Genomic DNA, 57,671 nt, shown 5'->3' on the forward strand with positions numbered 1-57,671 from the left:
GCAGCTATACCGCCCTGCGGTTCATGAAAATGGAATTTATTATGTTATTAGGCAAGGTCATCAGTTGTCATTGTTTAATTTTAACAGCCAATTGCAAAAAAATGAGTTTATCGCTGATATAGGCTTACACCTGTATGATGTAAATGCTGACTTAGGCCTTAGTACGACGGCAAGTGGTACGCAGATCATTCTAAACCGTGTCGAAAACCTTGAAATGGATATTGTCCTGCACGAGTTTATCTTAGAGTAAAGTTTGCTTTAATGTTTTATTTGTTGCAATTAGGTAGATAAAAGTGCAGTGTGTAGTTGTGGTTTCAACTAAAGGCGGTATTTTTATGAAGGGATTGAAGCGCATTTGCAGTATATTGACGACCATTTTTATTAGTGGTTGTGCCTCTCAAAATATTGATGATGTTTATGTAGAAAATGTAAAACCGAGCAAAGGCGTTGTTTGGGGTACTATGTCCTACAGTGGCGCATATGCGGATTATCAACTTCATTTTCAAAATATGGATACTGAAGAGTCGACCTTTATTTCCTTGAACTCTAATGTCAATGAACATGGTGTGTTTGCAATAAGCCTCCCTGAAGGCGCATACAGAATCGTCGGGTGGCAGGTGAGTGCACCATATAGTTCAACTTATAAAAAAGGTAAAACGCAACAAAGGTTTGTGAGCTCTAAGCAAAAACTAACCTATATTGGAAGAGTTCACTTTGAACAAAAAGCGCAAAAAACTGGTGAAAACCCAGTGATCTTTGCAACACTGGCTGAGCATTTTAAACTTGATGCTGCATTATTTTCGAACTCTTATACCCTCTTTGATCAACAAGATCGCGTATTTAAGGCGCGTATGCAATACGGAGAGATTTGTGCTGGTTGCACAGAAAGAACAATCGTAACAGCCGCTCAGTCTCGTTAATAAATGACTAAATATAAATGGCTTTACATATTTAAATGTTATGACGTGAAAGTTGAGTAGTTGGTCATAGTTGGGCGAAGTCACGGGGGCTTTCCGTAGTAGCCATGAACTGGGTTTTAGAGAAGTGATATTCTACTTTTCAATTTAACGTAGTGTTTCGAGAAACTCTTCAATTAATGCGGTGTTCCATTGACGCTTCAGGGCTTGTTTTTGCGCATTTTTTGCTAATTTTAAAGCTTCATTTTTGTCATTAGAGCTAGTTAGTTTGGCTTTTAATAAAAGTAACTCTGGGTCATTTTTATCTAGCTCGAGGCCTTTATTCAGCCAAAAAGTAACGTCGTCACTACCCATGGTGTGATTATATAAATGCAAGCTAAGTGCTTTAGCAGCGCGCTTGTCTCCCTCAATAGATTTAGTGAACCACTTAGTGGCCTCACTCGGCGCGTAAATTTGGCTGTTTTTGTCACTATACAGCGTTGCGAGTTTGTATTGAGCTGGCGGGAATTTGTTCGCACTTCTTTTCAGCCAATTTAAAGCCACACTAAATTGATTTTTATTAGTGCTGGTCAACAGCTCCATTGCAAGTTTGTATTGGGCTATCGGTAGGTCGTTTTTGGCCGCAGCAAGTAACATAGTCAGATAGGCGCTGTCATCTCGCCAATGATACTTAAGTAGCTGGCTAGCGTTATATTTGTCAGAGCTCAACCAGTTTGCAATGTAGTATTGAACTTGTGCATTACCTTGTTCAGCAGCGTCAATATGACGCTTTATTTCAACCTGATAATCTTGCTGCTGAAATGCGAGTGTCCGCTTATACTCTTTTCCTTTAAAGGTGGTGAAATGATAGATCAACGAATGATTTTTTTTTGCCTGACCGGGTTTGTAACGCCAAACGCTTACCGCATTGATTAAGGCCGAAGCAAAGATATTCTTAGGGTAGTCATCAATTACGACGAGGTTTTTGACCACACCAGATGTGTCTATATCAAACTCCAACCAAACCCAGCCTTCAAGGCCTTGCCTTGCTGCTTGCTCTGGATACTCTGGTAGCTTTTCATAAACTCGCGACAATGTACCGCTGGGCGCTATTGTATGGTCTAAGTTTGGGTAATAACTTTGGCTCACATACTGATAGCCAAAGCGTTCTTTTTTATCGTTTAGTACTTGTGCTAAAACTTGTTGGTTAGCATATTGAGAAGAAATTAGCTGGGCTGTTTTAAGAGATTCTGAAATACCGTACTCAGCAGCGAGTGAAAACCACGCGTGGGCTGATGAAAGGTTTTTTTCAGTTCCTTGGCCATGTAATGACATTACGGCCAAATTATAAATGGCATCGCCGTTACCTAGTTGGGCCAGTTGATAAAACTCGTTATAGGCTTTGACGTATTTTTGCTGCTGGTAATACTGCGTGGCAGTATATAAATCAGCCTGGCTTGTTGGTGACAACAAGACCAAAATCAATACCAAGAGTTTAATAGGCCTAAAATGGTTCATGCTGACTAAAATGGCACCCTTTGCTAACTACCTAACTTGCGTTAAGTGTAATTTTACTTATTCACTATGCTAATTTATGTACCTAAATGACCGATTCTACAGCTTTTAAAAACAATTACCATATTCTCAAAGTATAAGGTGTTTAAAAAGAAAAGCTGAAGGTCTACAAGCGTAGACTTCAGCTCAAAGTCTCCTGGGCAGGGAGGGGCCTTCCATCGCCTAATGCCGCTGTGTTAGCAGCGAACTTATAAATAACCTCCCGGTGTTTAAAGCTTTTTCACAGGGAGGTTTTTCTAGTGTTAGAAGTTAAAGCGAACACCGGCAACAAAGCGTCGGCCATCGGCATAGACACCGGTAAGGGCTTGCTCAACACCTTCTTCTTGATAGCTAAATGTATGCTCGTCTGTGAGGTTTATTGCCTCGAGTACAACTGCTAAGTTTTCATTAATGTTGTAAGTAATATTGGCGTCTACTTGTCCATAGGCATCAATATAGCCAGGCCAGTCATTACCTGAGTCATAACCAGAGCGGTGATTGTAAGAAATGCGACCGCTTAGGCTTTCGTTTTCGTAGTATGCGCTTAAGTTGATGGTGTGCTCAGAGTTACCTGGGATAGTAACGTCGTTACCATCTTTGTCTTTCGCTTCGCCATCTACGTAGGTGTAATTGGCTGAAACACCAAAACCTTCTAGTAATTCTTGTTGGTAGCCAAACTCAAGACCTTGGATCCGACCCGCGCGACCATTTGACGGACGACTAATTCGGATCAAAGTGTTTTCATGAGTCTCAAAAGCGGGTGTACTATCAAGGAATGATTGGATATCTTTGTAAAAGAAGACGGCTGAGAATATACCCGCTTCATTGAAATACCACTCAATACCTGTATCAAACTGGGTTGCACGGAATGGGTCGATATCTGGATTACCACCAGTACCCGTTTGGGTCTCCACGTTGTATGAAGTTGAAGCAGTCATACTTGCGTAGTCAGGTCTAGACATTACTCTTGCTGCACTGAATCGCATTAGTAGATCGTCATTTAAATCGATTGCTAAGTTGATACTAGGCAAAACGTCAAAGTAATCTTTATCTTGGGTTGTCCACAGCTCAGCACCAGATGCACCAGCAAATGCTGACGACTCTTGTTTAGTATGTACAAGCCTTACACCTAAGTTACCACGCATGCCATCAGCATCTATCGTTGTTTTAACATAACCTGCCAAAATCTTTTCTTTGATGTCGAACGTACTGGCCTTTAAAACTTCATAAGGCCAGTTCAGTGCGTCACCATCTTGGCGTACCTTATCTGAATCTGTAATAGCATATGCTCGTAAAGTGCCTGATGAGCCTAATCCAGAAAGATAATCACTTGGCATACTCAGCGAATAGTCTGCTAGACTCCAATTCAAATCAGTACGGTTTTGAGTTGTGTGTTTGGTATTAAAGCGACTGTGGTCACGATATTTTACGCCCATTTTGATTTCGCTAAAAACAGCAACGTCGATAGGGCGTTTAAAATCTGCTTGGAAGTAGGTTTCATCGTCTTTTGCGTCGTTACTGTCGTATCGCAAAAAGCCAAGGTTCCATTTCGAGCCATCTTTTGGGTCTGCGCCGTAAGATGTTTTAACGTCTTCAACTTGTGAAGTGTCATAAGAATGTACATAGTTTCCAACCCAACCGACCGAACGGTCCGCCTGCGAACCACCAGTGCCTTCAGTGTAACCAAGCTGGTATGTAGAGTGCCAAAGCTCGCCTTCATGTTCGACTTTTAAGTCATAGGCTTTTGTTTTAAGTTGCGAGTTTCTGACTTTGGTTTCATTTAGAATGTTGGTGCCATCAGGAGAGAGCCCCATAGTGCCACCAACAACCATTCTACCTACTTTATCATGATCGATTATGGTGATATCAGTATATTGAGAGCCGCCACGTTCTGGTAACCACAGGAAGTTTTGGTTTTCATTATCAGCATCAAGCGTAGAATCTAGTAAATTAAATGAGATATCGGTCGCATCGCTAGGGCGATATTGAAGTGCTAATGTGACGCCTGTTCTGACTCGCTCTTGTGAGAACATTGCTGAACCACCACCGCCAGGACTGTACACATCTTCGTGAACTGTTCCGTCAGCCATCGTAATGGTTCTATCAGCCCAACTCCACGCCTCAATACCATCTCGACGAAGGTTTCTTTCTTGTCGAATTACAGAAACAAGTGCGCCAAAAGTTTCATCATCATTTTTAAAGTTGTACATGATTGACGCTTGAGGATCAGTTTCACCGGACACTTCACTATATTGTGCGAGTAATGATCCTGCGATTTTGTTTGCATCTAAATCCAGCGGTTTTCTTGTTTTAACAACGATAGTTCCACCGATTGAACCTTCGTCTATATCAGCTTCCGGTGATTTATAGACTTCAAGGCCTGCGACGATTTCAGAGGGAAGCATGGTGTAGTTGAAACCGCGGCTGGCTGCTGAGTTTGTCCACCAGTCAGCTGAACCGACTGCTTGGCCGTTGAGTAATGTACGGTTTTGGCTTTCGCTGGTACCTCGAATGCTAACGCGTTCACCCTCACCGAAGTTACGAGTTAAAGACACACCTGTGATACGTTGCAATGACTCGGCAACATTTTGGTCTGGAAATTTACCTATGTCTTCAGCTGTGACAGCGTCAACGATTGCATCTGCATAACGCTTTGTATTAAGCGACTTTACAACGCTACCACGTATGCCACGAACTTGAATCACTTCCACTTCTTTCTGATTTGAAACAGCGCTGTCATTTTCAGCAAATGCAAACGGCGAAATATATAAAGTTGACCCCATCAATGCTGAGCTTATTGCCAGCGACAACTTATTCTTATTGTTAAACATGATACCAATCCCCTTGGATGAAATTTGAACGTAATCACTCGAATGTAATCTTGTGCAATTAAGATTTAACAACAAGAGCAGTTGTTAAATCTTGAATGAATATTAATAGTTGTGAAATGTGATTTTTTATAAATTTTGGTGATTTAACTTCATGATTTTTATCAAGATAAAAAATTATTTGTTTTATTTTGAGCTTTATAAATAAATTTACTTGTCTATGTGGTAATGAAATTATATTTACATTCACAACTAATGATATTTAAGATTTGATAAATGTAGTGGTTAAAGAACAAAAACCCAACGGCGCATACCCAGATACTGCGTCTTGGTTATGGTAACTTTGAAATAGATAATTTAAATAGGGCAATGTTCGCCATAATGTGAAGTTGGTGTAGAACGAGGAGTCAATGTAAAGTCGTTTTAGAGAAAGCCTGAAGTCAGCGCCACAGAGGCCGGGTAGATTACCTAAGCTGGTGATGGATTGCCTTCAAGGGGAGTCATACAAGCGTATGGCTCACTCAATTACGTTGTTATTTACAAGCCTTATTAGGTGGAAGGGTTTACGTTGGCCAATATCAGGTTGTAACAAGAGACATAAATATTAAGGTTACCTAGGCTGGTGGCGGTTTGCCATTCAGGGGAGCCATACAACCGTATGGCTCAATTAATTACGTTATTATTTACAAGCTCTTTTTAGGTGGAAGCGTTACGTTAGCGAATATCAGACCTGCAACAAGGGACATAAATATTAAGAAGGTTTGTTGTCCGATATGATCAGCCATTACAAAACTCTGTCCTTCGATCAGTGAATTAAGCCCGATATATGTTTTTGAACCCGGAACGAGCACAATTAGCCCTTTCATAGTCACAATTGATGCAGGTGCGTTTTCTACTCTGTTGAAGATGTTACTGAATATACCTACGGCAAAAGCCCCCGCAAATGTCCCAAGCGCATAATCAAAATAAATGGCTGCGCTAACTGAGACTGCATAGGCTATAAAGCCAGATGTAATGCACCAAGGAATATGCTTTAACTTAGTTTTGAAAATGACAACTAAGCTCATACACAGTAAAAATACTGCTAGCCATGCGGTCCATTTAGGCAATGCTTCAGGTTGCACAAAGTCGACTTGACCAAAGACATAGAATCCGATGCTGATACCTAAAAATGCACCAAAATATAACTTGAAGAGCAGCATAAAGGCATCCATAACGCGCGCAGTGCCAGAAACTAAATGTCTTGCAGAGAGTTCAGCAAACCCCAGAGCGAGAGCCAGACCTGGAATAAACACTATGATGGCCGACAGCACGACTAAGCGGATGTTCAACTGAGGATCAAAGTAAGCAGAAACTGCACAAGCCACAAATGCTGCCGCGATAGCAACCATGGGTTCTAACATGTGGGTAACGCGCTTTGAGTGTTCAGACCAAAGAATGAAGAGATAAACCAAGATTGAAATAATGCCTGACCAAATCACATCACTCCAACTTGTTCCCATTAGCATGGCAAATGCGCCACCAGAAATCGCAAAGGCCACAGCCATTTGCCAGCGCGAATAGGGTGAGTCGGCATTTTGGATTTGATCTAAGCTTTCATCAGCTTGGGTTACACTTAGCTCACCAGCAAGCATTTTGTTCACGACGTCATCAGTGTTGGCCAAAGAACCCAAATCGTGATCGCCAGGCTCAACACGCGCTACATGGGTGTATTCTTCTTCATGTCCATCGGTCCATATAACAAAAGTGACTGATGTAGGCGACATAACAAAAGATGATTTTAATCCAAGGTGTGTGGCCACTTCCATTAAATGTGCTTCTAATCGAAAGGCAGGGGTTCCATATTGATGAAGCATTTTGCCAAGTTTAACGATAAACTTGCGCTTTTGGGTAAACGTAGCTGAATTCAACTGTGCAATACCTAATAGTTGCGTGATTAAGGGCGAGCCCAGATATTTAAGTACGGCGTACTTAAATCCCAAATAACAAAAACATAGTACCTTATGGTATCGCAAAATTATGTTGCAAATTTGAAGCGCTTTTGGCGGACTTTTTCGTTCGAAAAAAGGCATAAAAGCATGTTGCAACATGGTTCGCGGCGCAATTAGTTCAAGATAAAAACAGAAGTTTTGACTCGTTGTTTATTTCTGCAAAACTAATAATAAGTTACGCCGCGCATTCTAACCAGTTTTGTCTGATTTTCAACGCATTTTATTTGCATTTTTTTCTTCAATCCATTGGGACATATATTGGGTACTACGGAGTGTATGGTGTTTGAGCATCTGTCCATAAAAGTTTTGCGTACGATGCTGAGTCAAATTACTCTGAATAGTAGATATTTTGCATTCGAGTCGTCTATACAAAGCGCTTTTATCATACCTATCAGACAAAATATTCAAGCCGTTTGATTGTGCCTGTTTAAAGTAAGACTCATTGCTATAGAGCTCGACCGCTTCGTCGATAAACTCTTTTTCATTTGCCGCAATAGCACCATGCCACGGCAAAGCGCCGTGCATACCTTCAGCGCCGACAGGGGTTGTTACACATGGCGTCTGAGTTAACATCGCTTCCAAAAACTTACCCTTTATACCTGCTCCAAACCTAAGAGGTGATAAACAAACACGGCTATGTTTCATCACGTCAATTGCGTCGTCTGCCCAGCCTTTAATAAGAAAGCCAGTTTTCGGGTTGTGAAGGGCAGTTGCTTTTTTGGGCGGGTATGAACCATAAATGTGCAGTTCAGCATCCGGAAGCCGCTTTTTGATTGTTGGCCACAACTTCTGTAAATAAAGGACAGAATCCCAGTTTGGCGCGTGACGAAAGTTACCTATGGTCATAAAGTGCTTTCGCTCATCAAAGCTTGGAAGCTGTGACGGAATTTGTGTTAAGTCGACTAAAAAAGGTAAGTGCAACAACAGCCGAGGACTGACGTTAAATGTATTTGTCAGTAACTCCAGTTCATAATCAGAAATGATCAAAGATAAATCACACCGTAATATTGCCGCTATCTCTCGTTTGGCAAGTTCGCTATCTAACAATTGGTCGCGATGAAAATCAACGCCGGCTTTGACTGCACTGTGACGAGCCCCTCTCAAACATTGTAAGTCTTCCGTATCTAAAATCTTGAGTGCATTGGGCGCAAATTTATCTACCCGCCAGCCAAACTGCTCTTCCATCATAAAACGATCAAACAGGACGATATCAGGCGACATCGCTTCGATATACTGATCAAACGAGCTACAGTTGAGTGCTATTGGCTTGCTTGTAATGCCATAACTTGATAAGTCGACCATATGGTCTGTTTGTTGCGCCGGACTTGCAAATTCTACCTGCCAGCCATGTGCTTTAAAAAATTGCAATAAAGACAGCATGTGCACGCCAGCTGCCGATGAATTAGGCTCTGGCCATACATAGCCGATAACTAAAACTTTGGTCATTTAAGAAGATGATTCTCGTATTTGTAAAGATATATCTACCAGTGTTCTCACCGGTGGTTGAGATTTGTTAAGGATTTCACTAAGTGCCTGACAAGTCCGCTTACCAATGTCGTTTGCATCAATACGAACCGATGACAGTGCGGGGCGCATTAAGCGCGAATCAGCAAGGTCATCAAATCCAATCACTTTGATATCTTTGCCAGGTACTAGATTGTGTTCGCGCATTGCTTCCATTGCGCCATAGGCAATGACATCACTGAAGCACACAATTGCTTGGATATCTGGAGCGATACTGAAAAGTTGATGGAATGCATCTCTGCCGCCTTGGCGGTTCGTTGGTGCCATTATTTCATGGGATTGAATTTGATCAACGTGGGCAGATATTGCTGAGCGAAACCCACTCAATCGTTCATGGTAGTCGGATATTTCATCAGTACCGCCTAAAAAAGCAATTGATGACAGCCCTTTTTGCAATAAATGCTCTGTTGCTAAGTGTGTGCCTTTTTGGTTGTCAGGCAAAATGCAGGGGGCTTCAGCAAACTGGATTTCTCGCATGATGTTGATGACAGGAAACCCGGTTGAAACCAGTTGGTTCACCCATTCTTTGGTTGTGCCTGGTGCAGGAACCATGACAAACGCAGAGACATTGTACTCTTTGAGGGTATTAACAACTTGTTGTTGACGGGTAAAATCCTCCCCGGTATTTACTAGCATCGGCACCATACCTAGCGCATAAATGTGCTTTTCTAAGCCCACCGCCAATTGCGCTGAATAGGGGTTGGTTAAATCATTGATAACGACCGCGACGAGGTTGGATTTTTTACTGCGCAGTGCAGCCGCATCTCTATTATATACATAGCCAAGCTTTTCAATGGCTTTGAGAACTTTTTCTTTACTTTTGTCACTTACTTTGTCGGAGTGAGTTAATACAAGGGAAACTGTAGATTTGGAAACTTGCGCTTCTTTGGCAACATCAAAAATTGTTATTTTTTCTGGTTTTTTGTCGTTGTTCATAAGTGCCTGATCGCATAGGTTGTGCTGATGACGGTTGCATAGTTTAAACCTATCAACTTCGACTCTGCAACTTACAATTCAATTGATGCTGTTCTGTATAAAACAATAGTCTAAAAAACAGCTTTTTAAATGCAATATGTCTCTAAATTACTGCACTTGGTGAAAAATAAGGATATCATGTCCCGTTGTGGCTAATAGACTAGGACTATAGAAGTGATAATTATCAGGGCTTTAATACTATTTGTATGCGCATGTGTGTTGAGCAATGGAGTTTATGCTAATCCATCAAGCTATAAACAACCTTCGGCTGAAATTGCGGAGCTTATACAACATCACAGTGTCCCAAAAGCTCTTGTAAACGCCAAAGGCAGCTGGATGGCATTACTTACGCCCCTAGAAGCCGATAATACTGGTAAATCATTCGGTCAACAGCGTCCACCGCTGAGCATACTTGGTGTGCAGATAAACCCTGAAACCAGCTTGCGTCCAGATGCCGAGCGTTATGCTGGTGTTTCATTTAAGCATATTGACACCGGCGCTCTAATCAAGGTGAACAATATCCCCGAAGGTCACATTATTCAGCCTACTTGGAGTGCAAATGGACGCTATCTTGCGTTTATTTTAGAGACTCAAACAGGTGGATACTTATGGGTGTATGATATTAAACAACGCCAACCTAAGAGCTTGTCCAATTTCCCACTCAATGGCTTTACAATGGCAAAACCTTTCGAGTGGCTGGCCGATAGTTCAGGCCTCATTGCCAATATTAGAGTGAATCATAGCCGTCAAAGCGTTACTCGTAGCGCAGAGCAATCAAATGCGAATGGTCCATTGGTTGTTAATTCAACTGCACAAATAAAACCGTCTGATGCTTTTGATGCGCCAAAACATGCACAGTTTACACAGTTAGCATTAGGGCAACTATATAAAGTACCGCTAAAAGGGAGAGAAGTTCCAATCGGACAACCTGCTTATTTTAGCAGCTTTAAAGCGTCGCCTGACTCGACCAACTTGTTGGTTGCTATGATGGATATACAAAACTTGTCGCAGATGACGGAAGAAGACTTTGATAAACAACACTATAGTGTTTGGCAGATCTGGGGAATGAGAGGTGCGCCGCTTTATGAAGTTTACCGACCGCAGGTTACTGTTTCCGAACAAGATAGTCTTACTCAACCATTTACAGATGCAACCGTTAAACGAGTATTCCAGTGGCGTGCTGATAAAGGCGCAACCTTGATATGGGCCCAGTCGGATTTAGACAGCGACAGCGAAAGTTTGTACAGTATTTCAGCGCCGTTTAGACGTAACCCTCGCCACTACGCTGACATTGAGGGGCGGCTATCGGAGATAATGTGGGGTGACAATCAGCTTGGGTTAATGGTCATTGATGCCGGAAATAATGAAAAAGACTACTATGCATTTTCGCCATTAACGCCAGACCGTGCTCAAGTTAAGTTGAACTTATTTGAGGGCCTTTCTAAAGGTGAAAGCCGCGAATTGGTAACGACCAAAAATGATATTGGCGCTTCGGTAATTAAGGTTGCTGGAGGTCGCTACATATTTATCACTGGTACAAAAAAACAAGGTGAGGCAGATATACCTTATCTTGCAAGATTCGATGCGCGAGGTAACCTAATGACGCCTATTTGGGAGTCAAAATCTCCATATTTCGAGCGAGTTGTGGCTGTGCTTTCAGATGATGGTATGCAATTCGTCACGCGTAAAGAGTCCAAAGACAATCCAACAAACTACTTCTCTCGTAATTTGACGTTTGATGTTGTCGAGCAACTTACTAAGTACCCACACCCATATCCAAGTATGCAAGGGATCCGCAAAGAGGAAATGCGTTTCAGTGTTGGTGCCGGTGGTGTAATTAAAGGAGACTTTTATTTACCTAAAAGCTTTGATCCTAGCATGGGTCGAGTACCAGTTGTGGTATGGCTTAATGACACAAATGAGCAAAATAGTAAGCAAGTCATCTCGTCGCCTTACCTATTCCCTGATCTAGATGCCAAGAGTGGCGTGCCATTTGTTCATGAGGGGTATGCTGTGCTCAATATCAAAAATATGCCTATGCTGAGTGCGCAAAATCAAGGAGAGCAGTTTGACCAACAGCTGAGGGCCAGTGCAAAGGCAATAGTTGATACTTTGGTCTCTCAAGGTATTGCGGACAAAGAAAAAATAGCCATAGGCGGCCATGGTTTTGCAGCCACAAGCGTACTTAAACTGTTAACTCAAACAGACTACTTTGTCACCGGGATCGCGCGAAGTGGTACTTATAACTTGACGCTATCTCCGTTTGTTTTTGGTGCTGGCGAGCAAAGTTTGTGGGTTGAATCTAGCAAGTATTTAGCTAATTCTCCCTTATTCTCTGCGCAAAATATTCGCAGTTCGGTGTTGTTGATCCATGGCTATCAAGATAGGAAGGAAGGCAGCTACCCGGTCCAATCGGAAAGAATGTTTAGTGCGCTGAACGATTTAGGCAAGACCGCCAAGCTTGTTTTGTTACCAAATAGTGGTCATGAATATCAGGATGAAAAAGATTTACTGCATATGCTATATGAGCAACAGCAGTGGCTGAAACTTCATTTTGCCACGCTACCTGAGATCGAACCCTCGAGCTCAGCACCTGAAAATTTGCACTTTGAGCTGGAAGTTGAGGTAGAGGAGTCTGATTTACCGTCACCGTGGGGTTAGAAGGACCCGCTCCTGAAGCAGGCCCTTAGTTGGTTTTTTAGGATTCTTTGGTGGCTATTGAGCTGCCTAGCGATGCGGTGATCACTAAAATTATGGCGATCCATTGTGAAAATGTAAGCAGCTCACCTAAAATCAGCAAACCAGCTAGAGCTGCGACCGCAGGCTCTAAGCTCATCATAATACTAAAGCCCTGCGCAGGCATATTGCGCAGTGCCACCATTTCCAGACTGTATGGTAGTGCACTCGATAATAACCCAATAGCAATGCCGAGTGGGATAAGGGACCAGTCAAGTAGTGCACTGCCCTGAGAAATGACGCCGTAGGGGACTATCGCGAAAGCTGCGACACTCATGCCCAAAGTGACTGCTATGCCTCCTGAGCTTTGTCCACCAGTTTTTTTACCAAATATAATGTATCCGGCCCAGAAAGCACCCGCTACCAGAGCCAGTATCACACCAATAGGATCCAGTCCATCCACTTCACTCATATTTGGAAGCAGCATTATGATCCCGGCAATGGCGAGTAGCACCCAGAGGTAATCACGCTTGCGTTTGGACGAAAATAATGCGACTGCCAGTGGCCCGGTAAATTCCAATGCGACACCAATGCCCAATGGAATACGTTCAATGGCATAGTAAAATGTCAAATTCATGATCCCCAATGAGAGGCCATAAAGAATAACCGGTCGCCAATTGGCGGGGAGTTTTCTCCAAGGTCTAAAAATGAGGCACAATATCAAGGCAGAAAACCCCAAGCGGTAGGCTGTCGTTCCTTCGGGGCCAACATATGGAAATAATTGCTTTGCGATTGATGCGCCAGACTGAATAGTCACCATAGCTAAAAGAAGACATGCAATTGCGTATAAAAATCGTTTGTCTAGAATTTGCATAACGAAGCCCGCTAATTCAAAGAGGGCGCAAGTCTAAGGTTTTCTTTAAGGATACACAATCACTTTGTATACATTATTCCATTATTGTTTATTTCGCAGTTTTTGTTGTTTCAAAAGTGTTTTATTTGTAACTAAAACACTTTAAAAATGGAGGTTGTATTTTTTCTATTTGTTATATATTTGCAGGGTCAATCGGCTGCTTGACTTAAGTATGCTTGCCAAGCCTGTTCATGTTTAGACATCTGTTTATGCTTTTTTGAATTTAAATGCGCTTGTTTGTCTTGCTCTGTTAGAAATGGACCAACACGGCACATGGCACAGTGAGACTCAGATAAATAGCTGGGTTTGGTAAGTGGTAGTGATGGTGCGGGCTTGGGTGACCAAAAGTAACTGATCCCTCGGGTATCTTTTACGTGTTTGTCTCTGTCGACATTGCGTATTTTATACTCAGGAAACCGCGTTATATCAAAATCACTTTGTCCTAGGTAGTTTAGATTAAGTGATTGATGTAAGGTTTGTTCGAGGTTCCATTCGCAATATGGCTTAACATCTTTTGACGTTATGATACTGAGCATTGGCCCTTGTTTATCTAAAGCAATTGACTGTGAATAAGTCAAAAAATACCTCAGTAGGCGTCTATTTAATGTATTTATGCTCAGTGAGTTCTGTTTAAACTCGTCATGTGAAGCAAAAGCAGGAATAAGCGGAAACTGAAAAATCACAGCGTCGAATGTCTGCCCATTCAAGCGAGACCAAGATGCTTTGTCAGTGGCATCAAACTCAGTCAACACAGGTGTATTGGACGCTATCAACTTGTCTAAAGCATGATTTTGATACTTCTCTCGCAAAATAGCTTCGCTGTCGTAAATACTGGCGATAATTTGCTGAGGTTGAAGGTGCTTTTTGATGGAGTAGGAGAAGCTTAAATCGCCATCTCCCACTGTTAGTATTCGCCACTTTGGGTCTAATTGCATGATAAACACTGACTAATTAAAAGTGGCGAATTATATCAAGATTTAACTATAAAAGTCGTCAATCGAAGGAGAAATATATCGTCTAACTGCATTAAGTGTTTCTAAGATCATCCAACAAATGCATAACCTCTACGCTGGCTTGCTCCATTCTATTGAGCTGTTGTACTGCCCCCTGTTTGTCACCATCTTGGAACTTTTTAATAGCCTCTACACCGGATCTGTGTACTTCTTTGTGTGGCTGCTCTAGGCGCTTATAAGCAGAGTTGTTTGAATATTGTTTAGAGCCATCTCCTAGGAACCATTTACCAAGGCGACACGATGTATGATCGGCAAAATTGCCGACAGTTTTATTACTGCTTCCCATGATCACGGCGTAGACTTCGCTTTTCCAAACGACGTGATCAAGTTTCACTGTTTGAATAAAAGTCTGCTGGGTAGCATTGGTGATAGTTTGCTTCATTGAACCGCACGTATTAACAATGTCTCCATATTCATCATTTAGGTGCTCAATACTGTGAGATAAATTTTTATTTGACTCTTGGATCACTGACACATCTTTCACTGTAAGTTGGGTTGTATCAATGATCTTGGTGACTAACTCTGATACTTCGTTAGCAGATGCGCTGGTGTTATTTGCCAAAGCTCTAACTTCATCTGCTACAACACTGAATCCTCTGCCAGCTTCACCCGCTCGTGCAGCTTCAATTGCAGCATTAAGTGCTAACAAATTAGTTTGATCTGAAATTTTGGAGATCGTTGCGACAAAAGTGTGAATATTGTCAGCCATATGAGATAGGCCTGAAATATTGTCGGTCATACTCGACATATTTTCAGAAAGCTGGCTCATACCAGCCAGAATGTTTGCTAGTGACTTTTCTGACGTTTCGAACGACTGATTAACTTCTGCTATGGCTGCGCTGTCTTGCTCTATATTTTGAAAGCTGTGAAGTACCGTCTCTCTGATCCCTTCTACTTGGCTCATACCGGATAGAGCACACTGCAAGAGCTGATTGTCGGTATTATCATTTAGCTGCTGTTGTGCTTCTATCAACTGTGATTGTAGTTGGTTGTTTTCAGTTGTAAGGCGCTCATTTTCTTGTACTTGTTGTGCCAACTCACGTTTTAATTGCGAAAGTTCTGCTTTTATTTCTGAGCTGGAGAATAAGTTGGTTAGCACGAGTCAATCTCCTTTGTAATATGAGTGCATAGTGTATTAGGTATGTGTCTGAATGATTTGATAATGACACATCAACAAGCGACGGTTTGCTATGAATTTTTCGCAATACGCCAGCTTTAACATCTTAATGATGCCATTTAACCATAAATGTTTTAATAGTACTCTATTTTTTAAGCCTTAAATCAAAGGGTTTTATGTTGGGACTGCTTTTATTGTACTAATGAAAGGCATGGTAAGATGTTAACTGACCCGAGGTTTAGAGCGAACAGACTTAAGGCGTTTGTTACTGTACATGGCCGCATCAGCGAGATGTAGTAATTTATCAGGGGCAATTTCTGTGTCTGTAGCAGTGAAACCAATGCTAATACCGACACCGTATTCAAAGACTTCTTCTAAAAGCTTTTTGCGAAGTTGCTCGTCATTGTCTGTATCAAAACTACCAAATGCGACAAACTCATCACCCCCGATCCTAAAACAACGTTCTTCGCCAAACTGTGTGCTCAAAGAGTGTGCTACTTTTTTCAAGATTAAATCGCCACAGCTGTGCCCAAATTTGTCGTTGGCGCATTTAAAATCATCTAAGTCAAAATAAAATAAAGTTGTATGTTGCTCGCAAAGTGTCTTGAATTGGGTAAAGCAGGCTCTGCGATTTCCTATCTGAGTGAGTTCATCATGGGTTGCATCAAATTTAAGCTTTTCTTCCAGTCGTCGTCTTTGCACAATTTCATTGTTGAGTTGAGATATGGTGTCTCTTTGTCTGACTATCATGGTGTACAGTGCATAGCATATGAGTAAAAAGCCAATCTGTTTAAGTGACGTGTCTAGCGCGATAACTGGAAATATGTCCACGGCGATAAAATCGTCCAGCAGATCCAGCAGTAAACCCAAACAGTATATAGACCATGCCCATATTAAAATGTTGTTCTTTAAATGCGGTGCTGAATAAACGATCATCGTTGAGGCGATAGTAAACCAAAACAACTCCTCTAGTGAGTCCAGCAGATCACCAGGTTGCTCTCTCATCCAAAGATAAAAGGTGAACACAAATAGCCCTATCACCCCGTAAAGCAGCTTTTGAATCATGTATGCACTCCTAACGCTACTCTTTAACTTATAGCAGTATTATTATTGATCTGCTTAGTTGCGAACTAATTTACCGCACTGATTCAAATCTTTGAATTAAATAGTTGTCAAATGCTCAATAAGAACCTTGCAGTACTTCGGCAGGTACCGGATTTTAAAAGAGGATTGTTGGGCCGGCACCTGAACACTGTTCGATAATGTTAATTGATTACACTCGAAACGTGTAGCTTTTTTACATTGCATTAAAGGAATAGTTATGGTGCCGCCATGATTGTGAGGTTAAACGTTTATTCTATCTCGTCAATTCAATTGCTTGTGAAATCATAAATAGGTGCGATACAAAAACAACAGAGGTAATGACAAAGCGCATTTGTTTGTAGTCTTTATGTGTTTCTTGCCACTTAGGCATACTTTTTTCAAACCAAAGTACCAGCCAATAGCTAGCGGCAAGGTAGCTAAGTTGTGCGGTAAAAGAAACCAAATAAAGTAAAGGAAATGGAAGTACAACCACCACCGCCAAAATTGCGTGGGCCTTTGGTTGTTCCCCTGCGCGCCACATGGTCCCTGCCATAAACGCCAGAATGCCCATACTGTAAAAACTGAAAACACCGACCAGGGATTCCGAGCTTCCCAACATTAGTGTTGCTGCAATGCAAAGTAAAAAAGGCACAAAGCCCAAATAGCCTAATTGAATATGGTTAAAGTACGGGTGCATAAAAACTCTTAATTAGTTTGATTTAGTCAAATATGTGGGTCCATTGAGGTCACCACTATTACTACGAGTAGATTATACCTAAGGTTTACAATGGGGTTGAGTTTATTTAATCAAATTTATCGATAGCAATGATAGTTTTAATCAATTTTATTTAAAAGTGCTAAGTCTATATCTTTGTATTCAAGCAAGGCGAGGGTACTCGCAAAGACAAAATACAAACTTAATATAGAGGATAGTCATGAGCACTTCATTGATTAATACAAAGCTTTTACCTTTCAGCGCAACTGCATACCACAAGGGTGATTTTGTTGAAGTTTCAGAGCAAAATTTACTTGGTAAGTGGAGCATTGTTTTTTTCTACCCTGCGGACTTTACTTTTGTGTGTCCGACAGAGCTTGGCGATTTGGCTGACCACTATGCACAGCTTCAGGAAATGGGTGTTGAAGTATACTCTGTATCAACAGACACTCACTTCACACACAAAGCATGGCATGATGCTTCTGACACCATCAAAAAAATTGACTTCCCGATGATTGGCGACCCGACAGGTAAAATCACCCGCAATTTCGGTGTGATGATTGAAGAGGAAGGCCTCGCACTTCGCGGCACGTTTGTTATCAACCCAGAAGGTGAAATCAAAGTTGTTGAAACACATGATTTAGGGATTGGTCGCAGCGCAAAAGAGCTATTGCGTAAAGTTCAAGCTGCTCAGTACATTGCAACACATGACGGCGAAGTTTGCCCAGCATCATGGCAGCCAGGTGAAGAGACATTAGCGCCTTCTTTAGACCTTGTGGGTAAAATCTAATTTGACTCACACCATACCTGCCAGCATTTGCTGGTAGGTATCACTTGAATTTGCATCCCTTAAATCAAGCAACCATGTGCGTAGCGTTTCAATGAGGAATTATAAATATGTTAGATGCGCAAATTAAAAGCCAACTAAAAGAGCACTTTAAGAATATTAACTCGCCTGTGGAGCTGAGAGTCGCGCTGGACAGCAGTGATAAGTCCAATGAATTGAACTCACTCGCACATGATCTTGCTGCTTTGAGTGAACACCTAACAGTGGTTGAAAACTATGATATTAACGCGAGAAGACCTTCTATGGTGGTCAGCTCCGTTGAATCAAAAACACAACTCAGTTTTGCGGGTGTACCTATGGGTCATGAGTTTACCAGCTTGGTTCTTGCGTTACTGCATAGTGGCGGTCATGCAAGTAAATTGGACCATGATGAAGTTGAGGTAATTAAGGCAATTGATAAAAACCTGAATTTCGAAGTGTACATATCGTTGAGCTGCCAGACTTGCCCACAAGTTGTGCAAGCTCTCAATACTCTAGCGGTAAACAACCCCAAAATTACAACAACTATGATCGATGGCGCACTATTCCAGCAAGAAGTTGAAGAGCGCAACATTATGGCCGTTCCGAGCGTCTATCTCAATGGTCAGCTATTTAGCCAAGGTGCAATTGGTTTGTCAGACATATTGAAAAAGCTAGATCAAAACTCAGCTCAAAAAGAAGCCGAAAAACTGAGTAGCAAAGCTCCTTTTGATGTTTTGGTGATTGGTGGCGGCCCAGCAGGAGCATCAGCCGCGGTATATGCCGCGAGGAAAGGCTTAAATACTGGCGTAGTTGCAGAGCGGTTTGGTGGACAAGTTGCCGACACAATGAGTATTGAAAACTTTATCTCTGTTAAAGAAACAGAGGGCCCCAAATTAGTCGCCCAATTGGAGCAACACGTTAAACAGTACGATGTGGATGTTATGACTGGTAACAGAGTTACGCACATTGAAAGAAGTAATTATTTGGATATTGAGCTAGAGAATGGGGCTAAATTAAAAGCGAAGTCTGTAGTGATATCAACGGGTGCACGTTGGCGTAATGTTAATGTACCAGGAGAGCAGGAATACAAAGGTAGAGGTGTTGCATATTGTCCGCATTGTGATGGACCGTTATTTAAAGGCAAACCTGTTGCGGTTATTGGTGGGGGCAATTCTGGTATCGAAGCGGCAATAGATCTCGCAAATATTGTTGAACATGTCACCGTGCTTGAGTTTGCCAGTGAACTTAAAGCAGATCAGGTATTGATCAATAAAGCTAAGAGTATTCCAAACATTGATATACGCACGAATGTGCAAACGACGGAAATACTCGGCGATACGAATAAAGTGACCGGTTTACAATATTTGGATCGGGATTCAGGCGAAGCGCACTCAATTGTGATTGCAGGTGTATTTGTACAAATAGGATTAGTGCCAAACTCAGAATGGTTGCAAAACAGCGATGTTGAAATAAACCAGTTTGGTGAAATAGAAATTGATAATAAAGGGTCTACAAGTATGCAAGGTGTTTTTGCGGCAGGCGATGTGACCACAACCCCTTTCAAACAGATAGTCATTGCTATGGGAAGTGGCGCGAGTGCTAGTTTAGGTGCGTTTGAGTATCTAATTCGAGAATTGGACCCAGCTGTCGCTGCATAGGTTTCCCTTTATAGCTGATTGTTCAGCTAGGCTTTATTCATTGCAATATACCCATGCAATGTTTCTCCAGCCACGCAATTGCGTGGCTTTTTTTATTAATAAAATAAAAATTATTATTTTATTAATAATTTTAGTCTTCAATCCCCTCGGTTTGTGTAGTAATTAAGTCAGTGTAAGTTAATGAATTTTAAAAATTAAAATTAAGTTATTAATTCTAAATTACTAACTGATATGTTTGGTGGCCTTCCTCTATTTTTTATTGACGAAAAAGCAGATTGGTGGAAAAATTATTAGGCTATAACTATTTGGAATTTATAAACTATATGGAACTATTTGAGCAAAACTTGGCGTACCTTAAAAGGTATTTTCCAAATCCTTTCTATAATCGCATTTGTTCTAAAAAACTTTCCCAGATATCTGAATTCCAAAGTAGCTTTTATGGTGAACACGCTGAAGGTAAATGTTACAAACAAGTTGATTTATTCCTTCAACACCCGGCCCATTTAAGCCTTAGTTTTTCAACCAATACTTACGAATATACACATCAACTTTGTATTAATAATTTAAATAGTATTGCGGATAATTTGGGAAGAAAAAGTAACTCAAAACCGCAACGTGGTACATTGATTGTTTTAGGACTCGGTGCGGGCTATCACATTCCAAAGCTTCTTTCAAAAATACGATACACGGATGTGATAGTCGTAGAATCGAGTGCCGAGCATTACGCGATGGCATGTCAACATATTAACTTTGCAGCTTTACATGCAGAGTGTGAAAGTAGAGCGGGTTCAATCAACTTTTTCAATATAGAGAGTTACGACCAGTTTCTTAGCGAAATGAAAGGCCTAATAGACCAAAATGGCGTTCATTTACTATCCGATATCAGCCTGTATCGTCATTACAGTACGCCATTGACGGACCAAATATTTAGCGAGTTTAAGCAGTGGCGCAATAGCTTTGCAAGCATGTGGGGCTTTTTGGAAGACGAGTTACTTGGTTTGAAACATACAAGCGAAAACCGTTTAAACTCGACAGTTTCTTGCCACGAAAATGTTTTTTCTGAGTTTGAAAGTTTTCCAGTCGTGATTGTTGGTAATGGGCCGTCATTGGACAAAAGTATAGATGAATTAAAAAAACAGTCAGATCATGCATTTATTGTCTCTTGCGGAACATCTCTAGCACCTCTAATGAAAGCTGGGATCAAACCTGATTTTCATATAGAAATGGAGAGAACTTCAGTTAATTTTGAAATCAAAGAGGCTGAACTGGTAGATCCAAGTAACAAAGATGTGGTGCTTATTGCACTTAGTACCGTTTACCCCAAATTGCTCACTCAATTTGATAATAGAATTGTCTTTGCAAAAGGCAATGATCTCGGAGCTGAGCTTGCCAACCTTTCTGGAGATGGGTGCAAAGCGCTTTATCATTGTAACCCAACGGTAACAAACATGGCCGTTGCGTCATTTATTAGAATGGGTTTTAAAAACATTATATTACTCGGCTGTGATTACGGATATGTCGATCACCAAAAACATCACAGTCAGCTGTCGAGCTACTATGAGCCAACCAATTTACTTTCTAATGTTAATTTTGACAATGAAATGAAAGTTAAAGGCAATTTTAGGCCATTTGTATTCACTTCACGGATTTTTAATGAGGCTCGGGCTGCTCAAGAGAGACTGCTTGGATACAATCCCTCTGCCACAGTAACCAATACAAGTGATGGTGCGCATATTAAAGGGACGCAGGTTGCAAACTTTGAAGATTTGAAATTTGATAAAAAATCTAAATATAAATTAATGCCTACGGTTGTCGCGTACGCTAGTACTCATTCTGGATCTCAGCTAAACGTTGGCGAGTACTTTAATGATGCGTGTGACAAACTGAAAATATTAAAGGCGCAGGTTGGTGGCGCTGATTCAATTACCGAAGTAAAAGGACAATTGAATCGATTTATCTATGAATTGCGTAAAGAACGCCAGTCGTTTGTTTATCAGCTGCTGCTGTGTGGTTCAATAAAGTACATTGTCGCGACAATCGCAAGCCACATAAACCATCTGCCATTGAATGTATGGGCTGATTACGATGTTAAAGTTCGCATCGAGCTGAGCGCCATGCTAGATAAATTAATATATGAATTAACACTCCAATAGCAACGTAAATTAAGGGAATTAAATGAAATTCGACTTAAAAACAGTCCTTCCAATTGCACTTGTTGCAGTTCACTCTGGTAATGCAGTTTCACAAACTATTGATTTTTATACTGCCGACCAAAAGCCTGTTGAGGCGAGTGCAGGTTTTGAAAGCAATCAATTTGATAGTCAATTTTCGGCAGGTGATTCATTCGGTGCAGGTGATTCATTCGGTGCAGGCGATTCATTCGGTGCAGGCGATTCATTCGGTGCAGGTGATTCATTCGGCGCAGGTGATTCATTCGGCGCAGGTGATTCGTTCGGTAGTCGTCCCATAGACTTTGAAGCTTTCCCAACGGGCGAATTAAACTCTGATACTCACGGTTATATCCATCATGGTGTTCTTTACCTAGAGGTTGATAACAACAATGATGGTAATTATTACGACTATATGAAAGTGTGTATTAAATCAAATGACCGCGTTATATCAGGTGCACATTCTCAATTTGATCTAATGGCGCTCCAAAACCGCTATATTCTTCAAGGGGCTTATCAGCCGATGAGTCTTTACGGCTCAGATTATGGCTATTTAGAGCTTGATTTAACTTTTGACTTTGGCCATGTCAAGGAGTCCATGGTTCTGTATAAGTACAGCGGCGGCAAATATGAGTTTAATGGCTATACGTTGATTAATGGTAATCATGCTGGCACATTACGCGCTTATTATAAAGGCTCAGATATGTATATCGCTGAAGGTTGTGAATATACGACAGGTTCCAGATTTTAAGCCTAATGTAATCTAGATGCTATTAAGTACTCCCAAAGTTAAACTTTTGGAGTACTTTTACTCGTTATTTTAGAACGAGTATTTTGCTTATTTCTTGCTTATTAGATAACAAAGCAGGTTGTTGCATGATTATGGTGTCAACTAGTTTCCCCCCAGATTGAGTTGCATCGATTTTAAAGCCCCTTGGGAACTCAGTGACACACAATAAGGACTTAGTATTCCAATAAACCATCTAACCGTAACAACAATTAAGGGATTTAAATGAAATTTAACATAAAATCAGTTTTACCTATTGTGCTTGTGGCCGTTCATTCAGGTAAGGCCGTTTCACAAACCATCGATTACTTTAATGCTGAGGAACAACCAGCTCATCTGAGTTCGGGCTATGAAGGATCTGAGTTAAACAGCCAGTTTGCAGCAGGTGACTCATTCGGCGCAGGTGACTCATTCGGCGCAGGTGACTCATTCGGCGCAGGCGATTCATTCGGCGCAGGCGATTCATTCGGCGCAGGTGACTCATTCGGTGCTGGCGATTCATTTGATGCTGGCGATACCAATGCTGCGAGACCAGATGACTTCGTTCCTTTCCCAACTAATGAGCGAGACCCGTTGGATGGTAATAGAATGCACCGTGGTGTTCTGTATATCGAAGGTAATGAGATTGGCAGTGGTGGTGATTATGAAGATTACTACAAAGTTTGTGTTAAGGCTGGTAAACGTTTGGTTGTAGTATCTAACTCCAAATATGACAGCATGTATAAACACATTAACTTTATGGGTAAGGGGACCTATAAAACGAGTTATTTGGGGCAAAATGACTTTGGTCGATTGCGTATAACTCTGCAGCATTACTATGAAAATAAAAAAGAGAAAATCTTGTTAGATAGAATCGATACTTCTTCTTATGAGTTTTATGGTTACACCAAGAGAGGTAATGAATACACTAATTATATTAGAGCTTACTATAAGGGGCTGGATGCTTATATCGCAGAAGGATGTGAGGATCACCTAGGGCGCTATTAAAATAGTGAGGGCCACTTAGGCCCTTTTCATTAGACTTAGAAAGTGTATTATTGATAAGTTCCTGCGGTTATAAATTCTCCGAATGTCTCACACCATACAACAACCGTTTTAAATTTACTTACGTCTACACCCTTCGGTACATCGACAATAAAGCCATTAAATGACGTGACAGCAGATACAAATTGCATTGTATTTTTATGCTGTTCAAACTCAGCTTCATTTTCGACAAACGTTGGTGATAAATAAAGACGGTAGTCAGGGCCTGGCGCTAACCTACCTTCAAAGCCTATTGTATGTTCACCAATAAAGACATCTCCTTCACCAAAGTGCAAAAAGTCAGAGCCTTTTAGGTCTTTACTAAAAACTGCGGTGAATTTTGCTTGATTCGCAACTTCGGATAAGGCCGTTTGTGTAGGGGAGGGTGGGGCCATCATAATTGGAAGAGAGTACACACCTAGTGCAAAACCCGCACAAAAAACCAACATGGTAAACAAAATTTTAAACAAAAATCGCATGTCAAAAATGCTCTATCAAATAAAAGTAATTTAACCTTAGCGTGATGGTTCTAAGAGTCAAATGTACAAATGTTTTATTTGTGTTAACCGTTGTGTTAATAAGCATTTATTTCTCTAATAAAACTACTTTCTAGTTAAAATGTCTGATTGACAACTCTCTATATTATTTGAAGCGTTCAGCTTTATTCTCAAAGTTTCAATAAAACCATGAAATTACTAATTTATTCTTTGTTTAAACAAAAATGTAATTTTAGTTATTTTTAACAGTTCCCTATTTGGGTCCTGTTTCAATTGTGAAATAAGTATAAAAAAGTGCTGTTATTAATTTTAAACCATAGAAAAAGGTATTGAGTTCTGGTTTGTCCACTTTGTAATGTAAATAAAGGTAAACGGATTTAATGTAAATTATGTAAACTTTACAATGCGCCTATTTGTTGTGATTTTATCAACAAGTTAATCAATTTCAATATGTTATGTATCCTGCCTTTTTACTAAAAAACGTGTTTTTTCTAGTTATTTGGTTTGTGTTTTTTAATTTTGGCTAATCCCTTGTGATGGTGTTTTGGATCGGTACAATCGCCGCTGCTCAGTATCGCATTAGGTAATTATGTTACTGAATGTAATTTTATAAACAAAAAACATACAAATTAGGAATAATCAAATGAGCGTGTCTAAATCCTCGAATAAGGTACTCAAGCTCAGTGCCATTACAATGGGTTTGATCAGTGCATCGGCTTTTGCTGAAGTGAACTGTGACAGCCTTGCGACTTGGGAAGCGGGTAAAATTTATGTTGGCGGCAACCAGGTGCAACAAGATAACGTTGCATATCGTGCCAATTGGTGGAACCGCTCTTCACCAAAGCTAAAGTCCGGTCAGTGGCAAGAGTGGACAAAGCTTGGAGAGTGCAGTGGCTCAGAGCCAATAAACTTAGCGCCTTCTATCAAGCTACTTAAGCCAATTGCAGATGTTACAGTGGCTGAGAATGAAGAAGTGATCATCGACTTTTCAGCCAGTGATAGCGATGGTGAAGTAAAGCATGTTGCGATTTATCATAATGATGCGTTGGTGAAAGTGCTAAGCCAAGCGCCATATCGTTTTACGTGGCAAGCAAAACAAGGCAAACACGAATTTCATGGTGTGGCATTGGATGATGATGGCGCAACTGCGAAATCGGTGAGCCGCAAAGTCAGCGTTGAGACACTTCCACCTAAAGATCAAAATACCGCCCCGATTGCTCGTTTAGCAGCACAATTGCCAAGTGAGTTGGAAGTGGGTAGTCAGATTGTATTTACTTTGATTGCAAATGATAAAGAGTCAGATACTTTGGCTCAATCACTCTCTGTGAATGGCATCGAAGTAGTGAGCACATCGCAAAATGAGTTCGAATATACATGGACAGCCACTGCAAAAGGCCCACAGACATTCGTCTTAGTCGCTAAAGATGAACACGGCTTAGAATCAGAAAAAATAAGCAGAACCTTTACGGTGAAAGCAAAAGATGATGGTCAAGGTTCACATGACGACTGTCGTCCAGCTGGCTTATACCAAACTCCCGGTATAACGCCGTCTTACTGTGATATTTATGATAGTGAAGGCCGAGAAAAAATGGGCGCAGATCACCCAAGACGTGTGATTGGTTACTTTACGAGCTGGCGCCACGGTAAAAATGATCAACCTAGCTATCTGGTTAAAGACATACCATGGGATAAAATCACTCACATCAACTATGCGTTTGCTCACGTTAATGACAAAAATGAGATCAGCATAGGTAACCCAAATGCACAAGGTAACGCGGCAACTAACATGACTTGGCCAGGCGTTGCAGGTGCAGAGATGGACCCTAGCTTGCCATACAAAGGCCACTTCAACTTACTGAATAAATACAAAAAGCAATATCCACACGTGAAAACCATGATCTCGGTTGGTGGCTGGGCTGAGACTGGTGGTTATTTCGATGAAACTGGTAAACGCGTGAATAACGGTGGTTTCTACACGATGACCACAAATGCTGATGGCAGCGTAAACCATGCTGGTATTGCTCAGTTTGTGAAAAGCTCAGTTGAATTTTTAAGAACCTATGGCTTTGATGGCTTGGACGTAGACTATGAATATCCATCTTCGATGAAAGACTCAGGTCACCCTGAAGATTTCCCGGTCAGCAATGCCAGACGTGCAGGTCTAAACAAGTCCTATCAAGTGCTGATGAAAGAGTTACGTGAAGCCCTTGATAAAGCGGGTGAGCAAGATGACAAACACTATATGTTAACGATTGCTTCTCCGTCATCTGGTTACTTACTACGTGGAATGGAAACGTTCCAAACAGCGCAATACCTAGACTTTGTCAATATCATGTCTTATGACCTGCACGGAGCGTGGAATGATCACGTTGGTCACAATGCACCGTTGTATGACACGGGTAAAGACACAGAGCTTAAGGTGTGGAATGTCTACGGCACTAAAGAGTTCGGTGGTATTGGTTACTTGAATACAGATTGGGCGGTGAACTATTTCCGTGGTGCGCTGCCTGCTGGTCGTATCAACATTGGTATTCCGTACTATACCCGTGGATTCAAGGATGTGCGTGGTGGTGACAATGGCCTTTGGGGTCGCGCACCACTGCCAAATCAAAGCAACTGCCCGAAAGGCACGGGGATTGGTGAAAAGAACAAATGTGGTAACGGTGCAATTGGTATCGACAACCTATGGCACGACATTGAAAACGGTCAAGAAGTTGCCGCAGGATCGAACCCACTTTGGCACGCTAAAAACCTTGAACACGGTATTAACCCAAGCTACCTAGAAGTATATGGCTTAACGCCTGATACAGATGCCGATGATGTACTGCGCGGTGACTATGTGCGTCATTACGACGACGTAGCCATAGCGCCTTGGTTATATAACGCAGAGAAAAAGGTATTCCTTTCAATGGAAGACACTGAGTCTATGAAAACCAAACTAGACTACGTTGTTGATAAGGGATTGGGCGGCGTGATGTTCTGGGAGCTGGCAGGTGACTTTGACTACCATGCTGACAAAGGCGAGTACTTCATGGGCTCAACAATGACAGCGCTAGCATACAACACCTTTAACCAAAGTGGTGTTGCTTATGATACGCATGTTGGTGATGGCACATTTACTACGCCAAGCGAAGCGGTTGATATTGCATTTGAAGCGAAAGACTTCCCTATTGGCGACCAAAACTATCCAATTCGTCCAACATTTGCTTTTACCAACAACTCAGAAATCGACCTGACTGGCGCAACGATTACGTTCAACGTGCCAACGTCAACTTCAGCAATTTTCAAATCAAATTGGAATGCGCGCAAAAAGTTAGGCATGCGTGTTGAACATGATGCTTCGAATTCTGCTGGCAATAACATCGGTGGTTTTGAAAATGAATTCCATCGTTTTTCAATTACCTTCAAAAATGAGTGGGGCGGTCAGCTTGAGTCGTTTGCGCCGGGCGAAACCATCAATGCACAAGTGATGTACTACATGCCTATCACGGGCCCTGTGAACTTTACCATCGAAAAAGACGGCAAACAGTACGCATTTGCCTCTGAATACCCTGAATTACCAGTCGCTAAAAAGCATGTTCCAAATCCAGGTGATGGCGACAAAAACCCGCCAAATGGTCAGCAGTGTGAAGGTGTGAAAATTGAAAACATCAACACTTACCCTAATTGGCCTCGCACTAACTGGGCTGGCGATCCGAGCCATGCTGTCGGCGGTGACATGATGATCCATAACGGCGCGGTTTATAAAGCCAAGTGGTGGACAAATGGCACACCAAGTAACGGCGGTGCTTGGCAGAAAGTGTGTAGTCTGTAACGGCCACGTTTATTCCCAACCAGAGTGATCTGCGGATCACTCTTACAATCAATAAATGAGAAAACTATGAGACAACAAGTAACCTTATGCGCGCTGGGCGTAGCCTTAGGTGTGGGCGTTATCGGTAAAGTGAATGCACACGGCTATATGGATTTTCCCAAAGCTAGGCAAGCAATCTGTCAGGAGCAAGGTGGATTTTGGTGGCCAAAAGATGGCTCAAAAATCCCGAATGCAGCATGTCGTGCCGCATATTTGAAATCTGAGCATGTGCAGTTTATTCAAAAGCATGAGTTCGCAACCAATACAGCAGACTTTCGTAACCAAACGGCAGTAGAGGCTAACATTCCTGATGGCACCTTGTGTGGTGCGGGTGATAGCCAAAAAGCGGGAATGAATATTCCATCTACTGAATGGCAAACAACGGAGATCACGCCAAATGCTCAGGGTAAAGTGAAAATCCGTTATCGCGCAACGACGCCCCATAACCCTAGTTTTTGGCAGTTCTACTTAACTAAGCCGGGCACTGAATTTAAGCAAAAGCCGCTTGCTTGGAGTGACTTAGAGCTAGTCCAAGAGCACGGAAACATTGCGTTTTTTATGGCGCCAGATGGTAAGCGTTATTACGAAATGGAAGTGGCAATCCCAGAAAAGTTTGCAGGTGATGCGATTCTGTATAGCCGCTGGCAGCGTGACGATGTAGTAGGAGAGGGGTTTTACAACTGTAGTGACGTGACCATAGTACGCAGTACAGATCCAACACCAACGCCAGACACATGGTATCCAGTAGAGTACTTTGTAAAACAGGGCCAAGAGGCAACTGCCGGCGATACAGTGTGGGTTCGAGTGTTTAACGGTGATGGAAATGAACTCATTCAAGAGCGCTTCGACGTCACAAAGACCAATGCAAATCAGTGGCAAGCACAGTTTGCGTCTAACCTGACGACACAGTTTGCCGATATTATTCGCATTGGTGTGAAAGATAATACCGGCAACATTGTATTTAATCCAAACGCAATCTCCAGCAATCAGGTATTCGTATCTGATAAATCATATAGCTACAACCTATCGGTGATCTCAAAGCCGAAAAATACAGCACCTACGGTACATACACCTGCGCCAATCACGATAGATGAGGGGCAGAGCAAGCATTTGCATGTCCATGCATTCGATGACGAGCAGCCAACGCTCGACTTTGACTGGCAGCTACCAAGTGCATTGAGCTTCACAGGTTCTGGTTCAACCATCACGATCACTGCGCCAAAGGTGGACGCAGATACTCGCTTTGACGGCAAAGTGACCGTGTCAGATGGCAGTTTAAGCAAAACAGTACCACTGGTTGTGAATGTTAAAAACATCGATACCGATCCGGGGACGCCAGACAAACCGACAGACGATACTTGGCAGCCAAGCAAAATCTACACAGCTGGCGACACCGTGGTTTATCAAGGCAAAACTTACCGTGCTAAATGGTGGGTACGTGGCCAACTTCCAACCTCAAGCCACGCATGGGAATTAGTGCCGAGCGGCGATGATTCGGATGCAGGTAATACGTCATGGCAGTCAAGCAAAGCCTATCGCGGTGGCGAAATTGTAACTTTTAACGGTGAGCGCTATCAAGCTCGCTGGTGGACTCGTAATCAACAACCAGACCAACATTCTGTTTGGAAAAAACTATAAATACATCAAAGAGGTAATTCGAAATGTTTAAATTTTTAACCACAGCAGCAGCCGTTGGCGCTGCCCTTGCAAGTGCCACAGCTGTCGCTGCGCCTTCAACACCAAGCATCAACTGGAAGCCACAAAACTACTCATTTGTTGATGTAAATATCTACGGCCGCGGCTCATACAAGCAACTTATACAAGCTAAGGATGTGGTCGATATCCAAATTGAATGGAACGCGTGGTCAGGCAAAGGCGGTAATAGCTATAAAGTATATTTTGACAACAAAGTTGTCAACGAAGGCACATTAGCTGAGGGCACGACGGGCGGCACTATTCGCTTCCCTTATCACAAGTCGGGTCGTCATGAACTGAGAATTGCGCTTTGTGATGCATCAGGTTGTTCAATGTCTGCTTCTAAGCCCATTGTGATTGCCGATACTGATGGTGGTCACTTAGAGCCACTAAAACTGAATGTGAATCCAAACAATAGAAAGTTCGATACAGACTCAAATACTGTTGTCGGGGCTTATTTTGTTGAGTGGGGTATTTATGGCCGTAAGTTTGATGTCACGCAAATTCCCGCAGATAACTTAACTCACTTACTCTATGGCTTTATTCCTGTATGTGGTCCAAATGACTCACTGGCTGAAATCGAAAATGGTAACAGTTTGAGAGCGCTAAAGCTGGCATGTGGCAGCTCAAAGGACTATGAAGTGGTGATCCACGATCCGTGGGCTGCGGTGCAAAAAGCACTGCCAGGGATCAGCTCAAAGGACCCAATTCGCGGTACTTATGCACAATTAATGGCACTCAAACAGCGCAATCCAGACCTGAAAATTTTGCCTTCAGTGGGTGGTTGGACATTGTCTGATCCGTTCTTTGATTTTGACGTAAAAGCAAACCGCGACACTTTTGTGAACTCGATGCGTGAATTCTTAAAAACATGGAAATTCTACGACGGTATCGACATTGACTGGGAGTTTCCGGGCGGTGATGGCGCGAATCCAGACTTAGGTTCAGATAAAGACGGTGAAGTTTATATCATCTTGATGAAAGAGCTTCGCGAGATGCTTGATGAACTTGAAGTAGAGATGGGACGTGAGTTTGAACTGACTTCCGCGATTGGTACGGGCTACGACAAAATCGAAGATGTAGATTATCAGCAAGCCGCGCAGTACATGGATTATATCTTCGCCATGACTTATGACTTTGCCGGTGGCTGGAACAATGTGACCGGCCATCAGACTGCGATTTACTGTGGTTCACATATGTCTGCAGATGAGTGCAACGGTACGGGCGTTGATGATAAAGGTGAAGCGAGAAAGGGCCCAGCGTATACGCTAGATAACGCCATTAAGCTGCTCTTAGCGCAAGGTGTGCCAAGCGAAAAACTTGTAGTTGGTACAGCTATGTATGGCCGTGGCTGGGAAGGTGTTTACCCGCAAAATGCGCAAATTGCAGACAACCCAATGACGGCACCTGCCAATGGCAAATTACGCGGTTCAACGTCTCAAGGTGTGTGGGAAGCAGGCGTAATCGATTACAAGGGACTCAAAGCGCACATGATTGGTCATGATGAGCAAGGTATTAACGGTTTTGAAGTTGGGTACGATGAACAAGCTGAAGCAGCATATGTTTGGAATCGCCAAAAGGGTACCTTGGTTACCTATGACAGCCCTCGCTCTGTGCGCGCAAAAGGTCGCTATGTACGTGAGCATAACTTAGCAGGTCTATTCGCGTGGGAAATTGATGCAGACAATGGTGACATCTTAAATGCAATGCACGAGGGGCTTGCAGGCAAGGTGACTAACCCAACGCCTGTTAATAAAGCGCCTATTGTTTCATTAACCAGCCAGATTACGTTAAATGCAGGTGATATTCACGTTTTGACGGCACGGGCGACAGACCCAGAAGGAAAAGCACTTACTTTTTCTTGGCAAGGTGACGCCGCTCTGAACCTGCAAAGTGAGAATGACAGCGTTATCGTCACAGCGCCTAGCGTGACAAATGACTCTGTATTTACAGTAAACCTAGCTGTAAGTGATGGTGCAAACACTGTTAACCGTACGGTTAAAGTGATTGTCAAAGCACCCGTTGTAGAAAACAAAGCGCCAGTTGTTGGCACTATTTCAGCGATTACATTGGATGAAAATACCACTAAATCAGTAAGCGTAACGGCAACCGATCCGGAAGGAAAAGCACTGAGCTTTGCATGGCAATTACCGGGCCACACTATAGTGGGGACTGGCAATGCAGTGACTGTAAAAGCAGGAGAAGTATCAAAAACTGAGACGCTCACAGGCACAGTGGTTGTGTCTGACGGCGAGCACAGTGTCACGCGTCAGTTCAATGTGACCGTTAAAAATGTCGAGACAGATCCTGAGCCAACGCCGGGCGACGGCAAAACAACTTGGGATGCCAACAAGGTATACACCGGCGGAAATACAGTTTGGTACAAAGGTGTTCAATACAAAGCGCGTTGGTGGACCCGAGGTGCTGTGCCTAGTAATGGCGGTGTATGGGCGGAGATCATTCCAGACGATGGCAAAGTGCGCGATTGGCGCAGTGACCTAGTGTATACCGGTGGAGACAAAGTGGTTCACAACGGTGAAACCTATCAAGCTCGCTGGTGGACACGTGGCCAAACCCCTGGTAGCAACTCAGTATGGCGCAAGCTGTAACGGGTTAATCAAGTGAGTTAATTCTAACCGAGTTAAATCTAACCGAGTTAATTCTAACCGAGTTAAATCTAACCGAGTTAAATCTAACCGAGTTCATTCAGGTGCATGGATGCACCTTCTTACTATAACAACAAGTACAGAGTAAAAATCCATGTTTAAAGCTAAAAAAGTCGCGCTACTGGTCGCGGCAAGTGTTGGTGTATTTTCAACCGCTGCTGCATTTGCCAGTGAGCCTGTGAGCCTGCACAACAATGAACAATTAAAAGCGAGCATCAAGTCTCAGTTGTCACAGCATCAAAGCTTCTTTAGAGCAAGCTCTACAGATCAGCAAGGCGAACTTGAGTTTGTAACCCATCAAAAAACGCACGATGGGCGTCATATGCGACGCAGTCAGTATTACAAAGGTGTGCGTGTATATGGGGGAGAAATTGTCACTCACCATGATGAACAAAACTTCTTAAGTGTGTGGTTTCAACCTGAAGGGGAGATCACCTCTATCAGCGGCTCAGTCGTGCCAAATTTGTCATTGGCTACCGTCAAAGCGAGTATTACTGACAAACAAGCCATTGAGTTTGCAAAAGAGCAAATCGCTGAGTTACTTGCGACGTCAGATGAACAAGCAGAGCTGGTGATTTACCCTCATCAAGGGAAAGCAAAACTCGCTTATTTAGTCACTGTGTTTGCAGAGACAGAGCATGCGCCGAGCCGACCTGAGTTTGCAATCGATGCTCACACCGGTGAAGTGTTATCTAGAATTGAAACCCTTAATCACTCTAAAATAGGCATGGGCCCGGGCGGCAACGAAAAAATCGGTAAGCACTATTACGGTGAAGACATGCCCAAGTTTCACGCCACCGACTTAGGTAATGGCACGTGTGAAATGTCCGATACAGATATTCGTGTGATCGATATGGAGCACGGTACAACCAATACCGAGACGTATCAATTCCCCTGTTATGAGAACACTCATAAGCATGTAAATGGTGCGTACTCACCGCTAAATGACGCGATGTTCTATGGGCAAGCGACTATAGATATGTTTAACGATTGGTTTGATAGCCGCGCATTATCGGGCGATCTTGTAATGCGTATTCACTATCGTAAAGACTATTTAAATGCATTTTGGAATGGTAAAGAAGTCACATTTGGTGATGGCGACTTGGACAACTATGGAGTATACCCATTTACGTCTTTGGGTGTGGTTGCCCATGAAATCGGTCATGGCGTGACACACCAAAACTCAAAACTGGTCTATAGCAATATGTCTGGTGGTGTGAATGAATCATTCTCTGATATGACTTCTGAAGCACTTGAATGTTTTATGAACCAAAGACCAGATGGGATGTGTGAAGTTGACTGGTTGATCGGCGCCAGCATCTTTAAAAATAGAACGGCGCTACGTTACATGGAAAACCCAGAGCGCGATGGCAAGTCTATCGGCCATGCCAGCAAATTTAAACTCGGCATGGGTGTTCACCACAGCTCAGGGGTATTCAACCGCGCTTTTTACTTGCTTGCAAACAGCGAAGGTTGGGGTGTCAAAAAAGCCTATGAAGTGATGCTACACGCAAATAAAAACTTTTGGGTTTACAATGGCAACTTTGAATCTCTAGCGTGCGGTGTTACAGGTGCAGCTGCGGACTTGGGATACGATACCAAAGCGGTTGGTGACGCATTTAAAGCCGTTGGTGTATTCGCTTGTACAGAAAATAAAGCGCCCACCATTTCAATCACCAGCCCAGATAGCAATGGCCGATATAAAATAGGCAGTAATATTACGCTCAAAGCCAATGCTGATGATGAGTATGGAGCGGTAGAAAAAGTAGAGTTCTTCGTTAACGGCACGCTGCACAATACTGATCTAGAAGCGCCATATGAGAGTGACTTTAGTAGTGATAAAACAGGGCTGTATACGGTAACTGCCCGTGTAACAGACAACGAAGGTTTGTCTGCGGATGCCGCGCCGCTGTCATTTAACCTGATTGACCCGAGCCAATGCCAAACTGCACCATGGCAAGGTGGCAAAGTGTATACCCAAGGTAATAAAGTCGCTTTTGATGGTTTTGAATACGAGGCCAAGTGGTGGAACCGAGATCAAAACCCAGCGAGCAATTCAGGCTCTTGGGGTGTTTGGAAAAAAGGGCTTGAGTGTGGTGGAGCGACCGATAAGCCAAATAAAGCACCAAGCTTGAGCATGTCAGCACCTTCTAGCAATACAACTATCGAATTAGGTGAGTCCGTATCTGTGAGATTTAGTGCCAGCGATACTGATGGGGAAGTCGCCAAGGTTGCAGTAAGTGTTAATGGTCAAGCGTTAACTGAACTAACGCGCGCGCCTTATGCCTTTAACTACCAACCATTGGAAGTAGGTGTATATAAACTTAGCGCGGTAGCATATGACAATGATGACGCTCAATCTGCTGAAGTTAGCCGCGCCATTACAGTGACACAAACACAGCCTGAGCCAACACCAGAGGCGCCGAGTGTTAGCTTAATCACCCCGGTAAACGGCAGTACATACAATGTAGGTGAGCAAATTGCGCTATCAGTGGTGGCAAGTGATAAAGATAATGACTTGAAACAAGTTGCTTATTTTATCAATGGCAAACAAGTGGCGGTATCAAGCGTCGCACCATACAGTGCAAACTTTAAAGCAACGTCAGCTGGCAGCTACAGTGTATTTGCCATTGCAACAGATGCACAGGGCCTGAGCACGCAGTCAACAACTCATCGCTTTAAAGTGAACGCCAGTAAGCCAAGTTGTGATGTACCAGCGTGGCAGGCAAGCAGTGTATATACCTCTGGTAAACAAGCCAGTTTAGATGGGCAGTTATACCAAGCTAAGTGGTGGACGCGTAATCAAAACCCAGCGCAATACTCTAGTCGTTGGGCGGTTTGGAAACACCTAGGCGAGTGTAAATAATCTCCTCTTGAAATCGACCAAAGGGCCGGACTACCGGCCCTTTTTTATCAATTTACAACGCTTTTCGCCACATCATCTCTATTGGACCTTGTTGAAATTGATTAAGCCACCACAGCCCAAAAGATATTTGCGCAGCTAAAATGACAGCACCAAATACACCAATCAAATAAAACGGTAAAGTATTCATCAGTGCTAAGCCATACCCATAAAACAGCATGACGCAGAAAGTGGTTTGCATTAAGTACATGGTGAGTGACATGCGCCCTAGTGTGCTAAGCCCAAGTGCAACCTTACAGTGACATTTATCGATTAATTTGACGATGCAAGCAAGGTAAGTGAGTGCCAAAAATAAGCAGCCTAGGTGATAACACACACCTTGCATAAAACCAATTAAGTTAAGAGAAAACGGGCTGCCTGTCATGGCTTTGACTACGGCGTACACTAAATTCAGTAAAAGCCCTACAAACGCTAAAAAAGAAGTTGTTTGCCACGAAATGACGATGTTGATACGACCATGTTTCATAAACGTTCTGACAAAATAAATCCCAAGCAAAAATTGCCCTAGAACTTGAAAAGGCCTTCCCGTAATGAGATAAGACATTGGTCTTGGGATAGCGCTATAAATGTTTGCAATAAACACGTCCATGAATTCGGTTGAGGTGCGCATGTTTAGTAGGCTGGTATGTTCATAACCGAGATTTGATTTTAAGCTTAGTGCAATCAATTTTAGAGTTGACCAAAAGCTGGCATCTTTGCTTATCATGGCCATAAGGTGAATGAGCAAAGGTATAAATAGGAGCGTGAGGGCGATAAAAAGTAAGCGCGGTGCAGATAAGCGCATAAACCAAGGCAGTGTCATACCTAAAAGACTATACAAAACAAGAATATCACCATGCCAGATAAAAAACATGTGGATGAGGCCAATAAACAATAATACACCCATTCTCTTGCGCCAATACGAAGCAAAATTAGCACCTTGCTTTTGCGCATGAATTAGAGCAAATCCTGCGCCAAATAATATGGCGAACACGGTATAAAACTTACCTTCCACCAGCCAATCAATGACAAAAAACGAGGCTCTATCAGCAAAAGGGAGTTGACTGATCTGCACATAATTTAATGAATAAAATCCAAAAAAGCTCATTAAATTAGCAAATATGATGCCGCATAAGGCAAACCCGCGAATAGTGTCTAGGAGCGGTATCCGACCATAATTTGGCATAGGTATGTGTGGCATGACCATGATAGCGTCCTTTATCAATTAGTAATTGTTATGTTATCTCAATAAAAGAAGATTATGACTATATGACGTTTTTGTGAACTTGTTTGTTTATTAGACGATTGTCTAGTGCCTGTTTGTGCTAATTAGCGACACACTGGTTCTGCCAATCTTGGCTCAACAAAGTAAAGGAAATAACAATGAAATTAAAAATGAACAAAAAGAGCGTAAAAAACCTTTCTCAGACAATGGCTTCATTAAATCAAGAAAAAACTCGTCAAATCGCTGGTGGTATTTCCGCAATGGGCTGCGGTCCAATCTCAGATCCAAACTACTCGTGCCCAGTTTCTGTTAATGGTTATAAGTGTAGTTAAGCGCTTGAATGACAGTAAATAGGACCTGACGGAACAGGTCCTCATGGGTTACAAACTAATTATTTAAGGGGTCGAGTTTACTTTTTTGTCAGTGTTTCTATTTTACCCGTTAACCATTCCTTTCTTCTGGTATTTGCCGGCTCAGATAGTGTCAACGCTTTACGATATAGTGTCAGTGCCTCTTTTGCTTCACCTTGCAATTCTTTACTGACGGCAAGTCCTGCGACAGCTGACGCAGAGCTTGGCGAGTGTGATATCCAATAATTAAATAACTCATCAGCTTCGCCATGGCGACCTTGACCTCGTAAGCGCTGAGCAATAGCGCGAATACAGGCTGCATTATTGTTTAGGTTTAAGTTGGGGTAGACCTCAAAGCCCACTTGTTTACTGAGCATTTGATAATGCGCGAGGATATCTGTCAGTGTTTGATACCCGTTATTTGTGAACTCGATGAATTTAATACCTATATCCCAATCTTTACGCGGAAATACAAAGCCAATGGCGTTTAATAAGCCGGGCACTATCATGGGGTAGTGACCATAGTCATCAATGTGTTCGACTTTTAACTTAAATGTTTTTGAATAAGGGGCGAGCGCTTCTCGAAGTTGTTTGGCAAGTGTATACCTGACTGGGTTTCTCTCAGCTTCTCGTTTTGCTGACGCGACATAGAGAAAGCCAGCTCTGTCGGGGGTCTTCTCGAAGCTTTTAGCGATTGCATCAATCATGGTGGTGTCAGGTGTATAGCCTAACCCCAGTACATCGGTTGCAGCAAATAGAAAATGCGCGTTGAATAGTTTAGGCGCTGCGTTTAAGGTATGTAAACCAAATGCCGCTGTGGGCGATGCTCCGATGAAAATACGGAAATCATTGATGCGGTACTGACTTTTTAAAAATGGAAACAGCTCTTTTTGCAAGTAGTTAATCATATCCTGCGAGCGTCCTTGTGAAAAGCCTTCTACGTCGCCCGTCCATCCACTATAACTTGCATGCAATTTAGGTCCCCATGCAAATCTATCATGAGAGTGAATGGATACGATAATAGCTTGTGGCATGGAAGCGGTGTCGCCGAGGTGGCTTAAAACACCATTTGTTGCCTCAGAGACCAGCCAACCATCGAGCGTAACAACCAGTGGGTAGGTACGTTTTTCAGATGTGGTGTGATAGTCCGAGGGTAAATACACATCAAAATTTGGTGTTTCCTTTATATATTTGGAGAAAATACTGAGCGTTTTGCCAACGATAAGTGGTGTTTCTGTGATTGGTTTTACGCTAGCTTGCGTACAAAAAGCCGCGATGAAAAATAATATGTACCATACAAATTGCATGTTACGCTCCTGAATTATTATTGTGATATTTGAGGCTACAGTGTGACAAACTGAGCAAGGGAAACATGAAATTGGCCTGAAATTATCTTGATATCTTTATGAAATTATTGCTTATTTGTGTTTTACTAGGGGTATAAGCGAGCACTGATAAGAAAAGCTAGGCTAAAATACGTGCGACAAATAATAATAAACGAGCGGATCATTGATACCGCGAGAAATCAAATCTCCTATAAAAACCAACAGCTGATCTTGCCGCCTAAAGTGATCGCGGTTTTATATTGCTTGGCCAAAAGGCAGGGGCAAGTAGTCAGCCATGATGACATGATTGACGAGGTTTGGAAAAGCGTCGTTGTATCACCAAACTCATTGCAGCGTGCTATTGCAGAGTTGAGAAAGGCACTTGGCGATGACGGTAAATCACAGTCAGTAATTAAAACGCACTCAAAACAAGGGTATAGCCTTGAAGTGCCAGTTTTGTGGTGCGATCGACAAACCCAATCCACAGACGTGGTGCACAGAGACACAAAGAAAGCCGCAAAGCCTGCGCTTTTTTTGGTAATTGCATTACTTATGATCAGTTTGATTGGTGTGTTTTATTTTGCAAAGCCGCAGAGTGAGGCGATCGAGTTTACCCAGCTTACTTCTTTGACTGCCAGTGATGTACAAGAAGGCGCGGGGCTCTTTTCACCGGATGGTAAATACTTGGTATTTTATCGTCATTTGGCGCATTGCGAGAGTGAGCTGTGGGCTAAAGATCTTGTTAGTGAGCAAGCTGTTAAGCTCACACTGAGCGGCGCTAAGTTCTCGGGGTTCACGTTTTCTCCAGATGGAAAAAAGCTGGGCTTTTTGCAAAACCGAGCATGTGAGCAGGAGTCCAATGAGTATGATCACGCTGTAAAAAACTGCTGGGATTTGGTGGCAATCGACTTTGCTGAGGCCCTGAATAATCCACAAACGCCTCATGTCCTAAAAACATGTAAGTCGACCAAGATGTATCACCCTCAGTGGTTAACTTCAGATTCAATTGCCACACTAGAGACACAAAGCAACCAGTTGCGTGTTGCGATACATAATACAAGCGATCACCAAGTTGACACCCTTTTTGAAGATAAAAACTTACATTTATATGTCTTAAGGTATTCACCCACTCATCAATTGTTGGCTGTGATAGGGTTTAACAAAGAAGGTGGGCAAGTATTGAGTTTGCTGACGCCTTCTGGTGAGCTCGCAGCGCAAAATATCATAGATTTTCCCGCGTCATTTGATAGCAGTATACGTATCTATCCCAATTTTGATCCTGATTCACAAAGGCTGCTATACGGTAGTGGCAAAGCTCTGTTTGAACTGAACTTTGATGGCAAAGTAAAACCTATTACTCTACCCCTTTATCAAGATATTTATAGCATTAATTTCCACCCACACACCAATGCTATTGTGGGAACATATGGTACTTACGATTCGGATTTAGTCTCTGCGTCTATTGAGCTTGATAAAGTGTCAAATGTGTTCGTCTCTCAAAGTCGCTCTACTAGACGAGAGTGGGGTGGCCAATTTAGCCCAGATGAAAAATATTTGGCGTTTATTTCATCGAGAAATGGCAGTGATCAAGTCTGGTTCTCTGGTGGTACACAATCAAAACGTATTACGCAAATTAAAGGCCCTGAACGAGTACTCGCGCTTCAGTGGTTACAAACCAGTAAAGGTATAATTGTTGCGACTAACCAAGCGCTTTATCAGTATGATTTACGTGGCCAGCGCAGGGTTTTAGTGTCTGACAAAGACATTGAGGGTTTGTACCGCTCTAGACTCCCAACTCACAGTTTGATTGCGTATAGAGAACGGGATGAAACACACCTCGCTACCTTATCTCTTGAAGGAAAGTTAGAGATTTTACTTAAAACAGCGGTTCAAGATGCAGTGTTGCTAAAGCCCCAATCGTTGATTTATCAGGATCTGAAAGGCCATTTTTGGCGTGTAGAACAGGGGCAAGTAGTGGCCTTATCAGTACTAAACCAACATGCTCACAAAGCTCAGTTTATTGAACGCGACGGCTTTTTGTATGGGCTTTCTAGCGCTAATTGGCTATGGCGTTATGATATTAAGCACGCACACTACCAGCTGATTAAAAAGCTTGATGCGAATATATTATCTATTGCTGATGTAGGTGACTCACAATTGCTGTTTGAAAAGCTAATATCACAACAAAAAGAGATAGTGATGATTGAATAATTTATAGCGCAGTAAGCTATGTAAGCGTGGGGTGCTCTGCCAAAGATCAGCCCTGCTTAATTCCTGCTATTAAAAATCTAAGAGGCTTATCAATATCGTCAATTTTCAGTGTGTTCCCTTTGTCGCAGCTCATAGCGAGTGAAAACCCGTGTAGATAGTCTACTAACAGATGCAAAAAGACTTCAAACTGGCTGCTATCTAGTGCTAAGACGCTGATAATTTTCTCAAACCGACCAATAAATACCTCTGCTGGACTGTCAGATTTCATGCTTAATAAAGTGTGTAATAGTCCATCATACTGGCTCAGTATCGCAAGGTAACTTTTGCATAGGGCACTGAGCTCCTGTTGCCAATCTTCTGTGTTGTGTGGTGTATAAATATCTTCAATTAGCGAGGTGGTAATGGCTTCTAACAGGGCATCTTTGTTTTTAAAGTAATGGTAAATCGCCATTGCATCTACCCCAAGTTGTGCTGATAACTTGCGGATACTGGGAATATTGCCTGTTGTTGCCATCATATTTTTAGCGGCACGAATGATAGCTGTTTTACTTAGTGCACTTTGTGATTTTTGGGGACGGCCGCGCTTTTTCGCATCATTGCTCATATCTAACTCAATATTTGACGGTTTTATTCTACAGTGTAGAATAACTGCGTTTATTACTTAAATCAACTAAGAGGAATTCATGGCTAATATCGTATTTATTGCAACGAGCTTGGACGGTTATATCGCAGACAAGAATAATGGCATTGATTGGCTGCATTCAATCCCCGGTACTGAAGGGCTTGATTTGGGATATGAAAAACATATCGCTTCGATAGATGCGTTAGTGATGGGACGAAACACCTTTGAGCTCGTATGCGGTCTTGACTGTGATTGGCCGTATACCAAACCCGTATTTGTGCTGAGCAATACGTTGCAGGCCATACCTAATGGCTATGAAGATAAAATAAGATTGGTCAATGGGGAGCTGCCGCAGCTTGTAAAACAGCTAAACGACGAGGGGTTTGAGAATCTTTATATTGATGGCGGCGTGACAATACAGAGCTTTTTAAAAGCAGATATGATTGACGAAATGATCATCACCACCATCCCTATTGTATTGGGCAGTGGCATACGCTTATTTGGCGAGCAATCACAGGCACTTAACTTTGCATGCACATTTTCTGAGCGGTTTGAAAATGGCATCTGCCAAAACGCTTTTACAAGAAAGCGCTAGGCCGGTCCGATGCAAAGGGTGAAGTGATATGTCCTCAACCTTTGTGGGTTTTACTTGGGTTGGTATATCTCGTTTATTCTAGGAATATTATGCTCCCAGCGTGGGATGGGTTCACCAATATAATGTCTTGCTGCGTCTAAGAATAGGCGTGTTCTCACAGGGAGATCTCGGTGAGGATACACCGCATACATGGCACTGTAATCAGGCAAATTGACGTCGGTTAGCATAGGGACCAGCTGTTCGTGGTCAACGTGATCGGCAAAGAAAAATGCAGGTGCCGTACAAAAGGCATTGTGAGATAGCACTTTTTCTAACAGCGCCTCACCATCATTTGATTTGAATACGGGATTGATGGGTTGCTCTCGTTGCTTTCCTTTTTCATCAATGTAACTAATCGACTCAAAACGAATATGATTACTTGTATAGGCTGCAGCGGGCAGCTCGGCTAAATCTGCCATCTTTTTTGGCTCACCATAGGTTTCGATAAACTGCGGCGTAGCTAGAATGAGCATACGATTGCGAGCTATTTTTCTGGCAATTAAGGAGGAGTCTCTAGGTTCACCAACACGAAAAGCCAAATCGAACCCTTCGGAGACCATGTCAATCACTCTGTCATCTAGTCGCAGCTCTATTGTGACTTGCGGAAAACGCTTTTGAAAGTCATTGATGACGGGCATTAGGTAGTATTTACCTAAATAACTCGATGAAGTTATTCGCAATAACCCTCTGGCTTCTTGGTGGTAGTTTTCAGCCATTTGCACTGTGTCTTGCAGCAGTAACCTAAGCTCTGCTGCCTTTTTTACCATTTCTGCACCAGCGGCGGTTAAGGAAAATGAACGGGTTGTACGATTTAATAATCGAACACCAAGCTCTTCTTCCAATTTACTGATTTGTTTAGATATAACAGAGCGGTCAATGTTTCTTAGTTCAGCTGCTTTTGAAAAAGAGCCTTGCTCAACAACTTCTAAAAGCATGATTAAACGACTAGTTGTATCCATTATTGGCATCACTAAAATGACTATTGGTGCCATTCTGGCATTAATGTTTTTAAAAAACCACTATTTTTAGTCATTAATAACAGGCGTACGATGTCCACATATTAATTTCCAGCGGAGCAACAAATGAAAAAGTTAGGTTTATCACTCAGTGCAGTGGCCCTTGCCCTCGTTTTAAGTGGTTGTGGCCAGTCTAATGCACAGCAAGGACAACAGCCGCCACCATTAACTATTGACGTTGCAAGCGTGCAGCTTGAGCAAGTTCAGTCTTGGCATACATTTACTACACGCCTCGAAGCCCCAGAACGTGTTTTGCTTAAACCTCGTGTATCCGGTCAGATTGAACGTATGGCATTTACCGAAGGTGAACGTGTCAACAAAGGGCAATTATTATTTAGCCTTGACCCGAGACCTTTTCAAGCACAAATTGACACTTTACAGGCACAGCTTGTAAGCGCTGAAGCAAGTTTAGAGCAAGCTCGCGGTGAAGCTGAGCGTGCAAATCGTTTGGTGGCACAAAATGCCATTTCTACAGAAGAAGCAGAGCAGCGCAGTGCGACACTTCGTAGCGCAATAGCCAACAAAAATGCCATCGAGGCACGTCTGCAAAATGCGCAGTTAGATTTGGAGTTTAGTCAAGTTTCTGCGCCAATCAGTGGCACTATTTCTCGCGCGGTAGCGACCAAGGGTAATTACGTTAAAGCGGGTGAGACGGAACTGACAACCATTGTTTCTGATGATGAAATTTACGCCTACTTTGATGTTGATGAGCGTACTTGGAGTCGCCAATTTGCTGATGTGTCTGTTGAAGATGAAATTTCAGTGCAATTGCAGCGCCTAGGTCAAGCAACGCAGGTATCAGGTAAGCTTGATTTTATCGACAACGAAATTAACCCAAATACCGGAACACTGCGCGTGCGTGCAGTATTTGATGCACAACAACATAATCTTAAGCCAGGTTCATTTGCGCGTGTATCAATCGGTGCACAAAATGCACAGCAAATGGCTATCGTCCCAGAACGCGCAATTGGCACAGATTTAAAAAACCGATTTGTATTAACCATTGATGAAAACAATGTATTGCAATATCGCTTGGTTGAGCTAGGTGAGCGTTATGGCGCATTCCGCGCAATTAAATCGGGCCTAGAAGCGGGCGATCGCATTGCGGTAAATGGTCCAGCGCGAGTGGGGCCGGGTATGCCAATTACACCAAATTCAGTCAGCTTAGCATTTGAAAATACTCAGTTTGTCTTAAAGCAGTCTGAATCAGCACCTGTTTTACTCAGTGCGGCAAACTAAGAGAGCGTTATGAAATTTTCCCACTTTTTTATAAACCGGCCTATTTTTGCGGCCATGTTGTCGATGATTTTTATCATCACAGGAGCTATTTCTCTGTTCCAGCTGCCGGTCAGTGAATACCCAGAAGTTGTACCACCAACTGTGGTTGTCAGCGCAACATACCCTGGCGCAAACCCTAAGGTTATTGCAGAGACGGTGGCTACGCCCCTTGAGCAGGAGCTAAATGGCCTTGAAAATATGTTGTATCACGGCTCGCAAGCAACCAGTGACGGTCGCTTAACGCTGACTGTAACCTTTGCACTGGGCACAGATCTTGACCAAGCGCAAGTACAGGTACAAAACCGTGTAAACAATGCGTTACCGCGATTGCCGCAAGAAGTACAGCGTTTGGGTGTAACCGCTCAAAAGTCGTCGCCTAACCTCGCATTGGTTGTACATTTAGTTTCGCCAAATGGCGAGCAAGACACTGCTTACATGGCTAACTACGCCGATTTATATATCAAAGATGAATTAAAGCGCTTACCCGGTGTTGGTGACTTACAGCTATTTGGTGGTGCTAAGTATTCGATGCGTGTGTGGTTAAACCCAGATGCCCTTGCTGCACGTAACCTCACTGCTTCAGATGTGGTTAATGCGCTACGTACTCAAAACCAGCAAGTCGCTGCAGGCTCATTGGGTGCACAACCGACGCCTGAAGAAAACCAATTCCAGATTTTATTAAATGTAAAAGGTCGTTTAGGCAGCATTGAAGAATTTGAAAGTGTTGTAATTAAAGTGGGCGAGAATGGCGCACTAACTCGCTTAAAAGACATAGCGCGTGTTGAGCTTGGTCAAGAAAACTATGCACTGCGTGCCATGTTAGATAATCAGCCAGCATTGGCGATGCCGATTTTCCAACGCCCGGGTACCAATGCAATTGAATTGTCGGACGATGTGCGCGAGGCCATGTCACGTCTTGAGAAAACGTTCCCAGCGGGTATGACATACGAAATTGCCTATGATCCAACTGTGTTTGTGCGTGGCTCAATTGATGCCGTTATCATGACGTTAATGGAAGCGATCCTACTGGTTGTTGTCGTGGTGGTGGTGTTTTTACAAACTTGGCGTGCGTCTATCATCCCTCTGATCGCTGTACCAGTATCATTGATTGGTACGTTTGCTGTGATGCAAATGTTAGGTGTCTCTATCAATACCTTATCTTTATTCGGTTTGGTATTGGCAATCGGTATTGTTGTTGATGACGCCATTGTTGTGGTTGAAAACGTCGAACGTAATATTGCCGACGGTCACAGTCCATATGAGGCAACTAAAATTGCCATGACCGAAGTTACAGGCCCAATTATCGCCATCGCATTTGTATTGTGTGCGGTATTTATCCCAACGGCATTTATCACAGGCTTGTCTGGTCAGTTTTATAAGCAGTTTGCATTAACTATTACTATTTCAACGCTGATTTCAGCATTTAACTCACTGACGTTGTCACCAGCGCTGTCAGCTATTTTGTTAAAGTCGCATGATGCGCCAAAAGACCGACTAACCCGTATTTTAGACAAGCTATTTGGCGCGTGGTTATTCAAGCCGTTCAACCGTTTATTTGATAAAGGTGCAAAAGGCTATGAAGCCGTCGTTAAAAAGCTGATTCGTATGAGTGTGGTTGTGGGCGTGGTATATCTTGCATTGGTTGGCTCTACTATTGGTTTGTTCCAGTCGGTGCCAGGTGGGTTTATTCCACAACAAGACAAGCAGTACCTCGTTGCCGTTGCGCAATTACCTGATGCTGCGAGCTTAGAGCGTACAGAGGAAGTCATTAAGCAGATGCAAGAAATTGCACTTGAAGTGCCGGGTGTTGCCCATACGGTTGCTTTCCCTGGTCTATCTGTGAATGGCTTTACCAACAGCACTAACAGCGGCATTGTGTTTACGCCTTTGGACGACTTTGCCGATAGAAATGACCCGAGTTTGTCAGCACAGGCAATTGCGATGCAGCTTAATATGCGTTTTGCAGCCATTGATGAAGCCTTTGTGGCAGTATTTCCGCCGCCGCCAATTTTAGGCTTAGGCACAACGGGTGGTTTTAAACTACAAATTCAGGACCGAGCTAACCAAGGGTTTGAAGCGCTCTTTGCTGCGCTGCAAGCGACCATTGGTGCTGCTCAGCAAGACCCAGCACTAACTGGCCTTTACTCAAGCTTTAGAGTACAGGTTCCGCAAATGGATATTAATATCGACCGTGAGCAGGCGCTTATTCAAGGTATTCCATTACAGGAAGTATTTGATGCGCTGCAAGTATACCTCGGTTCTGTATACGTAAACGATTTCAACTTGTTTGGCCGTACTTACCAAGTGAAAGCACAAGCTGACGCTGAGTTTAGAGCCAAGAAGGAGCAAATAAATAATCTTAAAGTACGTAACGCTGCTGGCAACATGGTACCTCTGGGTTCCGTTGTGACTGTAGAAGCGACGACGGGTCCAGATCGTGTGATGCACTACAACGGGTACGTGACCGCTGAGCTTAACGGTAGTCCAGCGCCAGGTTACAGCTCGGATCAGGCGCAGCAAGCGATTGAAAAAGTGCTTGAAAAATCGCTGCCTGAAGGCATGGCTTTTGAGTGGACAGAAGTGACGTATCAGCAGATCTTGGCTGGTAATACTATGGTGTACGTATTCCCCTTGGTTGTGGTACTGGTATTTATGGTTCTAGCAGCGCAATACGAGAGTTTACGCTTGCCACTGGCGATCATCTTAATCGTACCTATGACAATATTCTCAGCGCTAGCAGGTGTATATATGCTTGGCGGTGACAACAATATATTCACGCAAATTGCATTGATTGTATTAGTTGCGCTGGCATCGAAAAACGCCATATTGATGGTGGAATTTGCCAGAGACAAACATGTTCAGGGCGCGACACACTTAGAGGCAATTATTGAAGCATGTCGTTTAAGATTGCGTCCAATTTTGATGACATCTATCGCCTTTACCGCAGGTGTTGTACCGCTAGTATTGGCATCTGGAGCGGGTGCAGAGATGCGTCAAGCCATGGGTAACGCGGTATTCTTCGGCATGATAGGTGTCACGGTGTTCGGCTTGCTATTTACCCCAGTATTTTATCGTCTAGTAACGCCTAAGGAGCAATAAACATGCGAGCAATTAAACTGTCTATTATAAGTCTTGCTGTGGCCTCTGTGGTTGGGTGCACTAGCACATCGTATGAGCAAGATGTAGCGGCAAGTCAGCAGACGTTTAACACTAAAGTTGAAAACACGCAGGCACTGGCAGCAGTGACTATGTCTGATGAAGCCAACTGGTGGCAGCAATTAGAAGACAATAATTTGAACCAATTGGTGGCTGACGTGATGTCAGCTAACCAAAACCTTAAGGCTTCTGCAGCGCGCTTGCGCGCTGCAATGGCGGGGTTAAGTGAAGCGCAGCGTGCACGTTTACCGCAAGGTAATGTGAATATTGCTGCGCAAAGAGGCACGACTTTACTTCCAAACGGTACCCAAAGCAGTGTTACTGAGTCACTAAACGGTGGTGGCGCGCTGACATGGGATGTTGATTTATCTGGACGCATTGCGAAGCTTGCCAACGCGGCGTCAGCGGCAGCCGAATCACAGCAAGGGCAATACCAAGCCTTAGCGGGCGAGTTAGTGACAACCAGTATTCAAAGTTATATACAATGGCAAGCGCTGCAGCAGACTCAGCAATTAACTGAAGCACAGCTAAAAGCGCTGGAAGAGTCCATTGCGATCATTGAGATCCGTGTTAAAGAAGGCGTAGCCACTGAGCTTGAGCTTAATCGTACCAAGTCACAATATTTTGAGCATAAGCAGCGGCTACCACAAATAGCGACTGAGCTTGCACAAGTTGAGCAAACGCTGGCTGTATTGACCAACAAATCGACAGGCAATCTGGGCCTACTTGCGCTTAATAAGTCGCGCTACGAACAGCTTGCGATTACGGTGAATTTGAGCTCGGCCTCAGATGCATTATTACAACGCGGTGATGTGCAAAGTGCCATCGCAACGTTAAAGCAGCAAAGTTACTTGTCGCAAAGTGCTGAGCGTGCTTTATACCCAGATATCAGTTTTTCTGCGTTTGCGGGAGTATTGAACCCAACGGCTATAAACTTTAGTGATACCCAGTCAAATTGGCAGGTATCACCAACCCTGAGTTGGTCGCTGTTTAGCTATCCACAACTGCTGGCTCAGCTGGATAGACAAGAGGCGATCACACAGGCCAGCTATTATGACTATCGCCAAAAGCTTACCAATGTACTTGCGCAAGCTGAGTATTCACTCCGGGCTTTATCTCAAGCAAAAGTGCAGCTAAATTATGCACATGAGCAAGTTGTAGCGGCAGAAAATGCGTATTTACAAGCAACAGCGGGATATAAAGAGGGACAATTGGGTTATCTTGAGTTGTTGGATGCGCGGCAAGATGTTTTAATAGCGCAACAATCGCAAATGGCCATGAGAAATATGCTACTAAGTTCGTCGGTAAGTGTATATGGTGAATTAAACGGGCAATGGTCTAAGGCTTTAGTTGCGAGCATTTAATGCTCGCAAACGCGCCACTTTTGGAGAAACAAGTAACTATGTCTACCGAACAAACTAAGATGAAGGCCTTGGAGCTACGCTCGCATGGGCTTGACTTTGATTTAGTCATGAGCGAGCAGGCGATGCCAGAACCAAGTAGCAATGAGCTGCTGGTAGCCATTGAATATGTGGCACTCAATCACTTAGATGCGAGAATGGCAAGGGATGGGTTTAGCCAATGGGAATACCCGCATATTTTGGGCCTTGACGCTGTTGGCACTGTGGTCAAAGCAGGTAAGGGGGTGTTTCCTAAAGCAGGGGCGCGGGTTTTATTTAATGCAAATTTAGCCCAAAAAGGAATGTTAAAAGAGTTTGCCGTAGTGCCAAACCATGCAGTGTCTGAATTACCTACGGATATCAGCCCTGAGGTGGCGGTTATCTTACCTAATGCAGGTATGGCTGCGTTGCTTGCGATTGAAAAGTTAAAGCTTACAGAGGGCGACTCTTTAGCAATTAACAGTGCACAAGGGGCGGTGGCGCACTTTGCAATTCAGTACGCAAAGCAAAAAGGCGCACAAGTATTTGCTTTTGCACAAAAGGAACATCACAAAAGGCTGCGTAAGCTCGGTGCAGATTTTGCCTTCGACTGTGAATCAGACAGCGTTTGTGATCAAATCAAACGTGAAATAGGTCCTGAAGGATTCGATTGTATTTTAAATACATCAGGTGGAGATTCTTTTATCGAAGACCTGAGACATTTGCGTTTTTGTGGTCGTATTGCCTGTTTAAATGGTTTTGGTCATATCCCGGAAGAGTTGCTGTTTGAAAAAGCGCCAAATATTGGAGTGGTGTCAATTGGCGGTGCTTGGTTGGCAAACAACTTATGTGCACAACAGCACTTATGCTTTATGGGCCAAAAGTTACTAGCGGATGTGAAGTCAGGGCAGCTTAAAGTGCCTGATATCGAGCTCATAGAGTTTAGTGCTCAAGCCGTAAAAGATACTTTGTCGTGTTTGCTTACTTCTTCGTGTCAAAAGCGGCCAGTGATAAAAATAGAACACGCATAAAAAAAGCCACAACCTAGGTTGTGGCTTTTTCGTTTAGAACTTTGCTGAGTACGATAAAGATAAAAAGTCCAGCCCTGGGTTGGGGCTTTTAAACCCCGCGTTAGAATAATGAATATATCGCATCGCGATATTGGCATCTCCTAAGTCATAAACAAATCCAAGCCTGTCTTCAAATTGATAGTGAGTGCTGACGTTCTTACCTGCAAACTGCGTATCTTCTAATAACGCTACGCCAATGCCAAATTCAATGGATAAAGGCTTGTTGTAGACGGTAGTGATAGGGTATTGGATCACAGGGGAGACGGCCAATACAAAATTTTGATCATACTTGCCGCTGTCGCCAAACCGCCAAAAGTTAACGCTTGATTCAAAATACATATTAACTAGGTGCCAGTTTTCTGGTAGCCAGTCATTGGTATGATATTGATATGCAAGCTTAACACCTCGAACATCACCCTCACCATGAATGTAATGTATGCCATAACCGTGGGATGTACCGGCCATTGCCGAAGTCGACAAGGCTAAAGAAAAAAGAAGGCTAGGTATGTGTTTCATAGAGTACTTCTCGATAACCATTTTGATGTATTTTGCGCGTTCTTTTTGTGTCTAAATAGAAGTATTAAAGCACCTTATTGGTGCTTTATTGGCATCATTTTGATAGTCGTTTGTTTTTATTTGATATTTTCAATTTGTGCCGTTATGGCATCAATCATTTGAAGTTTTGTTGACATATTTATCGGTAAAGGAGGTGTACAATTAGCTTAATCGCACCTTAACGACGAAAGAGAACATCATGACTAACAACTTGTTAAAAGCACTTACTTTCTTAGTTGGACTGGCAATGAGTTTGAGCTTTTCAGCGCATAGCCAGCAAAGTGTCACGTCGTACACGCAGCTTGATACTTTGGCCCATGACTTGAGTTTGCAATTTAAGGATGCGACACAACAATTGGCTGCACTACCCGACGTAGAGCGAGATCAAAGGGCGAAACAACTGGTTAATGCACAGCTTGTTCCTCATCTCGACTTAGAGTTTTCGTCCTTAAAGCTACTTGGCAAACATGTTCGGGGGCTAGATAGACAGCAAACCGCAGAATTCACCAAGTTGATAGAGTCTCAGTTAGTAAACATGTATGCGCAGGTGCTTATTGACTATAAAGGGGCTGATGTAGCGTTAAAGACTTTGCAAACCAATCAGGGTCGCAAGTTTGCCGAAGCAGCGATTGAAATCGAGAAAGCCAATAGCGAACGTTCGCAATTGATTTTTAAATTTAAGCAAGATACACAAGGTCAATGGCGAGTTTATGATGTGGTTTCTCGACATGTATCGCAGTTGAGTGTAAAACGTCAAAGTTTAGTATTAAAAATCAGCAAAATTGGCTTTGAACAACTAAATCATGAACTTAGACAGTCACAAAGAAATGAAATTTAGTTGGTTGTTTTTAAAAGGATACTAAAAAACTTACACCAATTTAGTATTCAGTGTACGCGATAAATATTATGAAAACGTCCTTACAATCGCTTGATTTAAACACTGTCATATTAAGCTTAGGTCAAATAGCTCTAAACGGAATAAGTATAGAAAAGTAGTGTTAAAGCCATTTTTTATACGAATGCAATGCTTTTTGCTTAGAGCTGGCTAAAGATATACTCAAGTTTTTGCACCTTGAAATATAACCCTCTAACTGGTTTCAAAATCAACCTACTGAGTACCACTTAATTGCGATTAGGTGGTGCTTTTCATCTCTACCTTTCACTCATTTTTCATTCCGTTACCAGTTTAGAATCAAACAAGTAAGGGAAGTTCGTATTTAGGTATTTGAAAATGTGTGGGATAGGCCATGTAATACAACTTCAAGTCCGAACTGAAGGCGTAATTAAAACAGTCTGATTGAGTTTACTAAGTGGGAGTTTTAGACCTTGATTGGTGAATTAAACAAAATAAAAAACACGTCAAACAGTAATAAAGTTAAAAGCAATACTGATTACTTTCCTTTTACAGCACAGCTGGCTTATTAATTTATTTAATAGGCCATATACATGGCACAAAAAGAATTTAAAATTTCAATGTGCGAACTTCTCATAGTGCCCTCTAGATTAATTTAATTGATAATTAAAAGGACTTTAGTTGGTTTGGTAAGATCACAAGAAGTGTTCTTGAGTTAGTGCCTTGATTATAAGCAACACACTGTATTTTTTAAAGTGTATGCTGCTAATCATGATTAGTTACTAGTAGTTCACGAAGAGGTTAAGTCTTCGTGGTTAATTTGTTTGTAAAATCAAATTGGTATCTTTTATATTTATATTAATTTGTTACTATGGTTTTTAAATCTAAATTTTAAATTTTTAAATGTGCAATTTCTTTGCAGGGAAATAAGTTAGTTTATTGGAGGGACTTATGAAAAAAATGCTTTGTTTGAGTTTGTTTATTTTACCATTCTATAGTGGTGCAGGAGAATTGGTTAGGGATGCTGTAATTACTGAGGTTGCTAGTACTAGTAGCAATAAAGATGTTTTTTATGTGAAGCTAAGTGGAGGCACAGGCCCATGCGCCAATGGATCTGTTGAGTTTCCCGCAAATAAGTCGCAGTCAGAGCAATCCTATAATCAAGCTTTTTCAATTGCACTCGCAGCGTCAATGAGTGGCAAAAAAGTTAGAATACACAATTACTCGAACAATGAATGTAGCCAAGCAAACTTTATTGGTGTTTTTACAAACTAATAAGTTGATTTAAAAGTAAAAGAGAAGGTGGTGACCGGGTAAGTTTTTACTTGATAGTAAAAATTACTTCAAACTGAAAATACGCCAACCTATTCAGTTTAAATCTGAAAAATGAATTCTGTAACCAAATTACCTTGTGGGAATTGAACATGATTTATATTCAATTCCCTTTACCCCTCTATGACAACTTGATGCCAGGCCGTATTGGGTAAATGTGTTCAGATTAGACTATTTTCATACTTTTCTTCTTTTTTCATACACGGCACACATACTTACTAGCTAAAATTTTCAGTAGTTCCAAGTTAATATGCATACTTTCTTCACATTAACCCATAATTAAAGTTAATAAATCAAAATACTCGATGTAGCTAGTTACTATTCTTTTAACTGTGTCTGCTGAACTAATTGGGTCGATAAAATCTTTCACCTATCATGCGTTTATTCCACTTCCATTAATTTTAATCTCGTTTCAATAAACTTTATTGCGCACCAAATAATCTTGAACGCTTTTCCCAGACTGAGCAACCAGCTTGCCCAACAAGTGTCATGACTGCAACTCTTGTCGCAAATAACAAGGTTCTATCTTTTAGTTTTATAGTAGTGCTTACAGATACAGGGCTGGTTGCGAGATATTATTCCATTGCGAATATTAAAATAAAAAAGTAAAGTTGGCATGGTTTTAGGCACGCTAAAATATGTCGACTAGTAAGGTTTTTGGCCGCTGTCGCGCATATTCAGCCGCTTGTGGGGAGTAATACATATGGCTCGAAAAATAGACTTTTCTACCTATTCTCTTAATGATTTGTATCTGTCTGCTCAGGCAATTGATCGCGATAAGTACCCTGAAAGGGCAAAGGAAATCGATAGGTTGATTGCTGAAAAAGAAGAGTCGAATCCAGATGCACACATGAAAAAATCTCATTTAGTACCTATCATAACAATGCGATATACAACATGATTATGTTTGTATTTTTTGTCTTAATTCCAGCTGTTTTTACATCAGTATTCTTATTTAATGGGTCAATGAGCCTCATATTTTCGCCAATTTTCACAATAGTTTATGGGTTTACCTTCTTTAAATTTTGTCGTTTGGACGTGCCTGATGCGGTGTATGATGATGGAGATGCTTTATTGTTCATAAACAATAATAAACAGCGACGGGTAGAACTAAAAGAGATAGTCAAAGTGAGGCATGAAATGTGGTTTAGGCACTTGATACGACTTGAAGTACGTGCCGAAGGAGCATCCGAATCAGAATGCCTGTTTATGCCAGATACGAATTCCAAGCTTTTTTCTGTCAACCCTATAGTCTGTGAACTAAATAAAAGAGCAAATGCAGCTAGGCGCGCTAAACAATCAGAATGTAAGAGGCAACGCTGATTTTTATCGTTCTTCAGCATGCTCCCTATACAGTTGGCTTATTGATTTAACCTGACGAGCAAACATCAAGTTTTTAGACACTCTGAGGTTCTTACTTCACGTTCAGCTTTCTAATTGGAGCATGTGATAATTTCGATTCCTCCCAATGTTTGTAGAAAAACGCAGTATATGACCTCTATCCTTTGATAGCTGATAAGTCCAACTGTTGAGTAAGGGAATGCGCATGCACCATAAATAGCTGAACGGGAGATGTCCCTCGGTTTTGAACCAACGTAAATTAGGTTGTTAGCGGGTATTGGGGCGTTAAATATTCAAAATAAAGCTGTTAAGGTACTAAAATTATTAAATAAACTTAATTTTATTGGCAGCAGATGTTGGTTTTGAATAAATGAAAACTCCAAAAATTCACGCTAGTGTACAGCTATGAACTAAGAACTATAGGAGTAAAAATTTGAAAACAAGACAATGCTCAAGGCTAATGATAGTGAATGAACAAGATGAATTGTTGTTGTTTCAATATAAGGACGAACATAAGAGCGAACCATTTTGGGCCACAGCAGGTGGAGAACTAAAAGAAGGTGAATCTTATTTAGACGCAGCCAAAAGAGAACTGTATGAAGAAACCGGATTAACAAATGACATCGGTGAATTACTTTTGGAGCGGGAAGATATTTTTGCTGTAGCGAGATCTACCCCTGCAATATGGCAAGAAAAGTACTATTTAGTTAGGTGTGCTACTAACAGTAAGGTGTTTGCCGCCCAGTGGACTGAAGAAGAAAAGTCCACAATCCAAAAATGGAAATGGTGGTCACGAGAAGAGATGGAACAAGAAGGTATTGACGCTTTCAAGCCTGACTGTCTACCGGCATTATTTGATACTATTTTAAACAGCAAATTGAGTGAGTAATAGACTGTTTAATATGATAAAATTCAGATGAGCTTATATAATCTCGAGGAATTTAAGTGAAATTAAAGGTAATATTTCTGTTCATGCTACAAATTACCTCGAATTCGCTGAGTGCAGAGTCTGTTTCTGAAAAGTTCTCTATTGAGTCAGAAGAAATGAGAGTTATAGAGTTTGAGCTTGGTTATTCAGAGCTAACTGCAAAAAATCAATTGAAACTGGATGAGCATGTAAAGTTCTTAAAGAAATTTCCTTCAGTAGTTTTGCATATTAAAGGGGGGCAAGTGAGGCTGAGCCCAGTGGAGGGAGTTCAATTTCTTTAGCCGCTGATAGGGCTACTGCCGTATCAAATTACCTAATTGAAAACGGTGTTTTACACTCACAGTTAGTTTTCTGCGCTTCAGTAAATGAGTTTAATTTCATACATGCTGTTTCTTTCCAAGCAGAATCTAAACGTCTATTAGCAAGGCTTAATGTGAATAAATACAAGGGGGAGTATAGCCGATGTCTAACAATAAAAAAATGACAGATGAAGAGTTTTCTAAAATGATTAGCTTGTTGGCTAAGTTCGCAAATACCGAAATGGATCAGTTTGCGGTTTGGAAGTTTAAAAGCGAATTTGGAGACGTGTTTATCAATATTTCTCTCCATGCTCACTTCGATAATTCGATGTATAATGATGTGACAAATGCAATTAAAAAGTATTATTGGTAAACTTGGCATAACAGGCTTTTCAGGTAGCTCCCCAAAGTATGTCGCTCCTATTCTATTCCGAAAATATAACTCAAATAAAAATGGCAAACCTAACATTTACTACTCATAGGGTGACCTTTTTTAAGGGAGCTATATAGCTAGTGGTTATGGTAGTTGTAACAATGACTCTTTGCCAAATTAGTACCGATATAGTTAATATAGAAAAAGAATGGAAAGAAGTGACGGTGCTATCAAGGAATTTAACTTAAACTATTTACAGTTTGGTTTATTCATTTGTCATTTTATATTTTTTTGTTATAAAAGAGTCTTTGATGTGGAGTTAAATATACGGTTTCCTGCACATTCTTTTGACTAAATCTTTTTGTTGAGTAAAAAATATATCAATCGGACCAAAAGTGGACGCAAAACAGACGGATTGTGCTCTTTTAGCCAGCTAATCTTCGCCGTTGAATAAAGGTATTAACTCCTTGAGGGATATTGAACATTGAAATACGTTAGAATGGTTTTTGAAATTTGGGGTTATGTTTCTGCAATAATCGTATTTGGCTTTGCTATATCTGTTTTTTGGCACTTTGAAAAACCAGAGAAGATTGACAAAGCGACCTTTGCCGAAGTAAGAGTATCCCTCAACTGGTCAAATTTGGGAGAAGACAGCTTCGAAAGAGTTTTACATAGTTACGAAAGCCCTACGCTCAGTATAGATGGTGATTTCGCAAAAGCATATGCCATTAAACTGTCTAAAATACCAACGGGAATAATTGACGGAGCCTTTACTAGTTGGAAAGAGCTCCCCTTGAATAGTGAAATACTTAATAATGCTCTGGAATTGGCTATGGCAGCGGGCAACCCAAATGTCAAAAACTGGCTACCCAAAAAAGGTGAACTCATTTCACCTCGGTATTTGGTTAATTTTAATCGATTGACTTATTATGGCCATTACACTGAATACGTAAGTGCCTTTATAATCGATAGGCAAGATAAAATTCTATATCACCTTGAACACAAGATATAGGGCCTGGAACCTGCTCACGCTAGCGCTCTTCATGGATATGGAACGCTTTTAACTGCTTATATCGACTTTGTTGAACATTACAGACGTATAATTAGTCTATTATAGATGGCTATATAGTTTGCCTTGCTTTCACTTTTGAATTTTTAGTCGGGTTTATTACGCTCTATATTGAAGTTCTAGTACTTTGATAGGATGGTGAAATACCTATTCTTGTATTATTTCTTGATTATATTTTATTACCATATCCAAATGAATTTTATTACACCGACGTACGAAAAAGCTTAAATGTATTGATTCTGAGCTATTTCGAGTTTCCAACATCCCGGAAGAATTCGAAAAGCTAACGTACGCATACATATAATTAAATCGAACAAAAAGGCACAAATCGGCTGTCTCGATATTAGTATAGAACAACAAAAGCACAGGCCAATACTGGTTGCACCAACACAAGCCGCGTTAAGACGTTTTTGTAGCAAAGAAGACAAACAGTAGCATATTGCTAGGCAACCAGTTACGACTACTCACAGTTTCTCACATAAAAAGCATTTATAGTTTCATTGACTTTACTTGCAAAGGAAACAGCTCGTCATGGAAAAGTATAATTATTGGGTATTATCAGCCGCCTTTATTTTTGCCACTTTATTATCTGCTTGTAACAATAATCGCGGGCAAAACGACCTTCAATATACAACGCATACCTTTGATTCACTCAATCACCATCTGGTTGGTCGCCTTTATAAACCAAAACATCATACCGCATCTGATCCTATCGTCATTTTTGTTCACGGTGATGGTGCAATGGACAGTACTGCGAAAAGTTTCTATATCCCCATTATTGAGTCATTGGCTGCAAAAAATATTGCTACGTTTTCGTGGGACAAACCAGGGATTGGCAAATCACAAGGCAATTGGTTGTCACAATCCATGAAAGATAGGGCTACCGAAGTACGAGATGCGATTCAATATCTCCGAGTTGCAGGTTACCAACAAAATCAGATTGGGTTACTTGGTTTTAGCCAAGCAAGTTGGGTATTCGCAAATTTGCACAGTGAATCGCAAATCAACTTTATGGTGCTTGTTGGCGGTGCTGCTAACTGGTTGTCTCAGAGCCAATACAGTATGTGGATCCGTTTGGTGGACGAAGGAAAAATTAGTGTAGATGACGCAGCTGCGTTGGAGCGTATTAATCTGCTAAGCGCGGCAGAGTATCAGCTTATAAAAGCAGGGTATGACCACTACTTGTCAGCCGCTTTACATCAGGACCCTTATATGCCAGAGCCGATAAAAGACGAAGCGAGATTTAACTTTGTTAGAAAAAACATTGATGCAGATGTCTTTGAAGGCTTTAGTAAACTTAATTTTCCCATGTT

43 protein-coding genes (2 of these 43 running past the window's edge) are annotated in these 57,671 nt (G+C 42.1%); 27 read left to right on the top strand and 16 right to left on the bottom strand.

Going from position 1 to position 57,671, the window contains the following annotated elements; genetic code table 11:
* Both MHN81_RS05745 and MHN81_RS05750 read left to right on the top strand, forming a co-directional pair.
* Positions 1–250, top strand: partial view of a winged helix-turn-helix domain-containing protein gene (locus tag MHN81_RS05745; RefSeq protein ID WP_239425246.1) — the 3' end only. 1,814 nt of this gene lie to the left of the window's left edge; the window shows 250 of its 2,064 coding nt (coding positions 1,815–2,064); its start codon lies off the left edge, out of view; the stop codon is at positions 248–250.
* A gap of 85 nt (positions 251–335) precedes the next feature.
* Positions 336–920 carry a hypothetical protein gene (locus tag MHN81_RS05750; RefSeq protein WP_239425247.1) on the top strand — a complete coding sequence of 195 codons (585 nt, stop codon included), beginning with the start codon at positions 336–338 and terminating at the stop codon, positions 918–920.
* A 144-nt stretch (positions 921–1,064) separates the two neighbouring features.
* On the opposite strand, the gene MHN81_RS05755 is transcribed toward MHN81_RS05750, so the two are convergent.
* From MHN81_RS05755 to MHN81_RS05775, 5 genes are all read right to left on the bottom strand, one after another.
* On the bottom strand, positions 1,065–2,414 hold the full coding sequence (locus MHN81_RS05755) for a TonB family protein (RefSeq protein ID WP_239425248.1): 1,350 nt from the start codon (positions 2,412–2,414) through the stop codon (positions 1,065–1,067).
* A 299-nt stretch (positions 2,415–2,713) separates the two neighbouring features.
* Positions 2,714–5,281: a TonB-dependent receptor gene (locus tag MHN81_RS05760; RefSeq protein ID WP_023398116.1), complete on the bottom strand. Its 2,568-nt coding sequence runs from the start codon at positions 5,279–5,281 to the stop codon at positions 2,714–2,716.
* A gap of 680 nt (positions 5,282–5,961) precedes the next feature.
* Complete coding sequence (locus MHN81_RS05765; RefSeq protein ID WP_036975302.1) at positions 5,962–7,188, bottom strand: threonine/serine exporter family protein; 1,227 nt, start codon at positions 7,186–7,188, stop codon at positions 5,962–5,964.
* A 291-nt stretch (positions 7,189–7,479) separates the two neighbouring features.
* The gene (locus tag MHN81_RS05770; protein ID WP_023398114.1) at positions 7,480–8,715 is read right to left on the bottom strand and encodes a glycosyltransferase family 4 protein; all 1,236 of its coding nucleotides are present in this window, start codon (positions 8,713–8,715) and stop codon (positions 7,480–7,482) included.
* Complete coding sequence (locus MHN81_RS05775) at positions 8,716–9,729, bottom strand: LacI family DNA-binding transcriptional regulator (protein ID WP_023398113.1); 1,014 nt, start codon at positions 9,727–9,729, stop codon at positions 8,716–8,718.
* A 375-nt stretch (positions 9,730–10,104) separates the two neighbouring features.
* On the opposite strand from MHN81_RS05775, the gene MHN81_RS05780 reads away from it, so the two are divergent.
* Positions 10,105–12,429: a prolyl oligopeptidase family serine peptidase gene (locus tag MHN81_RS05780; RefSeq protein WP_239425249.1), complete on the top strand. Its 2,325-nt coding sequence runs from the start codon at positions 10,105–10,107 to the stop codon at positions 12,427–12,429.
* Positions 12,430–12,466: 37 nt separating this feature from the next.
* Here the strand turns inward: MHN81_RS05780 and MHN81_RS05785 are convergent, their stop codons facing one another.
* From MHN81_RS05785 to MHN81_RS05805, 5 genes are all read right to left on the bottom strand, one after another.
* A complete protein-coding gene (locus MHN81_RS05785) occupies positions 12,467–13,318 on the bottom strand; it encodes a DMT family transporter (RefSeq protein ID WP_023398111.1) in 852 nt (283 codons plus the stop codon).
* A gap of 188 nt (positions 13,319–13,506) precedes the next feature.
* Positions 13,507–14,292, bottom strand: coding sequence for a class I SAM-dependent methyltransferase (locus MHN81_RS05790; RefSeq protein ID WP_023398110.1), 786 nt, complete (start codon positions 14,290–14,292; stop codon positions 13,507–13,509).
* A gap of 91 nt (positions 14,293–14,383) precedes the next feature.
* The gene (locus MHN81_RS05795) at positions 14,384–15,469 is read right to left on the bottom strand and encodes a methyl-accepting chemotaxis protein (protein ID WP_023398109.1); all 1,086 of its coding nucleotides are present in this window, start codon (positions 15,467–15,469) and stop codon (positions 14,384–14,386) included.
* Between the two features lie 240 nt (positions 15,470–15,709).
* Positions 15,710–16,552, bottom strand: coding sequence for a GGDEF domain-containing protein (locus MHN81_RS05800; RefSeq protein WP_023398108.1), 843 nt, complete (start codon positions 16,550–16,552; stop codon positions 15,710–15,712).
* A gap of 292 nt (positions 16,553–16,844) precedes the next feature.
* On the bottom strand, positions 16,845–17,267 hold the full coding sequence (locus MHN81_RS05805; protein ID WP_023398107.1) for a DUF3429 domain-containing protein: 423 nt from the start codon (positions 17,265–17,267) through the stop codon (positions 16,845–16,847).
* A 238-nt stretch (positions 17,268–17,505) separates the two neighbouring features.
* On the opposite strand from MHN81_RS05805, the gene ahpC reads away from it, so the two are divergent.
* From ahpC to MHN81_RS05830, 5 genes are all read left to right on the top strand, one after another.
* Positions 17,506–18,075 carry an alkyl hydroperoxide reductase subunit C gene (gene ahpC / locus MHN81_RS05810; protein ID WP_023398106.1) on the top strand — a complete coding sequence of 190 codons (570 nt, stop codon included), beginning with the start codon at positions 17,506–17,508 and terminating at the stop codon, positions 18,073–18,075.
* 107 nt (positions 18,076–18,182) lie between these two features.
* Complete coding sequence (gene ahpF, locus MHN81_RS05815; protein WP_239425250.1) at positions 18,183–19,751, top strand: alkyl hydroperoxide reductase subunit F; 1,569 nt, start codon at positions 18,183–18,185, stop codon at positions 19,749–19,751.
* Between the two features lie 278 nt (positions 19,752–20,029).
* The gene (locus tag MHN81_RS05820) at positions 20,030–21,904 is read left to right on the top strand and encodes a 6-hydroxymethylpterin diphosphokinase MptE-like protein (protein ID WP_239425251.1); all 1,875 of its coding nucleotides are present in this window, start codon (positions 20,030–20,032) and stop codon (positions 21,902–21,904) included.
* 22 nt (positions 21,905–21,926) lie between these two features.
* On the top strand, positions 21,927–22,670 hold the full coding sequence (locus MHN81_RS05825) for a hypothetical protein (protein WP_239425252.1): 744 nt from the start codon (positions 21,927–21,929) through the stop codon (positions 22,668–22,670).
* Positions 22,671–22,931: 261 nt separating this feature from the next.
* Positions 22,932–23,693, top strand: a complete 762-nt coding sequence (locus MHN81_RS05830) for a hypothetical protein (protein WP_239425253.1) — start codon at positions 22,932–22,934, stop codon at positions 23,691–23,693.
* A 47-nt stretch (positions 23,694–23,740) separates the two neighbouring features.
* On the opposite strand, the gene MHN81_RS05835 is transcribed toward MHN81_RS05830, so the two are convergent.
* The gene (locus tag MHN81_RS05835) at positions 23,741–24,208 is read right to left on the bottom strand and encodes a DM13 domain-containing protein (RefSeq protein ID WP_239425254.1); all 468 of its coding nucleotides are present in this window, start codon (positions 24,206–24,208) and stop codon (positions 23,741–23,743) included.
* 661 nt (positions 24,209–24,869) lie between these two features.
* Between MHN81_RS05835 and MHN81_RS05840 the strand changes: the two genes are divergently transcribed.
* The 4 genes from MHN81_RS05840 to MHN81_RS05855 all read left to right on the top strand — a co-directional run bounded on the left by MHN81_RS05840 (position 24,870) and on the right by MHN81_RS05855 (position 35,306).
* Positions 24,870–28,040: a glycosyl hydrolase family 18 protein gene (locus MHN81_RS05840; protein ID WP_239425255.1), complete on the top strand. Its 3,171-nt coding sequence runs from the start codon at positions 24,870–24,872 to the stop codon at positions 28,038–28,040.
* Positions 28,041–28,106: 66 nt separating this feature from the next.
* Entirely contained in the window at positions 28,107–29,717 is a 1,611-nt protein-coding gene (locus MHN81_RS05845; RefSeq protein ID WP_023398099.1) for a lytic polysaccharide monooxygenase, read from the top strand.
* A gap of 23 nt (positions 29,718–29,740) precedes the next feature.
* Entirely contained in the window at positions 29,741–32,383 is a 2,643-nt protein-coding gene (locus MHN81_RS05850) for a glycosyl hydrolase family 18 protein (protein WP_239425256.1), read from the top strand.
* Between the two features lie 151 nt (positions 32,384–32,534).
* Positions 32,535–35,306, top strand: a complete 2,772-nt coding sequence (locus tag MHN81_RS05855) for an Ig-like domain-containing protein (protein ID WP_239425257.1) — start codon at positions 32,535–32,537, stop codon at positions 35,304–35,306.
* 52 nt (positions 35,307–35,358) lie between these two features.
* Here the strand turns inward: MHN81_RS05855 and MHN81_RS05860 are convergent, their stop codons facing one another.
* Entirely contained in the window at positions 35,359–36,549 is a 1,191-nt protein-coding gene (locus MHN81_RS05860; protein WP_023398096.1) for a DUF418 domain-containing protein, read from the bottom strand.
* Between the two features lie 176 nt (positions 36,550–36,725).
* On the opposite strand from MHN81_RS05860, the gene MHN81_RS05865 reads away from it, so the two are divergent.
* A complete protein-coding gene (locus MHN81_RS05865) occupies positions 36,726–36,899 on the top strand; it encodes a hypothetical protein (RefSeq protein WP_239425258.1) in 174 nt (57 codons plus the stop codon).
* Between the two features lie 77 nt (positions 36,900–36,976).
* Here the strand turns inward: MHN81_RS05865 and MHN81_RS05870 are convergent, their stop codons facing one another.
* Positions 36,977–38,224 carry an alpha/beta hydrolase-fold protein gene (locus tag MHN81_RS05870; protein WP_239425259.1) on the bottom strand — a complete coding sequence of 416 codons (1,248 nt, stop codon included), beginning with the start codon at positions 38,222–38,224 and terminating at the stop codon, positions 36,977–36,979.
* A 171-nt stretch (positions 38,225–38,395) separates the two neighbouring features.
* Here MHN81_RS05870 and MHN81_RS05875 point away from each other — a divergent pair, with 171 nt between their 5' ends.
* On the top strand, positions 38,396–40,453 hold the full coding sequence (locus MHN81_RS05875) for a winged helix-turn-helix domain-containing protein (protein ID WP_239425260.1): 2,058 nt from the start codon (positions 38,396–38,398) through the stop codon (positions 40,451–40,453).
* 46 nt (positions 40,454–40,499) lie between these two features.
* On the opposite strand, the gene MHN81_RS05880 is transcribed toward MHN81_RS05875, so the two are convergent.
* A complete protein-coding gene (locus MHN81_RS05880; RefSeq protein ID WP_023398092.1) occupies positions 40,500–41,057 on the bottom strand; it encodes a TetR/AcrR family transcriptional regulator in 558 nt (185 codons plus the stop codon).
* 79 nt (positions 41,058–41,136) lie between these two features.
* On the opposite strand from MHN81_RS05880, the gene MHN81_RS05885 reads away from it, so the two are divergent.
* A complete protein-coding gene (locus tag MHN81_RS05885) occupies positions 41,137–41,670 on the top strand; it encodes a dihydrofolate reductase family protein (RefSeq protein ID WP_023398091.1) in 534 nt (177 codons plus the stop codon).
* Positions 41,671–41,720: 50 nt separating this feature from the next.
* Here the strand turns inward: MHN81_RS05885 and MHN81_RS05890 are convergent, their stop codons facing one another.
* Complete coding sequence (locus MHN81_RS05890) at positions 41,721–42,668, bottom strand: LysR family transcriptional regulator (RefSeq protein WP_036975173.1); 948 nt, start codon at positions 42,666–42,668, stop codon at positions 41,721–41,723.
* Between the two features lie 123 nt (positions 42,669–42,791).
* Between MHN81_RS05890 and MHN81_RS05895 the strand changes: the two genes are divergently transcribed.
* Genes MHN81_RS05895 through MHN81_RS05910 form a run of 4 tightly spaced genes read left to right on the top strand, consistent with a single transcriptional unit; the run spans position 42,792 to position 49,569 of the window.
* Entirely contained in the window at positions 42,792–43,964 is a 1,173-nt protein-coding gene (locus MHN81_RS05895) for an efflux RND transporter periplasmic adaptor subunit (protein ID WP_023398089.1), read from the top strand.
* Positions 43,965–43,973: 9 nt separating this feature from the next.
* A complete protein-coding gene (locus tag MHN81_RS05900) occupies positions 43,974–47,102 on the top strand; it encodes a multidrug efflux RND transporter permease subunit (RefSeq protein WP_239425261.1) in 3,129 nt (1,042 codons plus the stop codon).
* Positions 47,103–47,104: 2 nt separating this feature from the next.
* A complete protein-coding gene (locus MHN81_RS05905; RefSeq protein WP_239425262.1) occupies positions 47,105–48,523 on the top strand; it encodes a TolC family protein in 1,419 nt (472 codons plus the stop codon).
* Between the two features lie 38 nt (positions 48,524–48,561).
* Entirely contained in the window at positions 48,562–49,569 is a 1,008-nt protein-coding gene (locus tag MHN81_RS05910) for a zinc-binding dehydrogenase (protein WP_036975295.1), read from the top strand.
* 33 nt (positions 49,570–49,602) lie between these two features.
* On the opposite strand, the gene MHN81_RS05915 is transcribed toward MHN81_RS05910, so the two are convergent.
* Positions 49,603–50,124 carry an acyloxyacyl hydrolase gene (locus MHN81_RS05915; protein ID WP_023398085.1) on the bottom strand — a complete coding sequence of 174 codons (522 nt, stop codon included), beginning with the start codon at positions 50,122–50,124 and terminating at the stop codon, positions 49,603–49,605.
* A gap of 238 nt (positions 50,125–50,362) precedes the next feature.
* On the opposite strand from MHN81_RS05915, the gene MHN81_RS05920 reads away from it, so the two are divergent.
* The 8 genes from MHN81_RS05920 to MHN81_RS05955 all read left to right on the top strand — a co-directional run.
* Positions 50,363–51,001 carry an ABC transporter substrate-binding protein gene (locus MHN81_RS05920; protein WP_023398084.1) on the top strand — a complete coding sequence of 213 codons (639 nt, stop codon included), beginning with the start codon at positions 50,363–50,365 and terminating at the stop codon, positions 50,999–51,001.
* Between the two features lie 966 nt (positions 51,002–51,967).
* Positions 51,968–52,291 (top strand): DUF5992 family protein, encoded by a 324-nt coding sequence (locus MHN81_RS05925; RefSeq protein ID WP_239425263.1) that lies wholly within the window; start codon positions 51,968–51,970, stop codon positions 52,289–52,291.
* A gap of 760 nt (positions 52,292–53,051) precedes the next feature.
* Positions 53,052–53,249 (top strand): hypothetical protein, encoded by a 198-nt coding sequence (locus MHN81_RS05930; RefSeq protein WP_239425264.1) that lies wholly within the window; start codon positions 53,052–53,054, stop codon positions 53,247–53,249.
* 873 nt (positions 53,250–54,122) lie between these two features.
* Positions 54,123–54,578, top strand: a complete 456-nt coding sequence (locus MHN81_RS05935; RefSeq protein WP_239425265.1) for an NUDIX domain-containing protein — start codon at positions 54,123–54,125, stop codon at positions 54,576–54,578.
* 56 nt (positions 54,579–54,634) lie between these two features.
* Positions 54,635–54,898: a hypothetical protein gene (locus MHN81_RS05940; RefSeq protein WP_239425266.1), complete on the top strand. Its 264-nt coding sequence runs from the start codon at positions 54,635–54,637 to the stop codon at positions 54,896–54,898.
* A 181-nt stretch (positions 54,899–55,079) separates the two neighbouring features.
* Entirely contained in the window at positions 55,080–55,289 is a 210-nt protein-coding gene (locus MHN81_RS05945; protein WP_023398079.1) for a hypothetical protein, read from the top strand.
* Positions 55,290–55,773: 484 nt separating this feature from the next.
* The gene (locus MHN81_RS05950) at positions 55,774–56,301 is read left to right on the top strand and encodes a hypothetical protein (RefSeq protein ID WP_155250721.1); all 528 of its coding nucleotides are present in this window, start codon (positions 55,774–55,776) and stop codon (positions 56,299–56,301) included.
* A 588-nt stretch (positions 56,302–56,889) separates the two neighbouring features.
* Positions 56,890–57,671, top strand: partial view of an alpha/beta hydrolase gene (locus MHN81_RS05955; RefSeq protein ID WP_239425267.1) — the 5' portion only. Its footprint extends 250 nt past the window's final position; only the first 782 of its 1,032 coding nucleotides appear in the window; its start codon is at positions 56,890–56,892; its stop codon lies beyond the right edge, outside the window.

The sequence above is a fragment of the Pseudoalteromonas sp. Of7M-16 genome (genome assembly GCF_022347805.1).
Taxonomy (GTDB): domain Bacteria; phylum Pseudomonadota; class Gammaproteobacteria; order Enterobacterales; family Alteromonadaceae; genus Pseudoalteromonas; species Pseudoalteromonas luteoviolacea_F.

What these genes read in the sequence shown, in the direction of transcription:
- MHN81_RS05750 (WP_239425247.1), top strand. Translation starts at nt 336, where the DNA reads ATGAAGGGATTGAAGCGCATTTGCAGTATATTGACGACCATTTTTATT.
- MHN81_RS05785 (WP_023398111.1), bottom strand. Translation starts at nt 13,318, where the DNA reads ATGCAAATTCTAGACAAACGATTTTTATACGCAATTGCATGTCTTCTT.
- MHN81_RS05915 (WP_023398085.1), bottom strand. Translation starts at nt 50,124, where the DNA reads ATGAAACACATACCTAGCCTTCTTTTTTCTTTAGCCTTGTCGACTTCG.
- MHN81_RS05770 (WP_023398114.1), bottom strand. Translation starts at nt 8,715, where the DNA reads ATGACCAAAGTTTTAGTTATCGGCTATGTATGGCCAGAGCCTAATTCA.
- MHN81_RS05925 (WP_239425263.1), top strand. Translation starts at nt 51,968, where the DNA reads ATGAAAAAAATGCTTTGTTTGAGTTTGTTTATTTTACCATTCTATAGT.
- MHN81_RS05825 (WP_239425252.1), top strand. Translation starts at nt 21,927, where the DNA reads ATGAAATTCGACTTAAAAACAGTCCTTCCAATTGCACTTGTTGCAGTT.
- MHN81_RS05850 (WP_239425256.1), top strand. Translation starts at nt 29,741, where the DNA reads ATGTTTAAATTTTTAACCACAGCAGCAGCCGTTGGCGCTGCCCTTGCA.
- MHN81_RS05835 (WP_239425254.1), bottom strand. Translation starts at nt 24,208, where the DNA reads ATGCGATTTTTGTTTAAAATTTTGTTTACCATGTTGGTTTTTTGTGCG.
- MHN81_RS05855 (WP_239425257.1), top strand. Translation starts at nt 32,535, where the DNA reads ATGTTTAAAGCTAAAAAAGTCGCGCTACTGGTCGCGGCAAGTGTTGGT.
- MHN81_RS05865 (WP_239425258.1), top strand. Translation starts at nt 36,726, where the DNA reads ATGAAATTAAAAATGAACAAAAAGAGCGTAAAAAACCTTTCTCAGACA.
- ahpC (WP_023398106.1), top strand. Translation starts at nt 17,506, where the DNA reads ATGAGCACTTCATTGATTAATACAAAGCTTTTACCTTTCAGCGCAACT.
- MHN81_RS05760 (WP_023398116.1), bottom strand. Translation starts at nt 5,281, where the DNA reads ATGTTTAACAATAAGAATAAGTTGTCGCTGGCAATAAGCTCAGCATTG.
- MHN81_RS05900 (WP_239425261.1), top strand. Translation starts at nt 43,974, where the DNA reads ATGAAATTTTCCCACTTTTTTATAAACCGGCCTATTTTTGCGGCCATG.
- MHN81_RS05930 (WP_239425264.1), top strand. Translation starts at nt 53,052, where the DNA reads ATGGCTCGAAAAATAGACTTTTCTACCTATTCTCTTAATGATTTGTAT.
- MHN81_RS05890 (WP_036975173.1), bottom strand. Translation starts at nt 42,668, where the DNA reads ATGGATACAACTAGTCGTTTAATCATGCTTTTAGAAGTTGTTGAGCAA.
- MHN81_RS05910 (WP_036975295.1), top strand. Translation starts at nt 48,562, where the DNA reads ATGTCTACCGAACAAACTAAGATGAAGGCCTTGGAGCTACGCTCGCAT.
- MHN81_RS05845 (WP_023398099.1), top strand. Translation starts at nt 28,107, where the DNA reads ATGAGACAACAAGTAACCTTATGCGCGCTGGGCGTAGCCTTAGGTGTG.
- MHN81_RS05895 (WP_023398089.1), top strand. Translation starts at nt 42,792, where the DNA reads ATGAAAAAGTTAGGTTTATCACTCAGTGCAGTGGCCCTTGCCCTCGTT.
- MHN81_RS05885 (WP_023398091.1), top strand. Translation starts at nt 41,137, where the DNA reads ATGGCTAATATCGTATTTATTGCAACGAGCTTGGACGGTTATATCGCA.
- MHN81_RS05945 (WP_023398079.1), top strand. Translation starts at nt 55,080, where the DNA reads ATGTCTAACAATAAAAAAATGACAGATGAAGAGTTTTCTAAAATGATT.
- MHN81_RS05920 (WP_023398084.1), top strand. Translation starts at nt 50,363, where the DNA reads ATGACTAACAACTTGTTAAAAGCACTTACTTTCTTAGTTGGACTGGCA.
- ahpF (WP_239425250.1), top strand. Translation starts at nt 18,183, where the DNA reads ATGTTAGATGCGCAAATTAAAAGCCAACTAAAAGAGCACTTTAAGAAT.
- MHN81_RS05880 (WP_023398092.1), bottom strand. Translation starts at nt 41,057, where the DNA reads ATGAGCAATGATGCGAAAAAGCGCGGCCGTCCCCAAAAATCACAAAGT.
- MHN81_RS05905 (WP_239425262.1), top strand. Translation starts at nt 47,105, where the DNA reads ATGCGAGCAATTAAACTGTCTATTATAAGTCTTGCTGTGGCCTCTGTG.
- MHN81_RS05790 (WP_023398110.1), bottom strand. Translation starts at nt 14,292, where the DNA reads ATGCAATTAGACCCAAAGTGGCGAATACTAACAGTGGGAGATGGCGAT.
- MHN81_RS05780 (WP_239425249.1), top strand. Translation starts at nt 10,105, where the DNA reads ATGGCATTACTTACGCCCCTAGAAGCCGATAATACTGGTAAATCATTC.
- MHN81_RS05840 (WP_239425255.1), top strand. Translation starts at nt 24,870, where the DNA reads ATGAGCGTGTCTAAATCCTCGAATAAGGTACTCAAGCTCAGTGCCATT.
- MHN81_RS05755 (WP_239425248.1), bottom strand. Translation starts at nt 2,414, where the DNA reads ATGAACCATTTTAGGCCTATTAAACTCTTGGTATTGATTTTGGTCTTG.
- MHN81_RS05800 (WP_023398108.1), bottom strand. Translation starts at nt 16,552, where the DNA reads ATGATTCAAAAGCTGCTTTACGGGGTGATAGGGCTATTTGTGTTCACC.
- MHN81_RS05805 (WP_023398107.1), bottom strand. Translation starts at nt 17,267, where the DNA reads ATGCACCCGTACTTTAACCATATTCAATTAGGCTATTTGGGCTTTGTG.
- MHN81_RS05860 (WP_023398096.1), bottom strand. Translation starts at nt 36,549, where the DNA reads ATGGTCATGCCACACATACCTATGCCAAATTATGGTCGGATACCGCTC.
- MHN81_RS05870 (WP_239425259.1), bottom strand. Translation starts at nt 38,224, where the DNA reads ATGCAATTTGTATGGTACATATTATTTTTCATCGCGGCTTTTTGTACG.
- MHN81_RS05830 (WP_239425253.1), top strand. Translation starts at nt 22,932, where the DNA reads ATGAAATTTAACATAAAATCAGTTTTACCTATTGTGCTTGTGGCCGTT.
- MHN81_RS05775 (WP_023398113.1), bottom strand. Translation starts at nt 9,729, where the DNA reads ATGAACAACGACAAAAAACCAGAAAAAATAACAATTTTTGATGTTGCC.